The sequence below is a fragment of the uncultured Helicobacter sp. genome (genome assembly GCF_937893305.1).
Lineage (GTDB): Bacteria > Campylobacterota > Campylobacteria > Campylobacterales > Helicobacteraceae > Helicobacter_D.
Genome location: NZ_CALBGN010000012.1, coordinates 115,343 through 173,013 on the forward strand (window position 1 = coordinate 115,343; position 57,671 = coordinate 173,013).

General features: G+C 34.0%; 59 protein-coding genes and 1 tRNA gene (2 of these 60 running past the window's edge). 32 read left to right on the top strand and 28 right to left on the bottom strand.

Annotation, left to right across the window (positions count from 1 at the left end; all coding sequences use genetic code 11):
* Positions 1 to 39 carry the 3' portion of a sodium/proton antiporter NhaA gene (nhaA, locus tag Q0358_RS02590; protein ID WP_299546717.1) on the top strand. 1,287 nt of this gene lie to the left of the window's left edge, so 39 of the gene's 1,326 nt are visible here — the last part of the coding sequence; its start codon lies off the left edge, out of view; the stop codon is at positions 37 to 39.
* 838 nt (positions 40 to 877) lie between these two features.
* Here nhaA and trmA read toward each other — a convergent pair.
* Genes trmA through Q0358_RS02610 form a run of 4 tightly spaced genes read right to left on the bottom strand, consistent with a single transcriptional unit; the run spans position 878 to position 4,344 of the window.
* Complete coding sequence (trmA, locus tag Q0358_RS02595) at positions 878 to 1,990, bottom strand: tRNA (uridine(54)-C5)-methyltransferase TrmA (protein ID WP_299546720.1); 1,113 nt, start codon at positions 1,988 to 1,990, stop codon at positions 878 to 880.
* A 2-nt stretch (positions 1,991 to 1,992) separates the two neighbouring features.
* Positions 1,993 to 2,733, bottom strand: a complete 741-nt coding sequence (gene fliP / locus Q0358_RS02600; protein ID WP_299546722.1) for a flagellar type III secretion system pore protein FliP — start codon at positions 2,731 to 2,733, stop codon at positions 1,993 to 1,995.
* A complete protein-coding gene (locus Q0358_RS02605; RefSeq protein ID WP_299546723.1) occupies positions 2,734 to 3,576 on the bottom strand; it encodes a flagellar motor protein MotB in 843 nt (280 codons plus the stop codon).
* Positions 3,577 to 3,579: 3 nt separating this feature from the next.
* A complete protein-coding gene (locus Q0358_RS02610) occupies positions 3,580 to 4,344 on the bottom strand; it encodes a MotA/TolQ/ExbB proton channel family protein (RefSeq protein WP_299546725.1) in 765 nt (254 codons plus the stop codon).
* Positions 4,345 to 4,484: 140 nt separating this feature from the next.
* On the opposite strand from Q0358_RS02610, the gene glmU reads away from it, so the two are divergent.
* From glmU to Q0358_RS02645, 7 genes are read left to right on the top strand one after another with little or no spacing between them, the layout of a single operon-like run.
* Positions 4,485 to 5,792 (top strand): bifunctional UDP-N-acetylglucosamine diphosphorylase/glucosamine-1-phosphate N-acetyltransferase GlmU, encoded by a 1,308-nt coding sequence (gene glmU / locus Q0358_RS02615; RefSeq protein ID WP_299546727.1) that lies wholly within the window; start codon positions 4,485 to 4,487, stop codon positions 5,790 to 5,792.
* A gap of 27 nt (positions 5,793 to 5,819) precedes the next feature.
* Positions 5,820 to 6,017 (top strand): sulfur carrier protein ThiS, encoded by a 198-nt coding sequence (gene thiS / locus Q0358_RS02620; RefSeq protein ID WP_299546729.1) that lies wholly within the window; start codon positions 5,820 to 5,822, stop codon positions 6,015 to 6,017.
* Between the two features lie 49 nt (positions 6,018 to 6,066).
* Positions 6,067 to 7,077, top strand: coding sequence for an N-acetyl-gamma-glutamyl-phosphate reductase (argC, locus tag Q0358_RS02625; RefSeq protein ID WP_299546732.1), 1,011 nt, complete (start codon positions 6,067 to 6,069; stop codon positions 7,075 to 7,077).
* Positions 7,067 to 7,816, top strand: coding sequence for a metallophosphoesterase (locus Q0358_RS02630; RefSeq protein ID WP_299547040.1), 750 nt, complete (start codon positions 7,067 to 7,069; stop codon positions 7,814 to 7,816). The genes argC and Q0358_RS02630 overlap by 11 nt, the downstream gene beginning before the upstream one ends.
* 49 nt (positions 7,817 to 7,865) lie before the next feature.
* Complete coding sequence (locus Q0358_RS02635) at positions 7,866 to 8,774, top strand: chemotaxis protein (RefSeq protein WP_299547047.1); 909 nt, start codon at positions 7,866 to 7,868, stop codon at positions 8,772 to 8,774.
* 26 nt (positions 8,775 to 8,800) lie between these two features.
* Positions 8,801 to 11,203, top strand: a complete 2,403-nt coding sequence (locus tag Q0358_RS02640; RefSeq protein WP_299546734.1) for a chemotaxis protein CheW — start codon at positions 8,801 to 8,803, stop codon at positions 11,201 to 11,203.
* Complete coding sequence (locus Q0358_RS02645) at positions 11,203 to 11,697, top strand: chemotaxis protein CheW (RefSeq protein WP_299546736.1); 495 nt, start codon at positions 11,203 to 11,205, stop codon at positions 11,695 to 11,697. Before Q0358_RS02640 ends, Q0358_RS02645 begins: the two co-directional genes overlap by 1 nt.
* Before the next feature lie 70 nt (positions 11,698 to 11,767).
* Here the strand turns inward: Q0358_RS02645 and hypA are convergent, their stop codons facing one another.
* Positions 11,768 to 12,112, bottom strand: a complete 345-nt coding sequence (gene hypA, locus Q0358_RS02650; RefSeq protein WP_299546738.1) for a hydrogenase/urease nickel incorporation protein HypA — start codon at positions 12,110 to 12,112, stop codon at positions 11,768 to 11,770.
* 64 nt (positions 12,113 to 12,176) lie between these two features.
* Here hypA and argF point away from each other — a divergent pair, with 64 nt between their 5' ends.
* The 9 genes from argF (at position 12,177) to Q0358_RS02695 (ending at position 21,819) form a co-directional block, all read left to right on the top strand.
* Positions 12,177 to 13,097, top strand: coding sequence for an ornithine carbamoyltransferase (argF, locus tag Q0358_RS02655; RefSeq protein WP_299546740.1), 921 nt, complete (start codon positions 12,177 to 12,179; stop codon positions 13,095 to 13,097).
* Positions 13,076 to 13,459, top strand: a complete 384-nt coding sequence (locus Q0358_RS02660; protein WP_299546742.1) for a DUF2603 domain-containing protein — start codon at positions 13,076 to 13,078, stop codon at positions 13,457 to 13,459. Before argF ends, Q0358_RS02660 begins: the two co-directional genes overlap by 22 nt.
* Positions 13,460 to 13,488: 29 nt before the next feature.
* Positions 13,489 to 14,844 carry an oxygen-independent coproporphyrinogen III oxidase gene (gene hemN, locus Q0358_RS02665; protein WP_299546744.1) on the top strand — a complete coding sequence of 452 codons (1,356 nt, stop codon included), beginning with the start codon at positions 13,489 to 13,491 and terminating at the stop codon, positions 14,842 to 14,844.
* Positions 14,845 to 14,853: 9 nt separating this feature from the next.
* The gene (locus Q0358_RS02670; RefSeq protein WP_299546746.1) at positions 14,854 to 16,158 is read left to right on the top strand and encodes a (Fe-S)-binding protein; all 1,305 of its coding nucleotides are present in this window, start codon (positions 14,854 to 14,856) and stop codon (positions 16,156 to 16,158) included.
* A gap of 90 nt (positions 16,159 to 16,248) precedes the next feature.
* Positions 16,249 to 17,892, top strand: a complete 1,644-nt coding sequence (locus Q0358_RS02675) for a methyl-accepting chemotaxis protein (protein ID WP_299546748.1) — start codon at positions 16,249 to 16,251, stop codon at positions 17,890 to 17,892.
* Between the two features lie 75 nt (positions 17,893 to 17,967).
* Positions 17,968 to 19,182, top strand: coding sequence for a 2-C-methyl-D-erythritol 2,4-cyclodiphosphate synthase (gene ispF, locus Q0358_RS02680; protein ID WP_299546750.1), 1,215 nt, complete (start codon positions 17,968 to 17,970; stop codon positions 19,180 to 19,182).
* A complete protein-coding gene (locus tag Q0358_RS02685; RefSeq protein WP_299546752.1) occupies positions 19,179 to 20,072 on the top strand; it encodes a response regulator in 894 nt (297 codons plus the stop codon). The genes ispF and Q0358_RS02685 overlap by 4 nt, the downstream gene beginning before the upstream one ends.
* On the top strand, positions 20,050 to 21,276 hold the full coding sequence (locus tag Q0358_RS02690) for a sulfate adenylyltransferase (protein WP_299546754.1): 1,227 nt from the start codon (positions 20,050 to 20,052) through the stop codon (positions 21,274 to 21,276). Before Q0358_RS02685 ends, Q0358_RS02690 begins: the two co-directional genes overlap by 23 nt.
* 9 nt (positions 21,277 to 21,285) lie before the next feature.
* Positions 21,286 to 21,819 carry a phosphatidylglycerophosphatase A gene (locus Q0358_RS02695; protein WP_299546757.1) on the top strand — a complete coding sequence of 178 codons (534 nt, stop codon included), beginning with the start codon at positions 21,286 to 21,288 and terminating at the stop codon, positions 21,817 to 21,819.
* A gap of 17 nt (positions 21,820 to 21,836) precedes the next feature.
* Here Q0358_RS02695 and Q0358_RS02700 read toward each other — a convergent pair whose 3' ends face one another.
* The 14 genes from Q0358_RS02700 to Q0358_RS02765 all read right to left on the bottom strand — a co-directional run bounded on the left by Q0358_RS02700 (position 21,837) and on the right by Q0358_RS02765 (position 36,743).
* A complete protein-coding gene (locus Q0358_RS02700; RefSeq protein ID WP_299546759.1) occupies positions 21,837 to 22,796 on the bottom strand; it encodes a chemotaxis protein in 960 nt (319 codons plus the stop codon).
* A gap of 59 nt (positions 22,797 to 22,855) precedes the next feature.
* The gene (locus tag Q0358_RS02705; RefSeq protein ID WP_299546761.1) at positions 22,856 to 24,559 is read right to left on the bottom strand and encodes an ABC transporter ATP-binding protein; all 1,704 of its coding nucleotides are present in this window, start codon (positions 24,557 to 24,559) and stop codon (positions 22,856 to 22,858) included.
* 17 nt (positions 24,560 to 24,576) lie between these two features.
* Positions 24,577 to 26,511, bottom strand: coding sequence for a PBP1A family penicillin-binding protein (locus Q0358_RS02710; RefSeq protein ID WP_299546763.1), 1,935 nt, complete (start codon positions 26,509 to 26,511; stop codon positions 24,577 to 24,579).
* Positions 26,512 to 26,564: 53 nt separating this feature from the next.
* Positions 26,565 to 27,728: an FtsW/RodA/SpoVE family cell cycle protein gene (locus Q0358_RS02715; protein WP_299546765.1), complete on the bottom strand. Its 1,164-nt coding sequence runs from the start codon at positions 27,726 to 27,728 to the stop codon at positions 26,565 to 26,567.
* Positions 27,729 to 27,746: 18 nt separating this feature from the next.
* The gene (locus tag Q0358_RS02720; protein WP_299546768.1) at positions 27,747 to 28,781 is read right to left on the bottom strand and encodes a YeiH family protein; all 1,035 of its coding nucleotides are present in this window, start codon (positions 28,779 to 28,781) and stop codon (positions 27,747 to 27,749) included.
* A gap of 63 nt (positions 28,782 to 28,844) precedes the next feature.
* Positions 28,845 to 29,768 carry a methylenetetrahydrofolate reductase gene (locus tag Q0358_RS02725; RefSeq protein ID WP_299546770.1) on the bottom strand — a complete coding sequence of 308 codons (924 nt, stop codon included), beginning with the start codon at positions 29,766 to 29,768 and terminating at the stop codon, positions 28,845 to 28,847.
* Positions 29,769 to 29,846: 78 nt separating this feature from the next.
* The gene (gene dapE / locus Q0358_RS02730) at positions 29,847 to 31,013 is read right to left on the bottom strand and encodes a succinyl-diaminopimelate desuccinylase (RefSeq protein ID WP_299546772.1); all 1,167 of its coding nucleotides are present in this window, start codon (positions 31,011 to 31,013) and stop codon (positions 29,847 to 29,849) included.
* 20 nt (positions 31,014 to 31,033) lie between these two features.
* Complete coding sequence (locus Q0358_RS02735) at positions 31,034 to 31,609, bottom strand: restriction endonuclease (RefSeq protein ID WP_299546774.1); 576 nt, start codon at positions 31,607 to 31,609, stop codon at positions 31,034 to 31,036.
* On the bottom strand, positions 31,609 to 32,523 hold the full coding sequence (locus Q0358_RS02740; RefSeq protein ID WP_299547050.1) for an SAM-dependent methyltransferase: 915 nt from the start codon (positions 32,521 to 32,523) through the stop codon (positions 31,609 to 31,611). The genes Q0358_RS02735 and Q0358_RS02740 overlap by 1 nt, the downstream gene beginning before the upstream one ends.
* A gap of 70 nt (positions 32,524 to 32,593) precedes the next feature.
* Positions 32,594 to 33,301 (bottom strand): carboxy-S-adenosyl-L-methionine synthase CmoA, encoded by a 708-nt coding sequence (cmoA, locus tag Q0358_RS02745; protein ID WP_299546776.1) that lies wholly within the window; start codon positions 33,299 to 33,301, stop codon positions 32,594 to 32,596.
* 1 nt (position 33,302) lies between these two features.
* Positions 33,303 to 34,169, bottom strand: a complete 867-nt coding sequence (locus Q0358_RS02750) for a bifunctional riboflavin kinase/FAD synthetase (RefSeq protein WP_299546778.1) — start codon at positions 34,167 to 34,169, stop codon at positions 33,303 to 33,305.
* Positions 34,123 to 34,890: a TlyA family RNA methyltransferase gene (locus Q0358_RS02755; protein WP_299546780.1), complete on the bottom strand. Its 768-nt coding sequence runs from the start codon at positions 34,888 to 34,890 to the stop codon at positions 34,123 to 34,125. Before Q0358_RS02755 ends, Q0358_RS02750 begins: the two co-directional genes overlap by 47 nt.
* The gene (locus Q0358_RS02760; protein WP_299546782.1) at positions 34,890 to 35,420 is read right to left on the bottom strand and encodes a hypothetical protein; all 531 of its coding nucleotides are present in this window, start codon (positions 35,418 to 35,420) and stop codon (positions 34,890 to 34,892) included. The genes Q0358_RS02755 and Q0358_RS02760 overlap by 1 nt, the downstream gene beginning before the upstream one ends.
* Positions 35,421 to 36,743, bottom strand: coding sequence for a UDP-glucose/GDP-mannose dehydrogenase family protein (locus tag Q0358_RS02765; protein ID WP_299546784.1), 1,323 nt, complete (start codon positions 36,741 to 36,743; stop codon positions 35,421 to 35,423). It lies immediately after the preceding gene.
* Positions 36,744 to 36,856: 113 nt separating this feature from the next.
* Here Q0358_RS02765 and Q0358_RS02770 point away from each other — a divergent pair, with 113 nt between their 5' ends.
* The 4 genes from Q0358_RS02770 (at position 36,857) to murI (ending at position 40,679) form a co-directional block, all read left to right on the top strand.
* Positions 36,857 to 37,780 (top strand): aspartate carbamoyltransferase catalytic subunit, encoded by a 924-nt coding sequence (locus Q0358_RS02770; RefSeq protein ID WP_299546786.1) that lies wholly within the window; start codon positions 36,857 to 36,859, stop codon positions 37,778 to 37,780.
* Positions 37,781 to 37,789: 9 nt separating this feature from the next.
* Positions 37,790 to 38,416 (top strand): LysE family translocator, encoded by a 627-nt coding sequence (locus Q0358_RS02775; protein ID WP_299546788.1) that lies wholly within the window; start codon positions 37,790 to 37,792, stop codon positions 38,414 to 38,416.
* 186 nt (positions 38,417 to 38,602) lie between these two features.
* Positions 38,603 to 39,928, top strand: a complete 1,326-nt coding sequence (gene rho / locus Q0358_RS02780) for a transcription termination factor Rho (RefSeq protein WP_299546790.1) — start codon at positions 38,603 to 38,605, stop codon at positions 39,926 to 39,928.
* Entirely contained in the window at positions 39,909 to 40,679 is a 771-nt protein-coding gene (murI, locus tag Q0358_RS02785; RefSeq protein WP_299546792.1) for a glutamate racemase, read from the top strand. Before rho ends, murI begins: the two co-directional genes overlap by 20 nt.
* Here the strand turns inward: murI and Q0358_RS02790 are convergent.
* The 9 genes from Q0358_RS02790 to Q0358_RS02830 form a co-directional block, all read right to left on the bottom strand.
* Complete coding sequence (locus Q0358_RS02790; RefSeq protein ID WP_299546794.1) at positions 40,676 to 41,416, bottom strand: hypothetical protein; 741 nt, start codon at positions 41,414 to 41,416, stop codon at positions 40,676 to 40,678. The two genes, murI and Q0358_RS02790, sit on opposite strands and share 4 nt — an antisense overlap.
* A 40-nt stretch (positions 41,417 to 41,456) precedes the next feature.
* A complete protein-coding gene (locus Q0358_RS02795; protein ID WP_299546796.1) occupies positions 41,457 to 42,047 on the bottom strand; it encodes a YigZ family protein in 591 nt (196 codons plus the stop codon).
* Positions 42,047 to 42,706, bottom strand: a complete 660-nt coding sequence (locus Q0358_RS02800; RefSeq protein ID WP_299546798.1) for a CheB methylesterase domain-containing protein — start codon at positions 42,704 to 42,706, stop codon at positions 42,047 to 42,049. Before Q0358_RS02800 ends, Q0358_RS02795 begins: the two co-directional genes overlap by 1 nt.
* Position 42,707: 1 nt before the next feature.
* Positions 42,708 to 43,538: a protein-glutamate O-methyltransferase CheR gene (locus Q0358_RS02805; protein WP_299546800.1), complete on the bottom strand. Its 831-nt coding sequence runs from the start codon at positions 43,536 to 43,538 to the stop codon at positions 42,708 to 42,710.
* On the bottom strand, positions 43,513 to 45,507 hold the full coding sequence (gene ciaB, locus Q0358_RS02810; RefSeq protein ID WP_299546802.1) for an invasion protein CiaB: 1,995 nt from the start codon (positions 45,505 to 45,507) through the stop codon (positions 43,513 to 43,515). The genes Q0358_RS02805 and ciaB overlap by 26 nt, the downstream gene beginning before the upstream one ends.
* A complete protein-coding gene (locus tag Q0358_RS02815) occupies positions 45,494 to 46,327 on the bottom strand; it encodes a TerB family tellurite resistance protein (RefSeq protein WP_299546804.1) in 834 nt (277 codons plus the stop codon). Before Q0358_RS02815 ends, ciaB begins: the two co-directional genes overlap by 14 nt.
* Positions 46,328 to 46,338: 11 nt before the next feature.
* Positions 46,339 to 46,566 (bottom strand): cation transporter, encoded by a 228-nt coding sequence (locus Q0358_RS02820; RefSeq protein WP_299546806.1) that lies wholly within the window; start codon positions 46,564 to 46,566, stop codon positions 46,339 to 46,341.
* Positions 46,567 to 46,606: 40 nt separating this feature from the next.
* A tRNA-Ile gene (locus Q0358_RS02825) sits at positions 46,607 to 46,683 on the bottom strand.
* Positions 46,674 to 47,789 carry an FtsW/RodA/SpoVE family cell cycle protein gene (locus tag Q0358_RS02830; protein WP_299546808.1) on the bottom strand — a complete coding sequence of 372 codons (1,116 nt, stop codon included), beginning with the start codon at positions 47,787 to 47,789 and terminating at the stop codon, positions 46,674 to 46,676. The genes Q0358_RS02825 and Q0358_RS02830 overlap by 10 nt, the downstream gene beginning before the upstream one ends.
* Positions 47,790 to 47,842: 53 nt before the next feature.
* On the opposite strand from Q0358_RS02830, the gene Q0358_RS02835 reads away from it, so the two are divergent.
* From Q0358_RS02835 to Q0358_RS02885, 11 genes are all read left to right on the top strand, one after another.
* Complete coding sequence (locus Q0358_RS02835) at positions 47,843 to 48,907, top strand: RluA family pseudouridine synthase (RefSeq protein WP_299546813.1); 1,065 nt, start codon at positions 47,843 to 47,845, stop codon at positions 48,905 to 48,907.
* A 64-nt stretch (positions 48,908 to 48,971) separates the two neighbouring features.
* Positions 48,972 to 50,213, top strand: coding sequence for a hypothetical protein (locus Q0358_RS02840; protein WP_299546816.1), 1,242 nt, complete (start codon positions 48,972 to 48,974; stop codon positions 50,211 to 50,213).
* Positions 50,155 to 51,450 carry a tRNA (guanosine(46)-N7)-methyltransferase TrmB gene (gene trmB, locus Q0358_RS02845; protein WP_299546819.1) on the top strand — a complete coding sequence of 432 codons (1,296 nt, stop codon included), beginning with the start codon at positions 50,155 to 50,157 and terminating at the stop codon, positions 51,448 to 51,450. The genes Q0358_RS02840 and trmB overlap by 59 nt, the downstream gene beginning before the upstream one ends.
* Complete coding sequence (locus Q0358_RS02850; RefSeq protein ID WP_299546822.1) at positions 51,447 to 52,115, top strand: ABC transporter ATP-binding protein; 669 nt, start codon at positions 51,447 to 51,449, stop codon at positions 52,113 to 52,115. The genes trmB and Q0358_RS02850 overlap by 4 nt, the downstream gene beginning before the upstream one ends.
* On the top strand, positions 52,102 to 52,908 hold the full coding sequence (locus Q0358_RS02855; protein ID WP_299546825.1) for an FtsX-like permease family protein: 807 nt from the start codon (positions 52,102 to 52,104) through the stop codon (positions 52,906 to 52,908). Before Q0358_RS02850 ends, Q0358_RS02855 begins: the two co-directional genes overlap by 14 nt.
* An 8-nt stretch (positions 52,909 to 52,916) precedes the next feature.
* Positions 52,917 to 54,251 (top strand): peptidoglycan DD-metalloendopeptidase family protein, encoded by a 1,335-nt coding sequence (locus Q0358_RS02860; RefSeq protein WP_299546828.1) that lies wholly within the window; start codon positions 52,917 to 52,919, stop codon positions 54,249 to 54,251.
* Positions 54,252 to 54,330: 79 nt separating this feature from the next.
* Positions 54,331 to 54,708 carry a FlaG family protein gene (locus Q0358_RS02865; RefSeq protein WP_299546831.1) on the top strand — a complete coding sequence of 126 codons (378 nt, stop codon included), beginning with the start codon at positions 54,331 to 54,333 and terminating at the stop codon, positions 54,706 to 54,708.
* 18 nt (positions 54,709 to 54,726) lie between these two features.
* The gene (fliD, locus tag Q0358_RS02870) at positions 54,727 to 56,796 is read left to right on the top strand and encodes a flagellar filament capping protein FliD (RefSeq protein WP_299546834.1); all 2,070 of its coding nucleotides are present in this window, start codon (positions 54,727 to 54,729) and stop codon (positions 56,794 to 56,796) included.
* 11 nt (positions 56,797 to 56,807) lie between these two features.
* Entirely contained in the window at positions 56,808 to 57,185 is a 378-nt protein-coding gene (gene fliS, locus Q0358_RS02875) for a flagellar export chaperone FliS (protein ID WP_006802450.1), read from the top strand.
* On the top strand, positions 57,172 to 57,423 hold the full coding sequence (locus Q0358_RS02880; protein WP_299546849.1) for a hypothetical protein: 252 nt from the start codon (positions 57,172 to 57,174) through the stop codon (positions 57,421 to 57,423). Before fliS ends, Q0358_RS02880 begins: the two co-directional genes overlap by 14 nt.
* A 40-nt stretch (positions 57,424 to 57,463) precedes the next feature.
* A protein-coding gene (locus tag Q0358_RS02885) for a phosphatidylglycerol lysyltransferase domain-containing protein (RefSeq protein WP_299546852.1) crosses the window boundary here: on the top strand, positions 57,464 to 57,671 show its beginning. 698 nt of this gene lie beyond the right edge of the window; only the first 208 of its 906 coding nucleotides appear in the window; it begins with the start codon at positions 57,464 to 57,466; the stop codon falls past the right edge of the window.

Sequence of the window (57,671 nt, forward strand, 5' to 3'; positions counted from 1 at the left end):
ATATTTTTTCTTGTGCGCGATAAGATTACACACCATTAAAGAGCTTTTGCTCTTAATGGGAAATTCTCCAAAAGCTGTTTTTGTTTTTCTTTAAGTATTCAACACTCAATAGAATAGTTCTTCTTAATCTCCTTTTGAAGAGATATGCTATCTAGGATTTATCCTTTGTAAATCAAGCTGTAAATGCTGATCTAAATGATAAAGCTGAATAATATAATCTATGAATTTGTAATTTTGCTCTATTCTCATTGTATTTATAGCCAAAATTCTTGTATTTATAATCCCAAAACTATTTGCATTGCACAATTATTTGCAGTGTCTCTAAAACATCTCCACGCACATCTATAAATATCGCATTATTTAACACTTATGTTAAATACTTAAAGATTGACAAATGCACTTCACTATGATGTGAAATAATTCCAAAGCAATATTTTTTCTCTTGTTTTTAAATGAGTTTAGCAGCAAGGATTCTTGGATATTCTAGCGAAACATTTTTAAAACTAACCCTTGTGATATTTTCTAAATATTTTTTATTTTTTATTCTTTTAATACATAAACTTCAATCTTGCACGAAAGCTTATTCTTTCAAAATAAAAGATTCATTAAAATCCCGATCCCCAAACTTTAATAGGTTCTGCAGAATTAACTCTATCTTACCATTGCATATTGTATTTTAAAATTTTAGGCGTGATTAACCATCCTAGCGCGCTTCCAATAAATGTTGCTTCAAATTTTAATAAAGTTTCATAGTTAAGTTCGAAAGGGGGGCAATTTTAATAAAAAAAGACTCTCACAAACATTTTCATTTAATGAATCTCCAAGATTTCTTTCTCCATAATTCTAATACAACGATGAAAGCATTAAAAACTCCTTTTTAAACTTTAATTTTTTTCAGAATCACTCCACATTCTAAATGTTTTGTGTGTGGAAATTGGTCAAAAAATGCAGTATGTTGTATCTGATGTGTTTGCTTTAAAATCTCTAAATCTTGTGCTAGAGTGATTGGATTACAAGAGATATAAATAATCTGCTCAAAACGCTTTAAAAACTCACAGACTTCTTTTCCAATCCCACAACGAGTGGGATCTACAAAAACGCTTTTAAAATTAAATGTGTTTAAGTCAATGTTTTTTAAACGATTAAACTTTCTTGCACCATTTAAAGCTTCTATGCACTCTGCTCCACTAAGTCGCACGCAAGAAATGTTTGAAATTTGATTGGTTTGACAAGCGACCTTTAAGGCATTAAGAGATGTCTTAGAAATTTCGGTAGCTAAAACTCTATTAAAGCTAAAAGACAATGGGATTGTAAAGTTTCCACAACCACAATACATCTCAAGCAAATCTCCACCTGATTTTAAATGCTCTAACACCCAAGTAATCATCTGTTGATTAATCGCAGTATTTGGCTGTGTAAAAACCCCTTCATCATAGCGATAATAAAAGTGCTTGCCTAAAATCTCTAAAGATTGCATTAAATAATCTTTTTCTAAAACTAGCTTCACTCCACGAGAACGCCCAATAATCTCAAAATGGAATCCTAAATGCTCTTTTAGTTTTACCGTTAAAGTCTTTGCGCCTAAAAGCCAAGATTCTTCTAGTTTTCTATGATAAATTAGTGTTAAAAGCAAAGCGTTATTGTTGTTTGCAAGAATTTCTATACTAAATAAACGCTCCTTAAATGCGCTAAACTCTTCTGTATTTAAAATCCCCAAAAGAACAGGCAGTGTTTTTTGGAGATTTGGTAGAAGATTTTGACAATTTGCAATCTTCACAAAGCGTTCTTTTTCTCCGCGCATTGTGTAAAAAATCTCATTATAATCGTGATAGATTCCAAGCTCCACACGCGCTCTAAAATTAGATTCCACACTTTTAAAAACCAAAAAGTTCTGAACCCCCAAAAGAGTAGAAGAAAAATGGATTTTGGATTCTAATGTAAGATTAGAGCAACCACCGCATTTACCTAAATATTCACAAACTAACGCCATTGCTACCGAAAACTCTGCACTAAATTCATTGTTAAGAGATTAAACCCATCTACTAAGATAAAAATCAAAATCTTAAAAGGCAAAGAAATCATTGTCGGCGGCAACATCATCATACCCATTGCCATAAGAATTGAGCTAATAACCATATCAATAACCAAAAAAGGCAAATACAATAAAAATCCAATTTGAAAGGCTGTTTTCATCTCACTAATAATAAAAGCTGGTAAAGCAATACTCAATGGCACATCTTGCGCAGTTTGCGGATTTTCAAGATTACGGATTCTATAAAAAAGAGCCAAATCCTTAGGGCGCGTGTTTCTAATCATAAAATCCTTAAAGGGTTGAGATGTGCGCAAAAAAGCCTCATCATAAGGAATCTCTTTTGCAATATAAGGCTTTATACCCTTTTCATAACCCTCTTTTGCTACAGGCTCCATTATAAACATTGTTAAAATTAGTGCAAAAGATACCAAAAGTTGTGTAGGAGGAGATTGCTGCGTTCCCATTGCAGTGCGCAAAAAAGAAAAAACAATCAAAATCCTAGCAAAACTTGTTGCCATTAAAATTAGTGATGGTGCTAAAACAAGCAGTGTTAAAATAACAACAATGTTTAGCGTTGTAACCAAATCTCCCGGCTCTGTTGGCGCGCGAAGCGTTAAATCCACAGTTGGAATCGTAGGGGCTTCAGGAGCTCCAAAAAGAGCAAGAAAGCTAACACAAAGAATAAAAACTAAGCGTAACACTTAAGGTATCCTTGTTTCTTCTATTTTGGATTCCATATTTTCTTCCTTGCTTACATTATTCTCAAATTGCTTTTTTTCAATAATTTGTTCTAAAATGCTTTGTGTTTTTTGCAGATGTCTATCATTAGGATAGATTCTAAACTCCACGCGACGATTTTTTTGTCGATTTTCTTCTGTGGTATTTGGTAGGACAAAATTTGTAGCACCATTACCCAATGCCGTCATTTTCTTTGGATCTACACCATTTTCTAATAACACGCGCTGCACCCCTAAAGCCCTAAGTGCGCTTAAACCTATATCATCTTTGTATTTTGGCGTAGGAGTAATTACACGATTATCTGTATAGCCTATCACATCTAAATGAAGTGTGGATGACATTTTTTGTAAAATTAAAGCAAGGCGTTTAAGAAATAGCACTTCATCAGCATCATTTAAGGTAATCTCTCCCTCATCAAACAAAAGCTTACCATTAAAGCGCAAGATAAATCCTTCACTTCCTTCATCTATAATATTTGAAGGACCAAAAGAGGTTTTGATATTTTCTTTAAAATCTAAAATTGCACTTTCAATTAAACGCACTTCCTCAGCACTTTCTGGTTCAACGGTTATATCTGCTTGTTGCTGGATTCTTGTATTATCTGGCTCAATCTTAATTCCACCACTAAGAAGAGACAATGAACCCTTTAAGCTAGATTCTGCTTCTGTGAGCTTTTTTGCATCAAAGGTTACCATTGACAAAAGCAGAATAAAAAAGGTAAGAATCAGCGTAACCATATCACCATAAGTTCCTAGCCAAAGCGGCAGAACATTAGGACAATCACAGGGAGGACAGCGCTTTGCCATTTCTTACTCAAATTGACTAACGCGTTGATTTGGTGGTAAAAATGTTAGCAACTTTGCCTCTAATGCACGCGGATTATCTCCTGCTTGAATAGACATAATCCCCTCAATAATTAAAAGCTTTACAAGAGCTTCATCATTTGCGCGAATAGTTAAAATATTTGCAATAGGTGATCCTACGATATTTCCGATAAAAGAACCATAAAAAGTTGTTAAAAGCGCAACCGCCATCGCAGGACCAATAGAAGCAGGATCAGACATATTTAAAAGCATCGCAACTAGACCAATTAATGTTCCTAACATTCCATAAGCTCCAGCATACGCCGCCCAAGTATCAAAGATACCGGCATTTGCTTTATGTCTATCAAGCGTCCTATCCATATCAGTTTCTAGCAAATCGCGAATACTATCAGGTTCAGCACCATCAATTGCCATATTTAATCCGCGCTTTAAAAACTCATTATCCTCTTGATTGGATTGTTGCTCCAACGATAAGATTCCATCGCGTCTTGCTTGCGTAGAATAATCTACAAGCTTTTTAATAAGACCCGGAACATCAAAGGTTTGCGGTTTAAATGCAATCATAAAAAAAGTAAAAGCTTTTTTCATGCTTTCCATTTTATAACCAATTAGCAAACTTGTGATAGAACCACCCACTGTAATCAAAATGGAAGGAATATCCAAATAAGGACCGATTCCTACTCCCAACATCATCGCTGTTCCTAGCAAAATAAAAGATAGCGACATTCCTACAACTGTGCCTAAATCCATGTCTTCTCTCCAAATGATGTATTCTACCAAAAATATGTTTTGTCAAATTTACTTCAAAAAACTTATAAAAAATGTCCTAATTCTAAACTTTATTGTGTTAAAATCAGATTAAATTAACTTTAAATCATAATGGGATCGTAATGAAAAATCATACTTTATCAATCGTAATTCTAGCTGCAGGCAAGGGGACAAGAATGAAATCTAACACCCCAAAAGTGCTTCATAAAATCTGTGGCAAAGAAATGTTATATTACAGCATTAAAGAATCCTTGCGCTTAAGTGATGATGTGTGCGTGGTTTTGGGTTTTGAAAATGAAAGAATCCAAGAAAAAATGCAAGAATATTTTGGCGATAAAGTCCACTTTTTACTTCAAGATTTGCAAAACTTTCCTGGCACTGGTGGTGCGTTAAAAACTTATCGTCCAAAATATAAAAAAGTTCTTGTTTTAAATGGGGATATGCCTTTAATCCAAGCAGATGAACTTAAGCAGTTCTTGTACAATGATGCAGAAATTGTAATGAGTGTATTAGATTTACCAAATGTTAATGGATACGGGCGTGTTGTTGTTAATAATGGCGAAGTTAAAGAAATTATTGAAGAAAAAGACGCGGATTCTAAAACACTTGCTCTTAGCACTTTAAACGCGGGGATTTATTGCTTTAAAACGCATATTTTGGATTCCTATATCCCTAAACTTCACAACAACAATGCACAAAAAGAATATTATTTGACTGACGTTATTGCACTTGCGCGCAAGGATAATGTAAAAATTGCTCCTTTATTTGTAGAACTTAAAAACTTCAAAGGCGTTAATGATAAGCTAGATTTGGCAAATGCTGAAGAGATTTTAAGTCAGCGCATTAAAGAGTTTTGGCTAAAACAAGGTGTGATTATGCACTTGCCAAACACAATTTATATAGAAGAAGGTGTAGAATTTAGCGGTGAGTGTATTGTAGAAAATGGCGTAAGCATTTATGGAAACTCTAAAATCATAGAATCACACATTAAAGCGCATAGTGTGATAGAATCTAGCTTTATTAAAAAGAGTGATGTTGGACCTTTAGCGCATTTACGCCCACAAAGCGTGCTAGAAAATACGCATATTGGAAATTTTGTAGAAGTCAAAAAATCCACTTTAAATGGTGTAAAAGCTGGACATTTAAGCTATATTGGCGATAGTGAAATTCAAAGTGGCACAAATATTGGGGCTGGCTTTATCACTTGCAATTATGATGGAAAGGGTAAGCATCAAACCAAAATTGGCAAAAATGTGTTTATTGGTAGCGATTCACAGGCAGTTGCGCCTTTAACAATAGAAGATGATTGTATTATAGGGGCTGGAAGCACAATAAGACGGAATCTAAAAAGGGGAGAATTATTTATAACTTGCGGCAAAGAAATTATTAAAGAAGGATTTTTTTATAAATTTTTCAACAAAAAAGCATAAAATAACGGCTTTTTAAAGAGAGAAACAATGCAAATTAAACTTAATGGAAATCCTATAAATACAGAATCCAAAACTATTTTAGATCTTTTATTAGAGTATGCAATAGATCGCAAAAGCATAGCAGTTGCCATTAATATGGAAATTATCAAACAAGAAAAATGGGAATCTTATTTCCTTAAAGAAAACGATGTAATTGAGTGTCTAACCTTTATGGGTGGCGGTTAAAAAATGGAATCCATTTCAATATATAAAGTTATTATTTTTAAGGAATATTATGAGCATAAAAACTTCCATTATTGGAGTTAGTGGCTACACAGGCTTGGAGCTAGTCAAACTCCTACTAATGCACGAACAATTTACACTCTCTAGCATTTATGCAAGTGAGGATTATCAAGATATTGCAAATTTACATCCTAGCTTAAAAGATGTTCTTAAGCTCCCTGTTAAAGAAGTAAATATAGAAAAAATTGCGCAAGAATGTGAGCTAGTATTTCTTGCCTTACCACACCAAAAAGCAATGGAATATGCAAAGACTTTACTAGAAAGAAACCTTAAAGTTGTAGATCTATCTGCTGATTATCGTTTAAGTTTAGAAAAATACGAACAATATTATTGCACACATAATGATAAAGAAAATCTGAAAAATGCAGTTTATGGGCTTATAGAATACAATCGCACAGAGATTTCTCAAGCGAATCTTGTAGCAAATCCAGGTTGCTATCCTACTGCAACTTTACTAGCACTTTTACCCTTTGTTGAATATCTTGATATTTCACAAAGTGTGTATATTGACGCAAAAAGTGGTGTAAGTGGCGCAGGTAAAAAGCTTGCACAAACTTCACATTTTGTAACAATCAATGAAAATCTTTTTGCCTATTCACCCATTAGCCATCGTCATTCTCCAGAGATTAATGAACAACTAAAAAAAATCGGAAAAGTGCAACTTAAAACACTTTTTGTCCCACATTTAATTCCTCTAACGCGAGGTATGTTGATTTCTATTTATGCGCGCTTGAAAGAAGATATTGATCCTCTTGAAATCTTACATGCGCGCTATAAAGATGAACCTTTCATTAGAGTGCGTGAGAATTGTGTTCAGATTAAAAATGTCTCTGGGACGCATTTTTGTGATATTTATGCCAAAAAAGATGGTAAAGATTTATTTATCACTTCTAGTATTGATAATCTCTTGCGAGGTGCAAGCTCACAAGCTCTCGCAAATGCAAATTTAATGTTTGGGTTTGATGAAAATTTAGGACTACCACAAATTGCATATGTGCCATAAACCTATTATCATAGAAGAGGATGCGATTTTTATCGCAGACTCTCATCATAACAGCCTCTATCAAAACACTTTAGATTCCATTTTTACCGAACTTTTGGAATCTAAAAAACGACAGATTTTCTTAATGGGAGACATTTTTGATTTTCTTGTAGGTTTAGTTCCGCAAAGTTTAAAAGACAATCAACACACACTAGAACTTTTAAAACAACTCTCACTAAAACATCAAGTATATTATCTAGAAGGTAATCACGACTTTTTATTAAAGGAGATTCCAACTTTTGAAAACATCTCTTATTTTCCATTAAATGCACAGCCAATTTTATGTCAATTTAACAACAAAAACGCCTACCTTGCACACGGGGACATCCTTTTAAGTTGGCATTATAAAATCTTTTCAAAAATTATTCGCAATAAATTTTTCATTATTTTTTTAAATTTTTTTTCAAACTTTTTATATCCTAAAATCATATATTTTTTACAAAATAAAAATATCAAAAAGAAAAAACAAGAATCATATTTTTATCAAAATTTCATAAATTTTGCACAAATGCGCGTTGAAAAATACCAAAAAAGAATATCCATTCCCAATGACTCTTATGTTATTGAAGGGCATTTTCATCGAGGTAATTGCATTAAATATCAAAACATTAATTACATTTGCTTGCCTTTTTTTGCTTGTAAAAAAAAATATTTTATTGTAAAATGCGACGATAATTGTTTAACCCTAAAGGAGTCTTAAAGTGTCAAGCTTTGAAAAAGATGATGCCCTAAAAGTGGGAACCAATGAAATGGAGTTAGTGGATTTTAGAATTCATAAACTCGAAAAAGGCAAACAATATGAAGGCATTTATGGCATTAATGTTGCCAAAGTTAATGAAATTATACGACTTCCAGAACTCACAGAACTACCTGGTGTTCCAGATTATATAGAAGGAATCTTTGATTTACGTGGAGTTGTTATTCCGGTGATCAACCTTGCAAAATGGATGCATGTAGAAATTCCGAAGAACAAAAAAATAAAACCACGCGTAATCATTGCAGAATTTAATAATATTATGATAGGTTTTATTGTCCATGAAGCGAAGCGTATTCGTCGCATTAATTGGAAAGACATTGAACCAGCACATTTTAGTTCTTCTGCTGATGCAACAATGGATAAAAACAAAATTACCGGTGTAACCAGGATTGAAGGGGATCAAGTTTTGTTAATTTTGGATTTAGAAAGCATTGTTCAAGAATTAGGATTCTATCAACCAGAAATTAGTTCAGAAAGGGCTTATAATAAGTTCAGTGGACTTGTTCTCGTATTAGATGATAGTTCTATTGCTAGAAAAATTATTAAAGAGTTTTTAGAAAAAATGGGCTTTGATGTCGTAGAGGCAAATGACGGGGAATCTGGGCTACAAAAACTTGAAAAGCTTTATGAAACTTATGGAGATAATTTAACAAAAACTTTAAAAATTATCATTTCAGATATTGAAATGCCACAAATGGATGGGTTCCACTTTGCTGCAAAAGCAAAAGAAGATTCAAGATTTTCTAAGATTCCTATAATTTTTAGCTCTTCAATTAGCGATAAATTCAGTGAAGATCGCGGAAAAGAGGCAGGAGCTGAGTCTTATCTTGTTAAATTTGATGGTAATAAGTTTCACGATGAAGTTTCACGAATTATCAACAAATACTATAATGAAAATTAATTAAACTTTTAAAGAAAGGGTATATTATGGACGAAATGCAAGAAATACTAGAGGATTTTCTCATTGAGGCGTTTGAAATGATTGAACAACTCGATCAAGATTTAGTTGAATTAGAAAATAATCCAGATGACCTAGATTTGTTAAATAGAATTTTTAGAGTTGCGCATACAATCAAAGGTTCAGGATCATTTTTAAACTTCTCTGTGCTAACACGCTTAACACACCATATGGAAGATGTTTTAAATAAGGCAAGACACGGTGAATTGACAATCACTCCTGATATTATGGATGTTGTTTTAGAATCCATTGATTATATGAAGAAGCTTCTCAATGCAATCAGGGATACAGGCACAGATGGTAATACAGGACTAGAAGGAGATATCGACAATACAATACAACGCTTAGACTCTATTTCAAAAGGAGAAACTCCAGGCACTACGACTTCAGTAGAAAACACTCCAGAAATAAGTGAATCTGCACGAGAGTCCACAGAAGAAGAACCAGAATTAGATTATGCAAGTATGTCACCAGAAGAAGTTGAAAAAGAAATTGAACGCCTACTTAATAAGCGCCAAGAAGAAGACAAACAAAAGCGCGAGGCAAAACGCGCCAAAGGCGAGCTTAATGACATTCAAGCACCTAGTGAAATTTCTGCTGAAGCTACTCCAAATGTCCCCAAGGCAGCTCCTGTTACATCTGTAACGCCAAAATCTATCTCAAAAGCAGAAAATACAACTCCAAAAACAACCACAAAATCTGGAGGAGATGATAATAAGGCTCCTGCAACAGCGGTTGAACAAACGATTCGTGTAGATGTAAAAAGACTTGATAGCTTAATGAATCTTATTGGTGAATTAGTTTTAGGTAAGAACCGCTTAATTAAAATTTACAATGATGTAGAAGAACGCTATGAAGGTGAAAAATTCTTAGAAGAATTAAACCAAGTTGTTGCTTCTGTATCAATGGTAACCACAGATATTCAACTTGCAGTTATGAAAACAAGAATGTTACCTATTGGAAGAGTATTTAACAAGTTCCCACGAATGGTGCGTGATCTCTCAAGGGAGCTTGGCAAAAACATTGATCTAATTATCACTGGTGAAGAAACAGAACTTGATAAATCTATTGTTGAAGAAATTGGAGATCCACTTGTGCATTTAATTAGAAATGCTTGTGACCACGGAGTTGAACCCAAAGAAGATAGAATTGCAGCAGGGAAAAGCGAACAAGGAACTGTTAATCTTAAAGCTTATAACGAGGGAAATCATATCGTTGTAGAAATTAAAGATGACGGTCACGGTATGGATCCTGAAATTCTTAAGGCAAAAGCTGTAGAAAAGGGAATTATCAGCGAAAGAGAAGCAGATACAATGACAGATAAGGAAGCATATTCTTTGGTTTTTAGAGCAGGATTTTCAACAGCAAAAGTTGTTACAAATGTTAGTGGTCGTGGCGTTGGAATGGATGTTGTTAAAACAAATATTGAAAAACTCAATGGAATCATTGATGTTGATAGCGAGTTAGGAGAAGGCACAACTTTTAAATTAAAAATTCCTTTAACCCTTGCAATTATTCAATCTCTTCTTGTTGGAGTTCAAGAAGAATTTTATGCAATTCCTCTTGCTTCAGTCATTGAAACGGTTAGAATTTCCCAAGATGAAATTTATACTGTAGAAAACAAAAGTGTTCTACGCTTAAGAAATGAAGTCTTGCCGCTTGTGCGTTTGGCAGATATTTTTGGTGTGGATTCCGTCTTTGATAATTCCGAACAAGCCTATGTTGTTGTAATTGGACTTGCAGAAAATAAAATTGGTGTAATTGTAGATTTCTTAATTGGACAAGAAGAGGTTGTTATTAAATCGCTTGGCTCTTATTTGAAAGGAACAGAAGGAATTGCTGGGGCAACAATCCGTGGAGATGGTAGAGTAACTTTAATTGTAGATATTGCAGCAATGATGCAAATGGCAAAAAATGTAAAAGTTAGCATTAACAAGCTAAAACAAGAAAGTGAGGCTAGAAAAGAGAAAAGCTCTCCTAGCGATTATAGAGTCTTAATTGTTGATGATTCTATGACAGATCGTAGTATTATGAAAAAATCATTAAAACCTCTTGGTATCTCAATTACTGAAGCAACAAATGGTGTAGAAGCTCTAGATATTGTTAAAGATGGTGATGGAAATTTTGATGCAATTTTGATTGATATTGAAATGCCAAAAATGGATGGTTATACACTTGCAGGAGAAATTAGAAAATACGCGAAATTCAAAAATTTACCACTTATTGCCGTAACAAGCAGAACAAGTAAAACAGATAGAATGCGCGGTGTAGAATCTGGAATGACAGAATATATCACAAAACCTTATTCACCAGAATATTTAATGAATGTCGTTAAACGCAATATTAATTTAACCGTGGAGGTAACAGAATAATGAGTAATCAACTAAAAGATGTTTTACAAAAACAACAAGAGCAAAAAAAACCTATTGCAGAAACTGAAAATGTTATTCAACTTGTTGCCTTTGTGGTAGGGACTGAAGAATTTGCTGTGCCAATTCTTAGCATTCAAGAGATTATCAAACCTTTAGAATACACAAGAGTTCCGGGGGTTCCTAATTATGTTTTAGGAGTATTTAATATGAGAGGTTGGGTTGTGCCATTAATTAATTTGCGTTTGAAATTTGGACTCCCTTATGAGAAACCAACAGAAGATACACGCTATATTGTTATTAGAAATCAAGAAGAGCGCGCAGGATTTATTATTGACCGTTTAACAGAAGCAGTTAGAATTAAAGAGTCTGATATTGACCCAACACCAGAAACAATTACGCAGCAAGATGAAAACCTCATTTATGGAGTTGGAAAGAGAGATGATAGGCTCATCACAATCTTGCGTCCAGAAGAATTATTAAAACGCACTTTTTAATTTTAATTAATTAAGAGAGCTTTCTTAATCTATAAAAGTTGGAATCCAAAATCAAATGCGATTCCAGCTTTCACTCCATCTCTAAGCGCAGTAGCAACATTTCATTTCCTGCAGAAATCAACACTTCTTCACTTGAACATTTTGGACATTTTGTATAGTTTATCTCGACAGCTTCACTAATCTCTCCACAACTCTTGCAAGTGAGTTTTACTTTTTTAAAGGTAAGATTAAGCTCTGCATTTTCACATTTGCTACCTATCTTAAATTCACTAAAAGCACTTTGCAATAAAGTTGGATTTACACCACTTCTCTCTCCTATTTCTACATATATGGCAATAATTTTATCTGCTTGATTCTCCTTAGCGATTTCTTCACAAGATTCCAAAAGTGAAGAAACAATAGAAAATTCGTGCATTTTAACCCTTTTTTAAAAAATTATTGTATTATACACACTTTGAAATTTTACACAAGGTCTATTAATGCGACATTTTTTAACTTTAGCCGATTTTAGCAAAGATGAAATTTTAGAAATTCTAAAGATTGCTAAAACTTTAAAAGGTGAAGTAAAATCCAAAAAATACAGCACTGCGCTTGCCAACCAAACTCTTGGTATGATTTTTGAAAAAAATTCTACAAGAACACGCGTAAGCTTTGAAACTGGAATCTATCAGTTGGGCGGTCAAGGTATCTTTCTCTCTAGCAACGACACACAGCTTGGGCGTGGTGAGCCTATTAAAGACACCGCTAGAGTGCTTTCATCAATGGTAGATTTAATTATGATGCGGACGCACGAACATAGTCGCCTAGAAGAATTTGCACACTACTCTAGCGTCCCTGTTATCAATGGTTTAAGTGATGATTTTCACCCAATGCAGTTGCTTGCAGATTATCTCACAATGCAAGAGCATAACAAAGATCAAAATCCCATTGTTGCTTATATTGGAGATGGCAATAATATGGCGCACTCTTGGTTAATGCTTGCTGCAAAATTAGGTTTTGAACTACGCATTGCTTCTCCAAAAGAGTATGCGCCCTCCCCTACTATTCTAAAAAGAGCACAAGAGTTTGCAAGGCTTTCTGGTGCTAAAATTGTCGTTAATGAAGACCCAAAAGCAGCAGTAAAAGATGCCGATGTCGTTACGACAGATACGTGGGCTTCTATGGGGCAAGAAAGCGAAAAAGAAGCAAGAAAAAAAGCATTTCAAGGTTATTGCGTGGATCATACTTTAATGCAATTTGCAAAAAATGATGCGATTTTTTTGCACTGCTTACCAGCATATCGAGAACAAGAAGTTAGTGAAGAAGTGCTAGAATCTAAGCAAAGTAAAATTTTCCAAGAAGCAGAAAATCGCCTACACGCACAAAAAGGAGTAATGGTTTGGCTACACCAAAACCGATAGAAGCACAAGAGTGCCACAAGACCATCAAAGAAGTATTAAAACATAAAAATATGGAATCCTTAACTTATGATGCTGCGCTTAAAGATAACGCTATTTATACATTACTAGATAGTAATAAAACAGAATTTTATCTAGTTTCAAAAACAACAATGCAAGCTCTTATGGGCGAGATTAAAAACCTTGAGAATGATAAATATCTCTTTAGACTTGAAAAAGAAATTTATAAAAATATGCCAATTGATTTTGATGATGTTTGGTGCATTGCTCTAAAAGAGATTCAAAATCACAAAAAAGATCCAAAGACTATTGTGAAGTATTTAAAGAAACATTATCCTTATTTATTTCTTAGTTTTTCAGATTAATTTGATGTCAAATAAATTTTAGGATTCCTATGATTGATTTTAAAAAATTTGCTACCTATTCAAAGTCCGGACCGCGCTATACAAGCTATCCTACCGCAATAGAATTTAGCGAAAATTACACTTTGGATTCTTATTTGCAAGATTTAAAATCCGATACAAATCCATTTTCTCTTTATGTGCATTTACCATTTTGTCGCAGTGCTTGCTATTTTTGTGGTTGCAATGTTATTTACACAAGTAAAGAAGAAAATAAGACCCTTTATTTAGAATATTTAACAAAAGAACTTGCTTTACTTAAACAAACAATCGACACCAGCAAACCTGTTTATCAACTTCATTTTGGTGGAGGGACTCCAACTTTTTTTAATGCAAATGAACTTGAAAAACTAATTTCTCTCTTAAAAAATACTTTTCCAAATTTTGCAAAAGATGCAGAAATTGCCTGTGAGATTGATCCACGCTTTTTTACTAATGAACAAATGCAAGCTTTAAAAAATGGTGGTTTTAACCGCTTAAGCTTCGGAATCCAAGATTTTGATGAGAGTGTGCAAAAAGCAATTCATAGGATTCAACCCTTTTCTTTAGTGCAAGATTCCATTAATATCGCACGAAATTTTGAAATTTCTTCTATTAATTTTGATTTAATCTATGGTCTTCCTTTTCAATCCCTAGAAACCTTCAAAAAAACTTTAGAATTAGCCATCAAGCTTAATCCGGATCGCTTTGCTATTTTTAATTATGCACATGTTCCTTGGCTTAAAAAAACAATGCGCAAAATTGATGAAACCACACTTCCGCTCCCTGAAGAGAAATTAAAGATTTTAGAATTTAGCATTCAATTCTTGCAAGATCAAGGCTACAAAATGATCGGGATGGATCATTTTGCAAAGCCAGATGATGAGCTTTTTAAATCTATAAGCAAAGGCCAACTGCGTCGTAATTTTCAAGGCTATAGCACAAAAGGTGGCACACAAACTATTGGTATTGGGCTTACTTCTATTGGAGAAGGGATGGATTATTATGCACAAAACTTTAAGACACTTCCAGAATATCAAAATGCCCTTGATAATGGAATTCTACCTTTTCAAAAAGGAATTAAACTTAGTGCTGATGATCGGTTAAGAAAGGCTGTTATAATGCAATTAATGAGTAATTTTAAACTTGATTTTCACGCCATACAGTCACAATTTAATATTAACTTTGCAGACTATTTTGCAGACGCCCTTAACGCATTAAAACCACTAGAAAATGCGGGATTAATCACTCTTAGCAAAGATGGAATCCAAGTCAGTCAAACAGGTGCTTTGCTAATTCGCAACATTGCAATGCCCTTTGATGCGTATTTAAAGCACACAAACCAAAAAGTTTTTAGCAAAACCATTTAAAGGATACAAATGGCGCATTTTGAAAATTACAACTACTTAAAAACAAGTGATGCTTGCGTAAAATGTGGCAAGTGTCTTCCAGATTGCACGATTTTTAGCATTAATGGAGACGAAGCAACTTCACCTAGAGGCTTTATTGATTTACTTGGAGCTTATCAACGCAAAGAGATTCCATTAGATAAGACTGCGAAAAATATCTTTGAAACTTGCTTTTTATGCACCACTTGCGTAAGTGTTTGTCCAAATTCACTTCCCACAGATACACTCATTGAAAATATCCGCTATGAAATTGCTCAAAAATTTGGAATTGCTTGGTTTAAACGCGTTTTTTTCTATCTTTTAAAACATCGTAAAATTATGGATTTAGGCTTTAAAATCGGAGCATTTTTTGCTCCATTGCTCTTTAAAAAAACGACCGATGGCAATTCTATTGCTCCACGCTTTAAATTGCCTTTTGTGGGCAATAGAGTTTTTGGAGCAATGGCGGATACAAGTTTTTTAAATTCTCATACAGAAGAATTAAATTTCAATAAAGATTCTAAAAATCCTAAAAAAGTTGCGATTTTTATCGGCTGCCTTGGAAATTATAATTACAAAAATATCGGTGAGTCCTTATTATTAATCCTAGAAAAACTTGGAATTAGCGCAAAACTTGCTAAAGGTCAAAAATGCTGTGCTGCTCCTGCGTATTTTACAGGAGATTTTCATAGTGTAGATACATTAATTCGCCACAATGTAGAATACTTTGAAAGCTTTATTGATGAAGTTGATGCAATTTTAATCCCAGAAGCAACTTGTGCAGCAATGGTTTTAGAGGATTGGGAACGCTTTATGCAAAAAGATTCCACAATGCAAGAAAGAATCAAAAAACTGCTCCCAAAAATCTATATGGCAACACAATATTTGGAATCCAAAACAAATCTTACCGAGCTTTTAGCGAACTTGCAAGGAGAAAAGCCTAAGAAAACAAGTATAACCTACCACGATCCATGCCACGCTAGAAAAGTCTTAGGTGTTTATAAAGAACCACGCAAACTCCTAGAGCAAAACTACACACTCATTGAAATGGAAAATTCTAATGCTTGCTGTGGATTTGGTGGTGTAACAATGCAAACAGAACGCTTTGAACTCGCGCAAAAAGCAGGAAGCAAAAAGGCGCGAATGATTGCAGATACTCACGCAAACTTTGTAGCTGCTGAATGCAGTGCCTGCCGTATGCAATTAAGTAATGCACTCTATCAAGAAGAAATAAAGATTCCGTTCTCACACCCTTTAGAACTGATTGCAAAAGCAATACGCGCACAACAAGATTAAGGGATTTTTCAAGTGATGTGTTTTATTATTGTAAATAATAATTTTTATCCTTTTTAATCAAATATTGCTTAAATGCTTTAAGGAGAATCTATGTTAGGTAGAAACTTATCACTAAAATCCCAGCTGTTTTTAGGCTTTGGATTTGTCTTGGCTTTTATCGTTATTATTGCCGTTGTTGGGTACAATAAAATTAATTTTGTTGAGCAAACTGTCTCTGTTATTAGTGATGTTAATGCAGTAAAGCAACGCTATGCGATTAACTTTAGAGGGAGCGTTCATGATCGAGCTATTGCAGTACGTGATGTTGTGATTTTAGAAGATATTCAAGAAATTGAAAAAACCTTAAAACTCATTCAAAACTTAGAAAATTTTTACAAAGATTCCGCTGTTAAAATGGATGAAATTTTTAAAAACCCAGCGATGGTTGATGCAAAAGATAGGGAAATTTTAGCGCGCATTAAAGAAGTAGAATCTAAAACAATGCCCCTAATTATTGCAATTTTAAACAAAAAAGCTCAAGGTAATTTAGCAGAAGCGAACGCATTATTAGTTAATCAAGCACGTGATGCTTTTGTAGAATGGCTGGATATTATTAATGTTTTTATTGACTACCAAGAAGCAAAAAATCAAGCCTTAACAAACGCTGCAAGAAGCGAGATTAAAGCATATTTAGATATAACACTTTGGTTATCTATGATTGCTGTTTTGGCTGCTATTATTGTTGCTTTATACATTACGCGCCTTATTATCTCTTCACTTGGGGGAGAACCAAAAGAAGCTGTTAAAGCAGTCTTAAGTATTGCTAATGGAAATTTAAATACGCCTATTCAAACAAGCTTTAAGGAAAGTATGTTAGCTTCTGTTGCACAAATGCAAGAAAAATTACGCGCCATTGTTCTTGAGGTAATGAAGTCTTCAGAAGAACTTAATACCCGCGCAAATGAAGTTGCTAAAATCTCTGAAGAATCCAAACTTTCTTCTTATCATCAAGCGCAAAGCGCAGAAGAATCTGTAACACATATTCAAGAAATTGTTGAAGCCGTTAATGGTGTTTCTAATATCGCTAAACAAACAGAAGAAAATTCTGGATATACGACAGAACTCTCCACAAAGGGTAGAGAAGCTATGCAAATTACCATTGAAGAGATTGAAAAAATCACACAAACAGTTACTCTATCTTCAGAGCATATTCGTATGCTAGAAAAACACTCACAAGATATTAGTGGTAGTGCTGAACTTATTAAAGAAATCACAGACCAAACAAATCTTCTAGCACTAAATGCTGCTATTGAAGCAGCAAGAGCGGGAGAAGCTGGACGCGGATTTGCTGTTGTTTCTGATGAAATTAGAAAGCTTGCAGAACGCACAGGTGTTGCCACTTCTGAAATCTCAAGAATGATTGAAGTGATTCAAAATGAAACTCAAACTGCCGTTGAAGCGATACAAAATGCTGTTCCACAGGTAGAAAAAGGTATGGAATTAGCAAATGAAGCAAGCAATATTTTAGAACAAATTAACACACAGGCAAAAGATTCCCTTAATAAAGCTAAGGAAGTTACACAGGCTGCCGATAATCAGGTAAAAAGTATGGAAATTCTAGTTGCAGAATTCGACACAATCACAAAAGACTCCAAAACAACAGCAGAGTCAATGACAAATAACACAATAGCCGCACAGTCTCTAAAAGATCTTGCCGATGTTCTAAAGCATCACATTAACTTCTTTAAAATCTAAAATTTTTAGAATCTCTAAAAGGGATTCTAAACTTTAAAAATGTATAATTTCGCAATTTTTTCTTAAGGATAATTTTTGCCCAAAATCGCTCTAATTTTATTAGGTGCTGGGGAAAGCACTCGTTTTAGGGACTTAACACAAGTTCCAACAAAAACTAATGAACAAAAAAATGCTGTTACAAAATTGCCCAAAAAGCAGTGGATTAGGTTAAATGAAATTCCCGTTTGGCTAAAAGTAGCAAAGGAATTGCATTCTATCTATCCTTTCTGTGATTTTGTTTTAAGCGCAATGGAATCTGAAATTTTTTATATGAGAAAGTATTTAGATTTTTATCATTTAAACTTTAAACTAGCTTGCGGTGGAGTAACAAGACAGGATTCCTTAAAAAATGCTATTGCGCTTTTAGATTCCAATGTAGAATTTGTTTTCGTTAGCGATATTGCACGCTGTAATATCTCACAAACACTTTGCCAAAGAATCCTAAAAGAAGTTGGCAAATATGATTGCGTTGTGCCTTTTTTAAAAATTCAAGACACAATTGCCTATGAAGATTTAACCTTGCAATATCTAAAAAGAGAATGTTTAAAAATTATTCAAACACCACAACTTAGCCGACTCTCCAAGCTTAAAGTTGCCTTTAAGAAAGGAAATTTTACCGATGAAAGTAGCGGGATTTGTGCAATTGGTGGAAGTGTTGGTTTTGTAGAAGGAGAACAAACTGCTAGAAAACTAACTTTCTTACAAGATTTAAAATCTCTAAATCTCCCACCTCCTAGCAATCAGACATTAATAGGGATAGGCGGTGATATTCACGCATTAACAAGTGGGGATGGCATAATCTTAGGTGGAATCCCTATTTCTTGTCCTTACCGACTTATCGCACATAGCGATGGTGATGTATGCCTACACGCACTTTGCGATGCAATTTTAGGAGCAATTGGTGCTGGCGATATTGGTGAATGGTTCCCGGATAATAGCTTAACTTACAAAGGAGCAGATTCCAAACAACTTTTAGCTAAGGTTGTAAATTTTGCTTATAGTGTAGGCTATTCTTTTAAACAAGCCGATCTTACAATATTTGCCCAAAAACCAAAAATCTCTCCTTTCAAAAGCGCAATGGAATCACAAATTGCTACATTGCTTGGAATCCCAAATTTCAAGGTTAATGTTAAAGCCACTACAACAGAAAAGCTAGGATTTATAGGTAGAGAAGAAGGAATTTTTGTGCAAGCAAGTGTTGTGCTTGGATATTTTAATTGGAAAAATTTATTTGAAAAAGAGGATTTATGAAAATTTTAATCATTGAAAACGAAATTTATTTAGCACAGAGCATCACAGCAAAACTTAGTCAATTTGGTTTTACTTGTGAAATTATTTCAAGCATAGATGATGCGCTAAAATTTGAAAGTGCCGATATTATTTTGTTATCTACTAATATTCCCGGACAAGATTTTTATCCTGTTATTGAAAAGTTTAAATCTTCTATTATTGTGATGATGATTCCTTATGTTAATGATGATACTGTTACAAATCCTTTAAAAGCAGGTGCTAGTGATTATATTGTAAAACCTTTTATGATCGATGAACTCATTAGAAAAATTGACCATTATATTGAGTTTTATCAACTCCAAAAAGAAATTATTTTTTATCGTGATTATTTTTGCAACTCCCTTTTAGTTCCAGCATACACAATCAATACAAAAGTTTCTTTTCCGCTTATTGTTAAAAGCATTTCACAAAAAGCTATTGATATGTGTGTTGTTAATTATGCTATACAAAAGAAATTTGCAATTCATTTTATTTCTCTTTATAAAAACACTACAAATCATAAAGAAACTTTAAAGAATATTCCAAAAACTCAACTTACTTATGTGATAGGATTTGAAACACTTAACAAAGAAGAGAAAGAAGAATATATGAAAGATTTAAAAAACATTCCTGTGATTTTTTCTTGCTTAAGTGGCGATGTAAGTGATTTTAAAAATGTTTTTGAAATTAATATTAAAGAAGTTACTCACGGATTTCAAGATGATATATTAAGTGTTGATGAATACATTAAGACAATGATTTTAAAATTTGAAGATCGCTATCCAGATACTGAACTTAGCAAACGCTTGGGAATGTCTCGTAAAAGTTTATGGGAAAAGAGAAAAAAATATGGAATCACAAAAAAGAAATAATTCAAAAGAAATCTTTGAGAATGCCTTATTTGTAGATAAGGAAGCCATTTTCGCCCTACTCTTATGTCAAGAAGGACTACTAGCACCTGTTTTTCATCTAATGAACAAAGAAGAAATGCAAGAAGTGGATAATACTGGACTTTATAAAGGACAGAGCTTTCCATTTTCTTTTATCTTAGCACCTTCTGGCAAACGCAATTCCATTGTGCTAAAAAATGCCAAAAAAGGAAGTATAGTTTCTCTAGTTTGTGAAGGAAGCGTATGTGGGGAGCTTATCGTGGATTCCACTTTTAAAATTGATAAACAACAGCGACTTTTTAAAATAATGAGTGGTAATATTTATTCACAAAAAGCTAAAGATATTTATCATCGCTTAGGAGATTATGCGATTTGCGGTCAATACAAATTATTTCTAGAAAGTATTCAATTTGATTTTATACGTCATATTGGCAAACAAACAATTCTTGAGGCAAAAAAGAATATTCAAGCTAAGAACACTACTGCAATGGTTCTTGATGCTTCTCCTGTAACACGCATTCACGAGCGTATTTTTCGCTTTGTTTTAGATGAGAGTGATTTGCTTGTGCTTATGCTTTTGCGCCACCAAGATGAAGGTTTATTGGACTTTCATATTCGTAAATCCTGCCTACAAAAAATCATTGAAAATTATCTACCAACACATCGCATCTTAATTTTTCCTTTAGATGATATTTATCTTTTTGCCGGAGCACACGGCATTATCCTTGATGCAATTTTGGCACAAAATTTAGGTTGTGATCAAATTGTTATTGGTGAAAATTATCCAAATCTAACTCTCTATTATGACAATCAAAAAATCTATTCTATTTTCGATACCATAAAAGATATTAAGATTAACGTTAAACTTTTACATGAGTTTGTATATTGCAGTCAATGCAATACTATTGTAAGTCTAAAAACCTGCCCACACGGCAATCATCATCATATTCACTATCATTCTGGTTTCCTACAAGAAATCTTGCAAGCTGGGCTCATTCCACCGACAATTCTTATGCGTAAAGAAGTTTCAGCTAAAATTCTAAGTTATCTCTACCCTAAACGTTTTAGCCCTCTTTTAAAACAATTTGGAGCAATGTTTGCAAACAATGGAATGATAGAAAAACAAGATGATGAAGATTTTTATTTAAAACTTATTGATCTTTACCAAACTCACTCTCTAAAGTAGGAATCCAAAATGCAATCTCTTCAATTTTTTAAAACTTTCTATGGCACTAAAGATTTTTTGCAAAAAATGTTTTTAACGGTATTTTTTAGCGGATTATGCCCTATAGCACCTGGAAGCATTGGAACTCTTGTTGCGTTACCTTTAGGCTTTTTAATTAGCTACTATATTGCCTCTAGCACACTATTGCTTAGTGCGCTTTTGATAGCTGCTATTGCAACAAAAATTATCAACTCTTATGAAAAGCAAGGATTATATCACGATTGCAAACATATTGTCATTGATGAGCTAGCAGGAGTTTGGATTAGTATTTCAATGATAGGACACAGTATTTTTGGACTCTTTTTATCTTATATTTTATTTAGAATCTTTGATATTTGGAAGCCTTCTGTTATCGGTAGAATAGATAAAGAAGTTAAAGGAGGCTTAGGAGTAATGGGAGATGACCTACTTGCTGGATTTTTTGCAGGACTCTTAGGTCTTATAATCATTGGAGCAATGCAAAAGATAGAATCCTTAACTCCAATTTTGGAGTTTAGTTTCTAGCTTTCATTCATACAAAACTACTTAATCATAAACTTACGCAATGCTTCTTCTACTTCCACAGGATTAGATTTAGAGATAAATTCATCTGCATTTAATGAACGCGCCATATCTTCATTGCTACTTCCACTCATAGAAGAATTTACAACTACTGGGATCTTAGCTGTTGATGGAGCAGCCTTGATTTGCTTAATCACTTCAAAACCGCTAGCTTCTGGCATTTCTAAATCCGTAATAATAATCCCAATCTTAGAAACATCTGTTTCATCTGAAAAAACATAATCTAGCAATTTTTGTCCATTAACAAAAGTTTTATAATTCACTCCAAGTTTATTCAAAATATTTTGCATGGTCTTAATAACACTTGGAGAATCATCTGCTAAAAGCACTTCATTGTCTGTTACAATTTGTCTAATCTTATTCATCTCCGCATTTTTTTCATCTTCAATCCAAGGGAACACATCAACAAGCATTTTTTCAATATCCACAACTTGCACTAAACGCCCGTCAAAATAACGCGTTCTACTAACAAGCTTGCTATTTGGTCCAGAATTTCCAATCCCTGCACTTTGTTCAATTTCTGTCCATTTTTTATTTAAGATTCTATCAGCTTCATAAATTCTAACCCCGACCGTCCATTTTGAAAATTCGCAAATCATAATCACTTCATCTTCGCCAGGTTCTCTTTTGACTCCATAGCCCTCCAAATCTCTACCTCTATCTTTTGCATCATAGTAAAACCATTTGCGTAAATCAATTAGCGGAATTGTAAGCTCACGGATTGTAATAAGCCCTTCAATCAAAGAGCTGCTTTCGTGAGAGACAACGGTAATTTCCCCTCTATATTTCACAACTTCACGAATTTTAAAAACATTAACAGCGTATAAATCCTTATCTTTTTCAAGCCTAAAGCACAAAAGTTGTAATTCATTATTTCTGTGGAGATTGGTTATTTGATCAACATTAGATAAATTAGACATTTTAAAACCTCAAATCTTAAAAATTTCAGCTGATTATAACATAAAAATTACACAACTTTTTAAATACTTTTATAATATTCCCTAAATGGCGCACATTTCTCAAATAACTCCGCTTGTGTTCCACTTGCTAAAATTTTGCCTTGCGAGAAAAAATAAATCTTATTCGCTAAAGAAACAGTAGAAAACCTATGCGCAATAATAATTACAATCCTATCTTCAAGCAATGCGCTTAAAGCCTCTCTAAATTCTTCTTCTGTTTTGTTATCTAATGCACTTGTTGCTTCATCTAAAATTAAAATTTCAGGGTTCTTGTAAAGTGCGCGAGCAATAGCAATTCTTTGTCTTTGTCCGCCACTTAAATTTGCTCCAAATTCATCAAGAACCGTATGGATTCCATTAGGAAGAGTTTGGATATAATCAAAAATTCTAGCTTGCTTTAATGCAAGCTTCACACGCACTTCATCAATCTCACTACCATAAGCAATATTACGAGCAATAGAATCATTAAAAATAAAAATTCTTTGTGTAACAATTGCTACTTTAGAACGCAAGCTTTTTTGCGTAAAATGCTTAATATTCTTTCCATTTATTAAAATTTCACCATTATTTGCATCATAAAGACGCAAAAGCAAATTTACAAGCGAGCTTTTTCCACCTCCACTACTCCCAACAAGAGCTATGCTCTCTCCTAATTTTATTTCTAAGCTAATCCCACTTAATGCCTGTTTTTGCCCATAATACAAATCCACATTTTTAAAACTTATTGCTCTGATGGGTTCTTTTAGCTCCTTTTCTCCATCTTGAATTTTTGGATTCCTATCTAGCATTTCAAAAATTCTATCCCCTGCTGCAAAAGCAATTTGGATTTTACTATACAAATTGCTTATACGCTTAAAAGGAGTATAAAGCAAAAAAAGTGCTGCGGTAAAAGAAAAAAACTCCCCTGTGGTTAGCTCTGCATTAATCACCTTATATCCACCTACGAAAATCACCACAGCAATAGCGATTGCCCCAAGCGTTTCCATTAAAGGAGAGGTAAGCTCTGAAACTCTAACAGATTTCATTGATAGCTTAAAAAGTTTCTGGTTATGGTTTGCAAACTGTTCGTGCTCCATCTTTTCTCCGGAGCTTGCCTTAATTAACTCCATATTATTAAAAATTTCAATGAGTTTAGAAGATAAATCTGCATTTTTTTCTTGCATCTTTTTAGAAGTTTTACGCATTTTTCTAGCAATCAAAGCAATAGGATAAAGTGCAAGCGGCATCACAACAAGCCCATAAAATGCAAGCTCTGGACTTTGATAAATCACAACAAACACAAGACCAAAAATCGTCAAACTCTCCCTAATGCCCTCTATAAAATAATTTGAAACAGCCCCCTGCACTGCTGCAATATCATTTATCATGCGTGAGATTAATTCACCATTGCGATAGCGATTAAAAAATCCCATTTCAAAAGTTAGCATTTTATCTAACAGAATATTTTTTAAACGCCTAACAATATCTTGCCCTATATAATTCATATAATATGATTGAATATAAACTCCAAGCCCTTTAGAAAAATATGCAAGAACAACCAAAAAAGGCAAAATTTGAAGCATTTTGACATCTTTCGCCAAAAAAATATCATCTAAAACCGGCTTTACAAGATATGCACTTGCTGAAGTTGCAGATGAAACTAAAATCGTCCCTATCACAGCATAAAAAAAATACAACTTATATTCTTTAATGTAAGGAAACAAACGCTTAAAAAACTGCTTCAATTTTACTCCTTATGAAACTAAAAAATAATGGTATCGTGATTAACCTTTGGCACACTTCTAATAGGTGATTCATCTGTATAATAAAATCTCTCTCCATCTACACTTTGAGAATATACGCCTTGTGGAATCCTAAACTTACGCTCTAACCCCGGATCAATTTCTAAAATCTTATTAAAAAAATAAGAAAAAGCAGGTGCTGGAGCAACGCCACCTGTTTCACTATATCCCATTGGTGTATTATCATCTTTTCCATACCAAATAATCGCTTCTATATTTGGAGAAAACCCACAAAACCACGCATCAACATTGTCATTAGTAGTGCCTGTCTTTCCTGCAAGCTCGATTCCATCTACCTTAGCACGCCTTCCTGTTCCAGTATTTACAGCATTGCGCAAAATATCAACAATTAAAAAACTCTGCATTTCCTTAGAAAGCTCATATTCATTTGGGGTAAAATGCGCTACATCTCCCTTAACATCTATAATATGACTAATTAGCATAGGATCAATGACTTTTCCATAATTAGAAAACACCATAAAATTTCTAGCCATCTCAAGTGGAGATGCACCAAAACTTCCTAGAGAAATTGATAAATCCTTAGGCACATTACTAAAACCATATTTTAAAACATCTGCATAAATCCTATCAAATCCTACTTCTTCTACTAGATTAATTGTTGCAAGATTTAGAGATTTTGTTAATGCTGTTTTTAAAGATACAAATCCACTAAGGGAGCTTCCATAATTTTTTGGTTGCCATCTTTTTCTCTCTCCACCAACTCTGTATTCATAAGTTCTAGCAATATCTGGGATTTGATAGTTTTGCGCAATTCCAGAATTTATTGCACTAAGATATAAAAAAGGCTTTACACTGCTCCCTACTTGTCGCTTACTTTGTGTAGCGCGTGAAAAATTACTTTTCCCATAATCCACACCCCCAACAAGTGCTAAAATCTTCCCTGTTTTATTCTCCAAAACAACAAATGCTCCATTTAATTTTTCTTTTAAATCTTCATCATTTTTATGTCTTGATAAAATCTGTTCATAGCCAAAATACAATGCTTCTTGTGCAAGTTCTTGATAATCCAAGTCAAGATTTAAATAAATTTTATATCCAGCAGTTTTTAAATCTTTTAATCCTACAAGCTGTCTTTGCACTTCATCAACAACATAAGGAGCTACATTTTGAGTAAGCGTATCATCATACACCTTTGGTCGCTCATTACTCTGTGTGGTAAATTCTTCTTCTGAAATCCAACCAAGCTCATACATCCTTTGCAAAACATTATTTGCTCTACCTAATGCAAATTCATAATTTTTAGTAGGGTCATAAAAGCTAGGAGCGCGTGGCAAGGACACAAGCATCGCCATTTCTTTTAAAGAGAGTGCTTGCATCTCTTTTTTAAAATACCCAAGAGAAGCTGTTTTTACCCCATAAAATCCGTGTCCAAAATAAGTATGATTTAAATAACGCTCTAAAATCTCTTCTTTGCTAAGAATTGTTTCAAGACGCATTGCAAGTAAGACTTCTTTAATTTTTCTTTCAAGCGTTTTATCGCGTGTTAGGGCGACATTTTTAATGAGTTGTTGCGTAATTGTACTTCCACCTTCTGCATAGCGTGCGTTTTTAATGTTTTTAAGCATTGCACGCATAATTGCATCTACATTAATCCCGGGATGCTCAAAAAATAATGTGTCTTCAATTGCCAATAATGCTTCAATAAGGCGCGGTGGAATCTCTTCAAAAGTTGTATAAAAACGAAATTCCTTATCAAACAAATTTGCCACTAAGCGATTTTGACGATCAAAAATCTGCGTCGCTACTGGTGGTTTATAATGCACAATTTTATCCGTATCATTACGAATCTCCACATACACCTGCACCACAAAGATAACAATCCCTATTATAGCAATTATTCCAATACCGCCAAGTATTCTTAAAAAAGTCTTCAAACATTCCCTTTTATCAATAAAATTTTACGATTCTAACACAGAATCCCTAAATATTATGTCATTTTAGCCTTTTTACTAATAGACAACACAATGCCCACCATAATACTTGTTGCCAAAATTGAACTCCCACCATAACTTAAAAATGGCACAGCAATTCCTTTAATAGGAATTAATCCAGAGATTCCAAACGCATTAATCAAAAATGAAAATCCTAAAATCACCGCAACACCAGAGCAAAAAAGATAATACATATTATTTTTGCAACGATTAGCAATTTTTAAAATCCTAAAAATTAGCGCAACAAAAAGCACGCTTATGCAAAATAATCCCAAAAATCCAATTTCTTCTGTAATGCCGGCTAAAATCACATCTGTATGCACTTCGCTTAAAAATCCAAGTTTAATTAGCCCATTGCCTAAACCCTCTCCTAAGATTCCACCATTAACAATAGCATTTAAAGAATGCTGAATTTGATAAGGTTCAGGGAGATTTTCTACGCGCAAAGAATTTGCAATAGATTGCGGGAAAAAGGATAAAATTAAATCTTGCGCTCCCGCCCACCAAGTTTTAATCCTTGCAATTCTATGTGTGCTTGTAATAATCACAGCAATAAACAAAACAAAAGCCCCACTTAAAAGATATAAAAAAAGCTTAAAAGAAGAACCTGCAAAAATCATCATAATCGCCAAAGTCGTCCCTAAAAGAACGATTTGCCCTAAGTCATTTTGCAAAATAGCAATCAAATACACTGCAATCAAAAACACTGCCACATAGGGCAAAAATGTAATAAACTCTTCTTTTAAGCTTTTTTGCTCTAAAAGTGAAAATTTACGCGAAAAACTCCACGCAAGAAAAGTTACAAATCCAATCTTAAAAAACTCCACAGGCGCAAGAGAAAAAAATGGCAATCTTATCCATCGTTTTGCACCACCTGCACTTGTTGCCAAAGATTCTGGCAAAAAGTGCATAATGAACATAATAAAGATTCCACCAAAAAATAGAATAAACCCAAAGCGTAGCACAAAACGATCTGGGTTACAGCGCGAAATCCCCCACATCAAAAACACGCCCAAAACCCCAGCAGTTATTTGACGCAACGCAAAATGAAATTCCCCATAATCATAATATAAAATCGCAAATGATGAGAGCGAATAAGAAAATAAAATGCTAATTGTAATCAAACTTACGCTAATGAAAAATAAGGGACGATCAACCATAGCTGCTTCTAAAATCCTTTATACAAAGTAATACACAAGCAAGAATCCACCAAAAGTTAGAATCCCAAACAAAATAAACGCCAATACAAACGCTTTTCCACCGCACTCTAAGAATTTTTTAAGATCCACTTGAAGCCCCAAAGCACTCATTGCCATCACCAAAAAAAAGCCGGATAAAAACCTTAGAATATCTACAATCTCGTTTGGTAAATGCACATAAGAATGCAACAATACAACTCCCAAAAACCAAAATGCAAACCAAGGGATATGAAGCTTTCTCTTCTCGCCCTCCTTACTTTGCGTAAAAAGATATGGCACAATCAGTAAAACTGCAACAAGCAAAATTACGCGAATCATTTTAACAATCAATGCAACTTCTTGCGTTTGAGAAGAAATTGCTCCACCTGCGCCCACAACATTTGCAAGCTCGTGAAGAGTTAATCCAATAAAATAACCTTCTTCAATTTCAGAAAAAGGTGGAATCTCTACTGCATAAGCCAAAGGATACAAAAACATTCCCAAAAGCCCAAAAAGCACAACAGTTCCCACAGCAATAACACCTTTATAAGGCTTAGATTTTATAGAAGATTCTAACGCCAAAACCGCTGCTGCTCCACAAATTGCACTCCCACCACTTACTAAAATTGCAATCTCTCTATCAAGCTTTAAAAACTTTACACCGATAAAATATCCAAGCAATAAAATTGCCGCGACAACAACAATGCTTAAAAGGATTCCATTTAAGCCCACAGATGCAATACTGTCAAGCGTAACATTAAAACCAAAAAGAATAATCCCTAGACGCAAAAGCTTCTTAGCACTAAAAATAACAGCCTTTTCACAACTGCTTTGCGCAACTCTAAACAAAGGTGCTGCCAATATCCCAAGAAGCACGCTTAAAATTAAAGGCGATAAATGCAAACTTTTCACCCAAGGCAACGCACTAACGTAATAACTTGCAAGGCTAACTAAAAGCACAAGCACAAAACCATTTATATAATCTTTATAATTTTGTTTTTTTAAAACTTCACTGCCTATTTTTGCTTCTTGCATTATATACTCCACTATTTTGGATTTTAAAGATACAAAGTGTAACAAAGTTTTTATAAATTTTTTCTAGGATTTTAAAATCTGTGTAATAATTTCAGGTTTGTTTGCACTCATTAAATGTAACTTCTGTTGCAAAGCATTTAAACTTTTAAATAACTCTTTGCTTTTTTGCAATCCCACTTGCTTTTCTCTGTCTTGTTTTTCAGCGGTCTCTAATGCATTTAACCATTCTTGCGGCACAAACACGCCCGGAAGTTTATAATGCAAAAATAATGCAGTTTTATAAGAACTTATAGGAAAAAATCCAAATACAACAGCACAATGCGTTCCAAGTTCAAGATTAATCTTATCTCTCCACCTTAAAAGCTCTTCTGCAATACTAACCTCATAAATAGGCTGTGTAAAAATAGCTAAGGCTCCATTGCGGATTTTTTCATACATTTTTTTATATAAACTCTCTTTATTTCTAGCATAAGAATTTAACACACAAAAGGGATAAATCATCTTAGAATCCCCTTGTAAATTTTCTCCATTAATATCTTTGCGACAATTTAATGCCGCAATAATTTGCAACAAAAGCATACTATTCCCTTCAAAAACCCCTTTTGCTTGCGGTTGATTACCAAGTCTCAAGGGATCCCCTGTTAAGGCTAACACAAGACGTAAATCAAGACTATTCATGCCTATTAGCTCACTTTGAAGTGCAAGTGTATTTTTATCGCGCATAGAAATTGTAGCAATACTTGGAATCTGAAATGTATTTTGCAACTTTAAACTTGCTAAAATCGGACTATGTTTTAGTTTGCCTAGTGGAGAATCTGTGCAGATAAAAGCATCTATTTTTTCTAAAAAAGGTTGAGTTTGAAGCGTGTTAAATAAATGCTCCAAGCAAAAACTAGCTGGGGCTGAAAACTCATAAGTATAGCACTTCTTATTCTTTTGAAGTTTATCAATAAAAGATTCTATCTTATTACTCTCAAAACCTTGCATAAAATGAACTCTCTAAAATAATGGACTAAAAGCAAGGATTTTAACAAAAAATTCTAAATACAAGTTGAATTTTAACTTTTAAAATCTTCGTAACAATTCCAAAAAACACTTTTGTAAAGCTTCAACTTCGCTAATCTTCACTCTTTCATTAAGCGAATGGATTCTATCATTACACACACCGCATTCTACGACACCTACTCCAAATTCTGCAAAATAGCGCGCATCACTTGTGCCACCACTTGTGCTTAAAAGTGGCGCAAAACCATTTTTGGACTCCAACACTTCTACCATTGTTTGCACAATTTTATTCTTTGAATCTGTCAAAAAAGGCTTAGAACTCTGTTTTAACTCTAAAAAATGTGGAATCTCTTTTAATGTATTCTTTAAATACTCTTGTAAATCTTGCAAATTTGTAGCCGTAGAATTACGCACATTAAACATTATCTTTAAATCATTTGGTGTTACATTAACAACTTCCATCCCCCCGCGAATATCAGTAATCACTATCTTACTAGGCTCAAACTCTACACTCCCTTCATCTAAATTAAATCCTGCAATCTTGCTTAAAACAGGAGCGATTAACTCCACAGGATTAACGCATTTGCTAGGATATGCCACGTGTCCTTGCTTGCCTTGAATGATTAACTTGCCATTGATAGAACCGCGCCTACCAACTTTTATCATATCGCCAAATTTTTCCACACAAGTAGGCTCTGCAACAACTGCAAAATCAGGCAATAACTTAAGTTTTTGAAGCTCGCTTAATGCGTGCTTTGTGCCAAAAATCGCATCGCCTTCTTCATCACTTGTTAAAAGCACAGATAAAATCCCATTAAAGATATTGTTAGCGTCCAAAAATTCTCTTAGCGCGCACACAAATGCTGCCACCCCACTCTTCATATCCTGTGTCCCACGCCCATAAAGAAATCCATCTTTTTCTAAAGGCACAAAAGGATCGCTCTCCCACCCATCTCCTGGCGGCACAACATCAATATGCCCCGCAAAACACAAGTGTGAAGGTTTTGTGTTTTTGGATTCCAACTTTTTAAACTCTAATTTATCATTTTCTCTAAAATCCTTATACAAAAACATATTTTTTACACCATTTTTGTGAAACTCTAAAACCTTAAATTCTGGCAAAATTTGACAAATCAACTCATAGATTCCACATTCTTGCGGCGTGATACTAGGATATGCAATAAGTTTCTTTAAAATTTCTATTGTTTTTAATTGTGTTTTTTGCATTTTATTCCTCAAAATCTCAATCAAGCATTTGTGCTCTTTTGTGTAACTAACTGAAAAATATTCATCAATTCATTAGCAAAACTAGCAATATGCTTTAACTCTTTTAGATTTAATGTAAGCTTGAGATTGACCTGATTACCCGGATTCATCATCACAAGCTGTTTATCTTTGCCATTGACTTTAATATATTCTTTTCTTAAAGTATGATTGTAATAATAATCTTGCCTTCTATCCACGATGTAATAATGCACACTTTGCGTTGTAATACCCAGCAAAATAATATAATCATAATTGTATTTTGGATTGATTCCATTAAACTGAAAAGTATTGTTGTTTAAACCTTTTCTTGCGGTTTTAATCTCTACCTTTTTACCATTTGATAATAGGTCAAATTCATCGTGGATTGTTTCTTGCGATAATTCATCAAGCGGTAGATTTAAAGCCTTAAACACCTCTTTAACAAATTTTTCACCAATCTGTCCTATGGCATTACCCTCAAAATGCAAAATTTTTTCAAAAATTCCGCTTTTTTGCTTCTTTTGCACTTCCTTATATTTTTGCTCTATAAGCTTTAATAAAAGTTTTTCTAAGTCCATTAAAACCCCGCTTCTTGCAAAAGCTTAAAAATATGTGATTTGCCAATATGCCTACAACCATTTGTAGCAAGTGAGCTATACTTAATCCAATCTGCATTCAAAAACAACTCATTAAGCTTTTCTTTTGGTGCATTGTCGTTATAAATAATCGCCACTCCGCTTTTATATTTGACTTGTGAAAAATCTTTTACCACCGCATTTTCCTTAAAAAATGTGCTTGAGAGATAAAAATCTGCCTTTTTATTAAAAATCCACTCCTTGCCACATTCTCTATTTTTCGCCAAAGATACGGTTACCACTTTTAGAATCTCATTAAAAGGCTCTTGTTTTTCTTTTTGTTTATACCAGCTAAATTCCTGCATTTGACTTTTATAATTTTTACTCCAAATTTGAAAGCAACACTTCACATCTTTTTCCTTACCATTTTCAAGATAAAAAGAATTATGCGGTAGAGCTTCTTCGTGCAGCAAATGAAAATCTTTTACGCGGTAACGCACTGAGCCTTTACCTAAACTTTGAAAAAACATCGGCAATATAAAACACACAAAATCCGCATTTTTAGAATGCTTAATAAATTCTAACGCCAACACCCCACGATGTCCAAAAGGAGGATTTCCTATCACAATAAGGGGTTTTTTAGGCAATTCAAATTGTAAATAATCACCTTGCAAAACATTAAATTTACTTGCATTGATGTCAATACCAATTTTATTTTCAGGCAAAAGAGTATAAAAACACCCATCACCAACACTTGGTTCAAGCCAAGTATATTTGTCTAAGTTTTCATACTTTGCTATAATTTTTTTCGTTGTCTCAAAAAGCATTTTAGCCACTTCTGGTTTTGTGAAATACGCGTCAAAATGATTATTGAAATTCTTTCTCATCACTCCACCATTGACATAGTGCAAGGTCATCATTATTCCTAATTATTAAAATTTTAAGCATAATTCTACCACAAAATATGCCCTTAATCTCTCTTGCATTTTACTCCTTTGTCGCAATCAAAGTTGTAAAATTTACCCAACAAAAAAGCGTTTGAATATGACTAAATCCTGCATTTTTAAGCATTGTTTTATTTTCATTTTCACTATAAGGGATTAGCACATTTTCTAAAGCTTCTCTCTTTTTGCTAATCTCAAACTCACTATAACCACGTTTTTTTTTACTCTCCAAATAATATTGAATCATCTTAAAGTCTAGTGTTTTGTTCTCACAAATCACTTTTTCAGAGCAAATAAACACCCCACCTGCATTTAGGGCATTAAAAATCTTTTGCACAAGCCTTTCACGCTCTAAAGGGCGAATAAATTGCAAGGTGTAATTTGCAATAATCACATCACTTTTAGGAAAATCTTCTTGTAAAATATCTCCACAAATTAACTGCGCTTTTAAGCCATAAGCATCTAATTTCTTTTTTGCATACTCTAGCATACTTGCTGAATTATCTATCCCATAGAGTTGCAATGAGAACCTAGCCCTAGAAGCAATTTCTAAAAGCATAGCTCCAGTAGAAGTCCCAAGATCTAAAATTATGGAATCCTTTTTTGCATATTCTAGGGCAAAATCCGCACTTAAACTCAAAACCTCCTTATAATAAGGGATTGAACGGCATAACATATCATCAAAAACACCTGCCACATTTGCATCAAACTCAAATTGTTTTTGCGGGGCTTGCGTGAAGACTTTATCCATTTTACTCTACCTTTAAGATTTTATATGCTTCTTCAATATCTTTAGAAATTTGTTCTTTTAAAGCATCTAAGTGATCAAATTTATGATTATTTCTAATTTTTTTAGCAAAATAAAATCCCGCTTCACTCTCTTTAACCTCCACACTAACACCTAACAAATGCCCCTCAATAGAAAAAGACTTATCTGTGCTTAAGCGATTTCCTATAAAAATCACGGCTGGATATTTTTTGGATTCCATACTTTGCCCGCCTAACTGAATAAACCCAGCATACACGCCTTCTTGTGGCAACAAGAATCCGTCATTTTTAAGATTAATTGTAGCGTATAACTTTTTTTTACCAAGCCCTTGCCCTTGAATAATATCCCCTCTAATGCCATACAATCGCCCTAAAAGCTTATTTGCTTGCTTCACATTACCATTTAACAAAAGTTCTTTAATCAATCCACTATGCACAGAGAGTTTTTTATACTTCACTTCATTAACTACCACAACTTCACCTTTAAAACTTTTTGACAAATCAAAAGGATAATAGAATCTATCCTTTCCAAACCTAAAATCATACCCCACAACAATGCGCTTTAAATTAGGCAACACGCTTTGTAAAAACTCCACAAACTCCTTATCGTTTTTATCGCGAATAATATCTAATGCAATATGAAACATCGGATACTGCGTATAAAATGCGCGGTATTTTTTAGGCAAAAGCTCTCCATAGTCTTGCTCAATACATAAAATCGCACCCTTTTCATCAAGCTCTTTAAACAACGCCTGATGCCCTAAATGCAAGCCATCAAACTTACCCAAAGCAAGACTTGTAATGCTATTTGCAAGCTTGGAGTTTTTGGCAAGCGATAAAAAACTCAACATTTCCTTCCTTTCCTGCAATTTGTGATTCTGTGCATTTTAAAAGAGTAAATCCACTTTTCTCTAACAATTCTAACGCTCCATCTAATGCTTTTTGCACAGCAATTTTATCTTGCACTACTCCCTTTTTATTGCGTTTAACTTCTCTTCCTACTTCAAATTGCGGCTTAAAAAGTAAAATTAACTGATTGCTTGCTAGCGCGATTATAGAATCTAAAATATCTTTTATCCCTATGAAAGACACATCACATACCACAATTTCAAATTGCTCTTTATTTCTTTTTGCAAACTCCCTAATATCTGTCTTTTCATAGCTTCTAACACGCGGATTTTCTTTTAATGAGCCATGGAGTTGATTCTCTCCTACATCTACACACACCACAGATTCCACACCATTTTCTAATAGCACTTCACAAAACCCTCCCGTGCTTGCTCCTATATCCAATGCGTTTTTGCCTTGAAAATCAAAAATAGGATTTGCCCTTAAAAAGCAGTCTAACTTCTCTCCAGCACGACTCACAAAAATTTTGGATTCCAACTTTGTAATCTCATCTTGCACGCCTAGCATATAAGCACTTTTAATACAAGGGATTTTATTGACAAGAATTACACCTTTTTCTATTAAAGATTGAGCCTTATTGCGCGAAGCTGCAATCCCAAGTTTCACGCAAGCAATATCTAAGCGCAAATTTGCAATCTCTATTTTCTCGCTTTGTGATATCATTAACGCTTATCCTTTAAAGCGTCCTTATTTAAAGGTTTAAAGCCAAAATTTAGACGATTCTCCCCAAAATCTTTATGACGCAAAAGCAACTGCAAAGAGTTTTGAGTGCGTTTATCTTGAGGCAAAAACTCCACAAAATAATATTCTCCCCATGGGGTAGCATTTTTTTGCATCAATCCTTGTAATTGCTCTTTTTTAATAGGTGTAATTTTCACTGGAGTTTCACCATTACCAAGTATTAGGTGGAATCCATTTTCAAAAAACCCTTTAGGATTCTCAACTCCGTGTTGAAAACTCTGATAAACATCTATAAAAAACACTTCACCCTGTTCTTTTGAATATTCTTCTGCTCTAAAAGCATTTAAATGTGTAGCAATTAGCACAACTTGCACTCGCTCTTCTGTGATTAGCTCTGCTTTTCTTGTTGCTTGAATATAAGCTTCTTCTAACTTTTGTGGAACAACCACAGATTTCACACCCTCACAACCTAAAAAAAGCAACAAAATCCCACTAAATATGATTTTTTTCATCTAAACTCCAATTTGATAATAAGTAAAGCCAAGTTCTTTTAAGCGTTTTGCATTGTATTGATTGCGCCCATCAAAAATAATTGCCTCTTTTAATCGCTCCTTAATTTCTAAGAAATCCGGGCTTCTAAACTCTTTCCATTCTGTTACTAAAACCATTGCATCACAAGCATTTAAAGCGTCATATTTGTTTGTTGCATACGCAAGATTTACAAGATCTTTAAGATAATATTTCTTTGCTTCCTCTATAGCTTTTGGATCATACACGCACACTTCTGCTCCGTGTTTTATAAGCTCTTTAATTAACACAATAGAAGTTGCTTCACGCATATCATCAGTTCCGGGCTTAAAACTAAGTCCCCAAACCCCAATGCGCTTTTCTTTTAAATCCCCTTTAAAATGCTTTAAAATCTTTTCTCCTAAGATTTTTTTTTGTATAGTATTGACTTGTTGTGTAGCTTGTAGCATTTTAGCTTCCACTCCATTCTCTTTTGCGAGTTTTTCTAATGCCCTAACATCTTTTGGAAAACAGCTCCCCCCATATCCGCATCCCGGATAAATAAAGCTATATCCAATACGCTTATCACTCCCAATACCAATTCTTACTTGATTAACATCAGCTCCTACAACTTCACAAATCCTTGCAATCTCATTAATAAAACTAATCTTTGTAGCAAGCATTGCATTTGCAGCATATTTTGTCATTTCAGCACTTTTAATATCCATTACAATAAGTCTATCATAACTCCTTAAAAACGGCGCATACACTTCTTTTAAAATCTCTTTTGCCCACTCCTCTTCTATCCCAATTACCACTCTATCAGGTCTTAAAAAATCATTAATTGCATCGCCTTCTTTTAAAAACTCCGGATTACTAGCCACACTAAAGGGGATTTCAACATTGCGCTTTTGTAGCTCTTCTTTAATAGCTTCTTTAACGCGTTGTGCAGTGCCAACTGGGACTGTGGATTTATCCACAATTAGCATTTTAGATTCCATTGTTCTACCAATTTCCCTTGCAGCTTCTAGCACATATTGCAAATCCGCGCTTCCATCTTCCCCCATAGGCGTTCCAACAGCAATAAACACGACTTCTGCTTTTTTTAAAGATTCCTTTAAAGAAGTGGTAAAACATAAATTTCCCTGCTCTTTGTTTCTTACCACTAACTCTTCTAATCCGGGTTCAAAAATAGGAATCTCTCCTGCATTTAAAAGTGTGATTTTAGATTCTACAATATCCACACAAGTTACACAATTTCCCATATCCGCAAAACACGCACCACTAACTAACCCAACATAACCTGTGCCAACAATCACTATATTCATCAAGCAGCCCTAATTTTTTTCGCAATTCTAGCATATTCTTTAGAGAGAAAAAACAAAGCAAACTTAAAGCAAAATAAAAATATAATGTTACTATTTTGTAATTAAGGCTTAAAATGGCGCGCCACTTACTAGAAACTAAGGATTTCAACAAAGAAGAAGTTGAAGGGATTTTAAATTTAGCTCAAAGCTATTTGGATTCCAAAAATGTATTAAACAGCAAAAACACACTTTTAGGGCATATTGTCATCACAATCTTTTTTGAAAACTCCACACGCACACTTTCAAGTTTTGAAGTCGCAACTAAACGCTTAGGGGGAAATGTTGTGCGTTTAGATGTTTCAAGGAGTTCTACAACTAAAGGCGAAACGCTTTTTGATACTGCTGCCAACTTAAATGCAATGCAACCAAGTGCGATTATTGTGCGCCATAAAAACTCTGGCGTGCCTAATATTCTCTCAAAGTATGTAACTTGCTCTATTGTAAATGGGGGAGATGGAGCGCACGCTCATCCAACGCAAGCACTTTTAGATCTACTGACTTTACGCAAACATTTGGGAAATTTAGAAGGCAAGAAAATAGCAATTGTTGGTGATATCCGTAATTCTCGTGTGGCAAATAGCAATATTGAACTTTTGGGGCGTTTTGGAATGGAAGTCATCTTAGTTGGTCCTCCGCATTTTATTCCAAAAACCAAGCTCCGCCATTGCCTATCCTTAAAGGAAGTGATTGATTCTGTAGATGCTGTAATGAGTTTGCGCACACAAACAGAACGCCACGATTATCCCATTTATTCAAGCTTAAAGGATTATGCAAGCGATTATTGCATTACAAAAGAACTCTTTGGCAATCGCAATATTATCTTATTGCACCCAGGACCCGTGCATCGCAATATTGATATTAGTGATTCTATGTTAAAAGATCCGCGTTGCAAGGTTTTAGAGCAAGTTACACACGGAGTTGCCATTAGAATGGCAGTGCTAGAAACACTCATTGCGCATCATCACACAAAGATTCCACAAAACTTCCCTTACTTCTAAGATTTTATTATGGAATCCAAAATTGCATTAGAACTCTTTGCACTCTTTTGTATCGGCTTTCTTGGTGCTTTAACGCCCGGACCTGATGTTTTATTTACACTTAGAAACACACTGAGCTATGGAGCAAAAGCGGGATTTTTAAGCGTATTTGGGATTTTTTTGGGCTGGCTTGTCTTTTTAAGTCTTATATATTTTGGACTCACACATTTTCTTAGCAGTGCTTTTATGCAAGGAGTTTTAAGTGCAATAGGCGGAATCTATTTATGTTATATTGCCTTTTTGCTACTTAGAACAAAGCCTAAACTTCAATTTCAAAACACGCAATTTGCCTCAACAAATCCATCACTTGTTTTACTGATCCCTAAAGGACTTTTTGTAAATCTCTCAAATCCTAAAGCTATTTTGTTTTTTGGAGTTATTATCACACCCTTTATGCAACAGCATCTTCTTTTAAGTTTATCTGTTTTGCTTTCTAGCTTAATAAGTGCTTTTATTCTGATAATTTTACTTGCAGTGTTTTTTAAAAAATTCATCAATGATTCTTTATTTAACAAAATTGATAAAATTTGTGGAATCTTATTTTTATTCTTCGCATTTTTCTTACTTACAGAAAGCTATAATCAACTCATAAATTAATAAGATTTGTAAGAAAATCACATAAAATCTTGACAAGCAAGGGCTTTTAGACTAAAATTTCGCATCTTCATTAAAGATTGACTTGCTAAATCACACAAGGACTCAACTGCATACAACAAACCTCCAATTTTTGTAGTTTCTATCTTGTTTTTGCAAGACATCTCTAAATTTCTCTTAAGGTAAAAAATGAGCGAACAAAACGCAAACAAAAAAGAATACAAAGTGCGCACACACACGCCTGTTGAAGGGCACACTATTGAGGAGTTACGCGCAAAACCTATCAATAAACTTGCAGAAATTGCTATTTCTCTTGGTATTGAAAACCCTCAAGAATTTTTACGCCAAGATTTGATTTTTGAAATCTTAAAAACACAGGTAAGCAAAGGCGGATTTATTCTATTTACAGGGATCTTAGAAATCACAAGTGAGGGATATGGATTTTTAAGAGCTATTGATGAAAACTTTTCTGGCTCACAAAATGATGCTTATGTTAGCAGCACGCAAATCCGCCGTTTTGCACTAAGAAATGGGGATATTGTAACAGGGCAAGTAAGAAGCCCTAAAGATCAAGAGAGATATTATGCGCTTTTGAAAGTTGAAGCAATCAACTATCAATCCCCAGATGAAATGAAAAGTCGTCCTCTTTTTGACAATCTAACTCCACTTTTCCCAACAGAACAAATCAAACTAGAATACAATAGCTTTAAAATCACAGGTAGAATGCTAGATTTATTTGCTCCTATTGGAAAAGGACAGCGCGCACTTATTGTTGCACCACCACGAACCGGTAAAACAGAACTGATGAAAGAGTTAGCTTATGGAATCACTAAAAATCACCCTGAAGTTGAGCTTATTGTTTTACTTGTTGATGAACGCCCAGAAGAAGTTACAGATATGGAGCGCAGCGTTAAAGGTGAAGTGTATAGCTCTACTTTTGATATGCCAGCAAGCAATCACACACGCGTAGCTGAACTTGTTGTTGAAAAAGCAAAAAGAATGGTGGAAATGGGCAAAGATGTTGTAATTTTACTAGATTCCATTACGCGTCTTGCAAGAGCTTATAATACTGCTACTCCAAGTAGTGGTAAGGTCCTAAGTGGTGGGGTTGATGCAAATGCCTTACATAAACCAAAACGCTTTTTTGGAGCAGCAAGAAACATTGAACAGGGGGGCAGTTTAACAATTATCGCAACTGCCCTTATTGAAACAGGCTCAAGAATGGATGAAGTGATTTTTGAAGAATTTAAAGGCACAGGCAATAGTGAAATTGTGCTTGCTAGAAATATTGCAGAGCGTAGAATCTACCCTGCAATGGATATTTTAAAAAGTGGCACACGCAAAGAAGAATTACTTCTAGGACAAGATAAACTTCAAAAAGTTTGGGTATTGCGCAATGCAATCCATCAAATGAACAATGAAATTGACGCCCTTACATTTCTTTACTCACAAATGCAAAAGAGCAAGGATAATGAAGAGTTTTTAAATATGATGAATGATGGCGCAAAAGACTAGAATAATCCCGCAAAAAATCGGTGTTTTTGATAGTGGAGCGGGCGGGATTAGCGTTTTAAAAAATCTAATCTCATCTAAAAATTTTAAAGAAATTATTTATTATGGGGATACGGCGCGTGTGCCTTATGGGGTTAAAAGCAAAGAAACCATCAAACAATATTCCCTAGAAGCCCTTGAATTTTTCGCTCCTTTTCATCTTGATTTGCTCATTGTTGCTTGTAATACTGCTAGTGCTTATGGTTTAAATGCAATGCAAAAAGTTGCCCCTTATCCTGTTGTTGGCGTGATTGAACCCGGAATCCTAGCCTTAGAAAATGCACTTCAAGATAAAAATGCAAAGATTCTAATCCTAGGCACAAAAGCCACAATTTGTAGCAATCTTTATAGTAAGCTCCTTAAAGAAAAGGGATATTTAAACACCTTTGGGCTTGCTACAAGCCTTTTTGTTCCACTTGTTGAAGAGGGGATCTTTAAAGGAGAAATTTTAGATTCCACCATTGCGCATTATTTTAAACAATATCCAAGTATTCCTGATGCAATTATTTTAGGCTGCACACATTTTCCACTTCTTGCAAACTCTATTGCAAACTTCTACCCCAACAAGCCTTTATTGATTCACTCAGGTGAAGCAATTATGCAATATTTACACAATTTCTACACGCTACAAACCTTTAAAGAGATACCAAAAGTCAAATTTTATGCAAGTGATGCAGTAGAAGACTTGGAAAGAATCGCTAACCTTTGGCTTTAAAAAGTAATTTTATATTTAATTCCAGCATTTGTGCTATCATCACCTTCCTTATGATTTTCACGCTCAACATAAGTTGTAAAATTATTAAAAGGAGAATATCCCACGCCATATTTCCAAGTGCGGTCATCAATTAAATCATCATTTTGGACTAAACTCTGCTCAAAATAGAGTTTTTTTAGTGATTCATGTTGAATTTTATGTTTTGCCCCATAGCTTCCACTCCACATTTGTGTTGCTGGATCACGATTGATTCCACCTAACAATTCTAAGGTATTGATTTTATCTTTATGCACACGGTATGCAAGATTTACATCACCCCCTATCTCACTTTTATTTTGAGTTGCCACACCATCAAGATGAATTTCAAGATTGATAATATCACCTTTATCGCTTTTTTTTAGCGTTTCTTTAATATAATCATCAAGCAGTGTTGAAACCTTATTAAATCCAGCACTCACAATATATTCATTAAAAAGATGTTCCGTTTCAAAATCAAAATCTCCACTAGAAGCAGATTGTTTTTTAACTTTAAAATCATTAACAACAACTTCATCGCTACTCAAAGAAGGCAAAGGAACACCAAAACGATCTCCTAATGGCTGAAACTTTTCAAAAGGATTCTTTCTTTTAATATCTAGCTTTAAATATTGTGCAATATCACTTTTAAGCTTTATAGGCGAGGAATCTTTTGCTAAACACAAAGAAAAAGATAAAACAAAAATCCAAAACACTTTCATTTTTTTAGTTTATCAAAAATTTATAAATCATTAGAAAATATCAATATTGCAACTCTTTAATTTGTTGCAAAAATCTTTCCAAATCTTCCGTTTTTGCTTCCACTTCTAAACGCACTCCATCACTTAAAAACTCTTTTTTAACAATTTGGATTCCAATTTTTTTTGCTAAATATTTCACCTGCGTAAAAAGAGTGAAATTTATTAAAATTTCTGCGCTTTTTTTAGGGATATACAATGCAAGCTTCTTTAAATCTCTTGCTGCTAATACAGCATCTTTTGCGCCTTGCGTATAAGCACGCACAAGTCCTCCTGTGCCAAGAAGTGTGCCTCCAAAATAGCGGATTGTCAGCAAGCCACATTCAATTAATCCATACCCTCTTAAAACCTTAAGTGTAGGCATTCCAGAAGTTCCCTTTGGCTCTCCATCATCGCTAAAACTCTCTTCAATTTGCCCTTCACTATTAAAACAGCGCGAAGCTGTTACAAAATGCACTGCCTTTGGATGTTTTTGGCGCATTTTTAGATTCCAATTTTCTCTTTGCATTTTTGGAATCACATAAGAAATAAAGGTTGAGCCTTTTATCTCAAAGATAGATTCTACAATTTCTAAAGGACAATATAAATCTTCCATCAACTCTTACGCTTAAGCTCTCCATTTGCATAAGCAATAATTTTTTTATAAATAAAATCCAACCCCACAATCTCACAAATTGCGCCCTTTGCAATTGCTTGTTTTGGCATACCAAAAACAACACAACTCTCTTCATCTTGTGCGATTGTATAAGCCCCATTATCATAAAGCTCCTTAATACCTATACTTCCATCATCACCCATTCCTGTTAGAATAATTGCTAATGCTGATCTTCCAGCAACATTATTTAAACTTCTAAACATCACATCAACACTTGGGCAATGGCGTGAAATTCGGATTCCATCTTGCGCTCTTGCATAATAATCATTTCCTTGCTTATCTAGTATTAAATGCAAACCACCCGGTGCTAAATACGCACAAGAATTTTGTAAAAGAATTCTATCTTTAACCTCAAAAACATCTATTTCAGAATTTGCATTTAAACGCTTTGCAAAAGAAGTAGAAAAACCGCTAGGAATATGCTGTGTAATAATAATAGGTGGTAAATCGCGCGGAAGTTGCTTTAAAATCTTTGCAATCGCATCTACACCGCCGGTGCTTGCTCCAATTGCGATAATACGCTTGGATTCTCCTTTAAAAGGAGTAGATTTTAGAAGCTTATCTGGATGGTATTTTTCACTTAAATTTACTTTCAACACCCTATTCAGCCACCTTCACAAAGATATTCTGTCCAAGTCTATCTACTTTTGGAGCAAGCCCTAATATGCTTTCACTATGCCCTAAATACAGCGTTCCACCAAGCTTTAAATGCGAAAATAACTTGTGCAAAATTTGCTCTTGATCTTCTACTTTAAAATAAATCAACACATTCCGACAAAAAATCACATCAAATTCTCTAGCTCCAAAGGGATAACTTGGCGCATAAAGATTGTGTTGCTTAAAAGTTAGAATTCTTTTTAAATTCTCTTTTGCTTGCATACTAACTTCACGCTCATTAAGTCTATCAATCTCAAAATACTCTTTTAATTCCAACCAAGTTGGCAAAGGATTTAAACGCGTATCTACAATATATTTCCCATTTCTTGCCACTTCAAGCACGGAAGTATCAATATCTATAGCTTGCACACTAACTTGCGTATGAGATTTATAAATTTCTTTTGCAAATAGCAAAGTTGCGGCAATAGAATAAGGCTCTTCACCCGTTGAACTTGCCGAACAAAATACCTTAAAGGGTTCGTTATCTTGCAAACGTTGGGGCAAAATTCTATCTATCATATCTTTAAAATGAAATCCTTCTCTAAAAAAATCCGTTTTATTTGTCGTAAAAGCATTAATAAAATCTTGTTTGAATTGCCCACGCTTAAGTGCTAAAAAAAATGTTGGATAATCTTCAATATTAAGATCACGTGAAAGTTTATCAAGGCGATTTTTTATTGTAGAATCTTTATTTGCTGGCATATAGATTCCAGCAATTTTATAAATAAGATCTCGCGCTTGATTAATATCATCTTGCTGGATTAGCGGTGGCATATTCCCCCTTTGTTTGTTTATATGTTTCTTGCCAAGATTGTGGCGTTAAACAATCTTGCACTTGTCCAATTTCTTTATATTTTGCGTAATAATCTTCAACGAATGCTAGAATTTTAGAATCCTTTGGCTTGTAATTTCCTTTAGAATCTTTTTGTGCATAATGCCTTAAAAACAAGTCTGCATCTTGCTTGTTTAGATAAATCTCAATCAACTGATTATAGGCTTCTAAATATCTTTTCTCCAAAGCTTTTAGAGTTGTATCATTAAAAGCAACTTCTAAAGCAACACTCTCAAAGTCTCCTTTATAGCGCAAAACTTCAGCGTCAAAAAGTACTTGCAAGTGAATAAGCCCTTCACAATAATATGGCAACACTTCATCTTCTTCCATCCACGCAATCAAGCCCACTGCACGCGCAATTGTATTAAAAATCAATTCCTTTAAAAGTGGCTTATTTTCTCTTGTAAAATAATACGCCAATCCACCCATTGTTGCTTTAAATTCTTCTATATTTTTGAACTGCCCACTAATATTCATCTGCAATTCACTATCTAAATCCACCCACAAAATATGCCCAAACTCGTGTCCTATAGTAGAAATTTCATAGACTTTATACCAATCTTGCTTTCTAAAAAATAGCAATTCTCTATTAAAATCCAAAAAATCCTTTGAAAAAGTCTTACTAGAAAGCAACATAAAAGGCTTTGACAAAGAAATCTCACGCACTCTATCTGGAAAATAAAAAATCTTTTTGCCGTATTTTGCACTTACTTTTTCATCATTTGGCACAACTTGCGCACTAAAAAGTCCATTTAACTCTGCCCCATAAAACATTAGTGGCATTCCACCATAACTTTGAGTTTTTCTAAGAGCTTCTTGCACGCAACTATCAATAGAATCTTTATAAGAAGTCTTTTTAAATTTTTTGCCATATTGTGCATAAAATTCAAACATTGATTCTTTAGAAATTTTAAAATCCATATTCGCACTAGGCTCTAACAAATCTACTCCATTATAAATTCTAGCTATCCTTAAATCCCACTCTGGTGCAACTGCCTTTCTGAAATGATCTTCATAATATTCTAAAGGATGTCCAATTTGTAAAGGAGTAGAAATTTGCATCCACGCTTTATCTACAAGTCTCCAAGATTCCAATAAAAGTGTAGAATCCTTTTGCATTAGTGCATTTTGCAATGTTTTCAAATACGTAATATGCGCATCTTTTTGCTCTAAAGGCGGATAAATTTCTTCTAGTTTCTCTAAGGATTCCAAACTCTCATTAAATGCTTGATTTAAACCCTTAAATTCTTTTTCAAAAAACTCCGCATACGCCACTGCTTGATAAATAGAATCCTTAAATACAGGCACAGAATAACTCCGATCACTCATCTCGCCTTCTGTGCTAAAACCGCCCTTGCTAGCAAAATCTTTCTTACAACACTCAATGCTAGGCTCTATTGCTTGTAAAATTGCATTATAATCACCTTTAAAACGCGTATTTAATTCCTTATTAATTCCTAAAATCAATTCTTTTTGCCACGCAAAGAAAAAAGCATTAAATGCGATTCCAATTTTATGGATAGATTCTAAAAGCGCACGCCAAAAGGGAGTTAAAAGACTTTTTTCCTTCAAAAACTCTAAAAGATTTTCGTGTTTTTGCATATAAAAATCACGTGTAATCTCTAAAAGTATCGCACGAATTTCTAAAATTTCTTCATCATCTATATTTAATTTTTGCAAAATATTTAACAATGCACCTTCTTTTAATCCAACAATACGCTCTATACAAGCAAAACGCGTTTCTGTATCATCAGAAATCCTTTTAAAAATAGGTTCTAAAAGCCTATTGGCTGCTTTAGATTCCATATTTTCATAAAGCGCATTTATGCTTTTATTTTGAGATTCCAAATAGCAATATAGCACAACAATATCGCTTAAGATTCTCTTTTGCATTGTATTATTTTTCTGCATTTTTATCTGCTTTTATAGCTTCATAAGCGGCATTAATTTCTTGTAATTTCTCTGTATATTTTTCAATAATAGACTCATCCAAGCCTTTATGGTGCAAAATATCTGGATGATATTCTCTAACTAGTTTTTTATAAGCACTTTTAATTTGCTCCATAGAATCTTCCTTGCTAACACCTAAGATCGCATAAGATTCTTGCAGACTTTTTGTCTGTGCGTTGCTTGTATAAAATTTTTCATAAGCATCATAAAGCGCGTTAAAATCGTCATTTTCAATCTCTAAATATGCCGCCACATCTAAAATAATCTCACGCTCATTCTCTCCTAATTCTCCATCAGCATACGCAAGAGATAGCAAATAATCCACAAGTTTTAAACGGCTTTTATACTGCCCTTTTGTGCGTTCAGCGTAACGCATCGTTAATTCTTCTACACTCTGTGTTGTATCCTTAAAAATCTTATGTAAAATCTCTAAAATCTCTTCTTTTTGATACATTGCACTTTGTAACAACAATGCATTGCTAATATCAATGATGGTATTTTCCATAAGTTCAGATTCTAGCTCACACACTTTTCCATCACTTTGTGCAAGCTTTGCAAGCAATCCTACAATAAGTCCATATTCACTATTGCGGATCTTTTCTTCACGACTTAATTCTTCTGGTTGTTGTTGATCTTTGTAAGGGTTTTTGTATTGATCAAACTCTTCAAAGTCGCCTTGAGAATCAATCCGAGGTCGTTTATGCGGGTGATTTAAATAATCTTTAAAATTAATAAATGCAATCGCTATAATAACAATTGTAACAAGCAGTAAAATCTCCATCTATTGCCACCTTATTTGCTAAAAAAGCCCTTGAATTTATTAAAAATCCCACCAGTCGCTAAAAACCCTAGCTCTTGTAGTTTCATCTTAATTGCATTTAACTCATTCTCATTTGCTTTAACTTCTACACTTTGTGTTGCAATATCCACGCGCAAACTTGGATACTTTTCCAAAAGCGCATCATTGATTTTTTTAACACAGCCTTCGCATTTGATATTTTGACATTGAATTCTTTGCATTTTTGGATTCCCATAATTTATCATTAATTAAAGTTGTAAGTGGTGGGCCCTATAGGACTTGAACCTATGACCAATCGGTTATGAGCCGAGTGCTCTAACCAGCTGAGCTAAGGGCCCCTTTTTAAAAAAGAACTGTGATTATACACAAATTTATATCTAAAGGCAAGCAGGTTTTCAAGGATAGCAAATAAAATCACAAAAGTAATAAAACTGCTCCCACCATAACTAAATAAAGGCAATGGAATCCCAACTACAGGAGCTAAACCAATCGTCATTGCAATATTTACACCTGAATAAATAAACACAAGCAATCCAACACAATAAGATACAACCTTCAAAAAATAATCTTTTTCATCTGTTTTACTCATTGAAAAAATATGAAAAATCAATGCACCATAAAGAATAAAAAGTCCAACAACTCCCATAAAACCAAATCTCTCCACAAAATAAGGAAAAATAAAATCACTTGTTGCAATAGGCAAAAACTTATACGCTGCTTGTGTTGCTTCTTCTTTCTCTTTACCATATAGCCCACCAGAGCCAATGGCGATAATAGATTGTTTGACTTGATAATCTGGATCTTTTAACACAAAATCCATAATCCGCTTTTTTTGATAATCATGTAAATTTGCATATAAAATAGGAGATAAAAACATCATTCCCACAAGCAAGGTGAGCCAAATTTTATAATTCACACCAATTAAAAACAGCATCCCAAAACTCATTAACAATAACACTAAAGCTGTCCCTAAATCTGGTTGCTTTAGCACAAGCACAAAGGGCAACAACACAAAAAAAGAAAGCTTTAAAAAATCTAGCAATTTATAACCATTTTTTTTAGGTGGGTTTTTGTTTATTAAATATGCCATCATTAAAATGAGTGCAGGCTTCATCGTCTCTGAAGGCTGAAAAGTAAAATGCACAAAAGGAATTTCAAGCCATCTTTGTGCTCCCAAACGCGTATCCCCAAAGAGCTCTACTGCCACAAGCAACAAAATGTTTATCCAGTAAAACCCGATAATCAACACCGACATTTTACGCACAGGTATTAAAAACACGGTAACAAAAACTAATAATCCCACAAAAACATAAATCAATACTTTATTGCCCAAAAATACATTATTTTCATTGATTAGATACCAAGAAAGCAAAATAATAGGAGCAACTAATAAAGGGAGTGTAAAATCAAAATATGCTAGAATCTTGCGGTTAAAGCCAAACAAAAATAAACCTTAATTTTGAAAATATTTTAGAATTTTAACACAAAGAAACACCTATGCAACAAGATTTTAGTCAAAATCCACAAAATTTAAAAACTTTTACAATCTCAAACAAAGGGGTCCGTGCTGATATTTTTCTCTCTCAAACCTTAAATATCTCACGCTCCAAAGCTCAAAATCTCATAGAAACTCAAAGAATTCTTTTAAACTCCAAGCCTATTAAAAAATACGGAATCCTATTAGACACCAACGACACTCTTACGCTAATTTCTAAATTAGAATCCAAAAAGGATTCCAACTTAGAACATTTTAAAAACCTAAATATCCCTATTTTATACGAAGATTCTGACCTTTTAATCCTAAACAAACCTGCAAATTTAATTGTGCATAGAACCGATGAAAAGGACACACAATTTACTCTTGTAGATTATTTAAAACATAAAGGATTTGCACTCTCAAATCTTGGCGATTCTTATCGTTTAGGTATCGTGCATAGACTTGATAAAAATACAAGTGGCGCAATTGTCATTGCCAAAAACAACGCCACACACGAACACTTAAGCGCGCAAATTAAAACTAGAGAAATGGGGCGCTACTATCTTTGTGTGATAAATCAACCTTTAAAGGAATCTCAAATCACACAAACCCCTATAATGCGACACCCAAAACATCGCTTAAAATATATTACCACATCTGCAAATCACCCCAATGCAAAAACCGCCAAAACAGCCTTTTTTGCTATCCCAACTTTTTTAGATTCCAACTTTTCTAGCAAGAACCCACCAAAAGAGATTCCAACTTTAATAGGAGCGAAGCTTTTTACAGGCAGAACCCACCAAATCCGCGTGCATTTAAACGCAATGAATCGCCAAATTTTAGGTGATGGATTTTATGGTTACAAGGGAAATTACACAGGCAGAATCCTGCTTCACGCACATTTTTTACATCTTTTACATCCAAAAACACAAAAACCTTTGGAGTTTTATGCACCTATCCCACAAGATATGCAAGAATTTCTCCATACACATTTTAATTTATCAATCTATCAAAATCCAAAAAATCCAAACCTTTTTGAAATCCCACTCTCACAAATTTACAAACAAGAATTTCACGCAATTTAATGCAATTTTTTTATATTTTATGCTAAAATTGACACCTTTAAACCCAAAACTCACAGGATTTATGATGCACAAAAGATCTTTTTTAAATGTTTTAAGCGGAATCTTGGGCTTATTGTTTTTGTTTTTTAGCGGTTGTAGTAGCGCGGTTTTTAACACAAACTCAACAATTAATAACAACATTAACCCGCCAAGTGATATTAGAGCTTTAAGTGATGTTAATACTATTGCTTTTGAATGGAAACTCGTGCAAGATCCAAGCGTAATGGGATATTATATTTATCGCAAAGAAGCCAACCAAACAGATTTTAAAAAGATTGCAACACTAGAATCACGCTTTAACACACATTATGCAGATAATGATCTAAAAGCAGGCACAACATACATTTATCACTTTACAACATTTGATAAAGACCACAATGTTTCTTCTTATTCTCCAGCAGTAAGTGCAACAACACTTTCTATTGCAGCAGTAACCTATGCAGAAGCGATTAGCAACTATCCACGCAAAGTAAAAATTATTTGGAGTCCGCACCAAGATCCACGCGTTGTAGGCTATATTGTGCAGCGCAAAGATAAAAATGGAGAATGGAAAGAAGTTGGCAATATAAAAAGTCGCTTACTTGTAGAATTTTTAGACACAAAGCTAGAAGATGAAACAACTTATACTTATCAAGTTTTAGCTTATAATGCAAAAAATTCTTTGTCTATCCCATCTTCTCCTGTTAGTGCCACAACTAAGCCAAAGCCTGTGCCTATCACTGGTTTTCAAGCCACACTTGACAAGCCAAAACAAATCACTCTAAGCTGGGATTTACACCCAAATCAAGAAGTTGTTTCTTATAAGATTTTGCGCTCTTCTTTTATTTCTAGCTTATTTAGCACTATTGCTACAATCCCTAGCAATACAAACATTTACCAAGATGTCATCAATAAAGATGGGGAGCGTTATCAATACAAAATCATCGCTACAGATAAAGATGGGATTGATAGTCTTGAAAGCAGTCCCATTACTGGTGCAACACTTGCAATTCCAAGCGCACCAAGCATTACTTATGCGCGCATTGAAAATGGATCTGTTGTGCTTAGATGGACTCCAACTGATGATCGCGCAAAAGAATACATTGTATATAAAAAGGATTCCTTATTTTTTGGAGAAACCTTGCGCTATAATAAAGTCTTAACTGCAGAATTTATAGATAGAGAAATAAAAGCAGGAGAAAAATATTATTATCGCGTAAGTGCTATTGATGAAAATGGGTTGGAATCCAAACCTTCTGAAGAAGTTACCTTATCCTTACCAAAATAATATGCCACATTTCAAAACGCCAAATTTAACACTTCCAAATCTCCCATGTAAAGTCATACATAACGCTGGGGAGTTTGAGTTTTTAGAATTTTTTACTTCTAAAAATCACCCAAGTTTCTCTCTATTGCAAGTGCGTTTTACACCTAAAAACAACTCCCAAACAAAAGATTTTTTTTTAGAAATCAAAAAAAATAAGCAAGAAACTCTTGTGCGATTTGATAAATACTCACGCATAGCCCCTATTGAGATTATCAAAAACGCACTTGAAATTCTTATGCAAATGCAAGATTCTATTTTAACGCATAATTTAAACCGCCGCACAATCACCCCAGAACACAAACTCCCTTTTATCAAAGAAATCAATGATTTTTTAGACTTTCAAGCACTCTTTGCTAAAACTTGCGAAAAATCCAAACAAAACTTTAAAGAGGTTTGGCTAGAAATAGGTTTTGGAAGTGGGAGACATTTACTTTATAATGCAAAGAAATATCCTAACATCCTGCATATCGGACTTGAAATCCACTACCCGTCATTAGAACAAGTTGCACGCCAAGTTGGAATCCAAAATTTGGATAATCTCCTAATTCTCGCATTTGATGCGCGCATTTTTTTAGAACTGCTCCCCTCAAATACACTTCATAAAATCTTTGTGCATTTCCCAGTCCCTTGGGATAAAAAGCCACATCGTAGAATCTTTAGCCAATCCTTTGTTGCGCAATGCGCTAGAGTCTTAAAGCAAAATGGGCATTTACAATTACGCACCGATAGCTTAGAATACTTCACTTTTGCAGAAGATTTAATGCAAAAATTTAAAGATTCTTTTCAAACAGAATCATTTATCAATACACAAGAAGCTATTGTAAGCAAATATGAAGCAAGATGGCTAAGAGAAGAAAAAGACATTTACAATCTTGAATGTTTTGCGCTTCAGACCTCTAAAGATCAAATGCTAGATTTTAATTTTTCGTTTGATTCTACGCTTTTACCAAGGCATTTTAATGCTAAAAAAATAATCCAAAACAATTACTTTTTACATCTTGAAGACTTATTTTTTGGTAGAAAGAACAGCCTATTGCGCGTTGCTTTTGGAGATTTTAACTACCCAGAAACACGCTATGTTTTACAAGATTCTAATTTATATTATTTTAAAAACAATCCTTTACCAACAACAATCAATCACAAAGCGCACAATCTTTTAAATGCGTGCATTACTGAAAGTTTTAAGGAATCCTTATGAATCCTATTATTCAAGCAAGTAATATCAACCTAGGCTATAAAAATGAAATCATTATCAAAAATGCAAACTTTAGCATTTATCCTAAAGAATTTGTTTTTGTAAGCGGACCTAGCGGAAGTGGCAAAAGCACACTTTTACGCTCAATGTATGGAGATTTATCTTTAAAAAGTGGTTCGCTTGAAGTATGTGGCGTAGAAATGTTTAAGGCAAGCAAAAAAAATATAGAAATCTTGCGCCGTCATTTAGGGATTATCTTTCAAGACTATAAGCTAATTAAAGATTTTAATGTAGAAAAAAATGTAATGCTACCTATGGTTATAGGAGGCTTTACTAAAGAATCCTGCCAAGCTCAAACTGATAGGCTTTTAGCACATATTAAACTCTCTCACAAAGGAAATAAATATCCAATGGAATTAAGCGGTGGAGAGCAACAGCGTGTGGCAATGGCGCGCGCTTTAGCACATAATCCTCTTTTAATTCTAGCAGATGAACCCACAGGGAACTTAGATGATTATTCTTCTGAGGTGATATGGAATCTCTTAAGGGGAGTTAATTTACAATTAGGAATCACCGTAGTTGTTGTAACACACAGAATCCCAGAAACATTAGGGATTAATTATAGACATTTTCATATTGAAGAGGGGATAATTTATGAACTCTCTTAAAAATCACTTAAGTTTAATTATTCCACTTGTTGCTTTACTCTTTGCATTAGAGAGTATTTTATTGGTAAATCGCACATTAAACGACTATGAAAGCAAACTTGGGAAAAATTATGCAATCATTTTAGCCAGCAAAAAAGAATTATCCCTACAAACCTTACGCGACAAAATCACAGAAGCGCAATCCCTAAATCAAATTGACGCACAAATTGTCTTGGAACGCCTAAAAAACAACATCAGTCAAGCAAATCTTATCTTGCTTAAAAAATCCTTACCATATTTTTATTCTTTAACACTAAACACCTATCCTAGCAATTCACGCTTAATTGCTATCCAAAAAACACTAGAAAACTTTGATGAAATCGTGCGAATTGAAACTTTCACTAAAAGCCATAATCAAATCTATCAACTTCTATTAATCATTAATGGTAGCATTATGATTTTCTCAAGCCTAATTGCGTTAATTAGCCTACTTTTAATGTTCAAACAAATTGAAATTTGGAAATTTCAACACCTAGAGCGTATGGAGATTATGACACTCTTTGGCGCGCCTTTATGGATGCGTTCTCAAGTGTTATTTCGCCTAGCCTGCATAGATGCAATCCTAGCAACTCTCATTGTTGCGGGGGGCTTATTTTATATTTCTCAAAATCCCTCTTTGTTAATCTTCTTTCAAGAATTAGGGTTAAATCCAGAGATTTTCTCTCCCATTTTAGATTCTATTGTTTTGCTACTCACCGGACTTACACTCTCTTTAATCTCCGTATGGATTGTAAGCTTACAACAAAAAGACTAGGATATTAAATGCGTGCTTTTGTGTTTTTGTGCTTTTGTTTTTTACTTCTAAACGCTCAAACAGATCTTCGCAAAAAAATCTCACAAAACCAAACCACATTAGAAAACAAAAAGAAAAAAGAAGCGCAAATTAACGCCAAACTCCAAGAACTAGGCGACGCAATCAACAAACAAGAAAAAGAAAGCAAAGATTTAGAACAAATTATTCTCTTAAGTGAAGAAAACATTGCCAAAAATCAAAAAGAGTATGAAAACAAACAAGCACTCATTAAAAGTCTATCAAGCAACCAAGACTCTCTGTTTCAAACACGCAAAAAAATTGAAGCAGAAATTACAAATTTAATCTTAAAAGACATCTCTTTTGTGATTTTGCTAAACGATTTTCAGCCAGAATCTATCCAAGATTTAATTACAGAAGAAAGCTTTAGAACCCTAAGTGATGCTACAAAATCTCATTTAAAAGAACTAAGTATTAAACAAAGCCAAACAATTGCTACACTTCAAAACCTCCAAAATGAAATCACTATACTAAAAAAATTTATTGACACAGAAAACAAAAAGCGCAAAAATTTAAAAGAGCTTCAAAACAAGCAAACAACACTAATTGCAAACTATCAAAAAGAAATTACAAAATACAACAACGAGCTTCAAAAAATTGTCAAAGAGCGTGATGCAGTGCAAGATATTCTAGTCAATCTTAACATCTTAAAAAACCAAGAAGAAGCGAAGCGCAAAAAAGCCCTAGAAGAAGAAAAACGCCTAGCACAAGAACAATCCAAGCAAAAGTTGGAATCCAAAACCGCTCACACAAATGATAAAACCAAAGGCACAATGCCAGCCTCACAACCAAAATCAGCCACCAAGCCATCCACAAAAGAACCCATTAAATCTTCTGATGGCTTTGATGTGCGGCAAGTGGCAAACTCTTATCACGATATTAGCACCACAAAATATAAAGGCACAAAAACTATTGCTCCACTAGATAATTTTGCCATTGAAAAACGCTTTGGACCTTATTTTGATCCTGTCTATAAAATGAAAGTTTTCAATGAGTCTGTAACACTTACTCCAAAAGGTGATGACAAAGTCAAAAGCGTGCTTGATGGCAAAGTTGTGTTTGCTAAAGATACGCCAATTTTAAAGCGCGTTGTCATCATTGAACACAAAAATAATATGCACACCATTTACGCTCAACTTGACAAGATTGCCCCCACAATCAAGCCCGGACGCTCTGTAAAAAAGGGCTACACCATAGGACGCGTAGAAAACGCACTAAAGTTTGAAGTAACTCTTAAAGACAAGCATATTGATCCACTTGAACTTATTAGCACAAAAAATATCTAAAATTTTACAAAAACTCTTATCTTTTAAATAAAATATCCGATATACTACACAGATTAATAATTCTTTGCAAGGAGGCAATATGAATGTAAATGAACTTGGAACGAATATTGCTAGCACTAAGAGCAGTGCTATGTATTCTCAACAGCATAAAAATGAAATGCAAGCTCCTACAAAAACACAGGCAATCCAAAAAGAAATGGAAAGCATAAATGAAGAGCAGAAAATACAAGAGCAAAAAGAAAAGCTAAATGAGCTTGCGCAACAGCTAAATAAAGAATTAAATCCGCTAAATACAAATGTTACATTTGGTTTTAGTGAAGATATTGAAGGACTTTATGTAACTGTAAGTGAGCGTGATACCAATCGCGTCATTAGAAAGATTCCAAGCGATGAAGCAATGGAGTTAATGGCAAAAATGAAAGAAGTTGTTGGGATTATCTTTAACAAACAAGCATAATTTTATAAGGAGATTGTTATGGCTTTAGGTTCTATGGCTGTTTTAGGAATTGGAAGTAACTTAAGCTGGGATGTTATTAACCAAATGAAAGACCAAGAAGTGAAATGGAGAATTGATCCAATCGCTAAAAAAATAGAAGCAAATATGAAGCAACAAACAGAGCTTACTTCGCTTATGACAATGATGACTTCATTAAATTCTAGTTTTAAAAAACTTTCTGATTATAGCACTTATCAGCAACGCAATACTTCTGTGGAAGGAAATGGTGTTAAAGCAACTGCTGGAGAAGGTTTAGCAATCCAAGATATTAAAATTAATGTTAATCAACTTGCCCAAAATGATGTCAATCAACTAGGAATGCAGTTTGCATCAAGAGATGCTGTATTTAGCAACAAAAATACAACAATTGACTTTTATCACGATGGCACAAATTACAGCATTGATGTAAAAGCAGGCGCAACACTTTCTGAAGTTTCTCAAAGTATCACCGACGCAACAGGCGGTAAAGTTTCTGGAATTATTATGAAAACAGGCGGAGATAATCCTTACCGTCTTATGATCCAAAGTAAAGACTCTGGAAAAAACAATAAAATCTACTTTGGAAGCACATTAGAGAGTGCTGCAGCTCCGGGCGGCAAAATCACACAAGGAACACTTGAAGTTGAAATTGGCGGTAAAAAACTTTCTGTAGATTTAAGTCAAATTGGCAGTAAGTTTGGCAATGAGGCAAAAGACAATGCAAAACTAATGTTAGATGCAATCAATAAAGAGTTGGAAAAGCCACAAAATAAAGACTTAAAAGATAAGGTTGATAAAGGTGAAATCACAATTGACTTAAACAATAGCGGAAAAGGCTTGTTATTTAATGACTCAACCGGAAATCCTATCAAAGTGAACGTAGTCAATGCTAAAGTGCAAGCAACAGATGGTGTAAGCGAAACAGACACAGACTTAGGATTTACTAAAAAAGAAACTGGGACAAAAGATTTAATCACCGGAAGTAAAAGTGTAGCGGGCGGTGAGTTAAAAGGAACAATTACTATTAATGGTGAAAAGATTGATTTAAGCACCATTGGTAAAGTAGGCGCAACAAGCGAAGAAAATGCTAAGGCAATAGCAGATGCAATCAATAAAAATTCAAAACTTCAAAACCAAGTTGAAGCTAAAGTAGAAAATGGCAAACTTATCTTAAATAGCAAAGGTGGCAAAGAAGTTAAAATCGGAGCAGAAGGCAAAGACGATAAAGAAAAAGCAGAAATTTTAGATGCTATTGGTCTAAAATCTGGGACATTTACTTCTTCTCAAAGTTTCTTAAGCGAAATGAAAATCACAAATATTCAAAAAGGACAAAATGCTGAATTTACTTACAATGGAATCAAAATTGAACGCGATAAAAACAATATTGATGATGTCGTTTCTGGATTATCCTTAGAGCTTACAGCAGTTACAGAAAAGGATAAAGAAGTTACCGTGCGCGTTTCAAGGAACGATGAAGGAATTTCAGAAGCAATGGAAGCACTTGTAGAAAGTTACAACGAAATGTATAACAAAATCCAAGAGCTTGTTAAATATGATGAAGAAACAGAAATTGCTGGTGTATTTAATGGAAATAGCGAGATTAGAAGCATTGTGCGTCAAATCAATACTCTAATTACTTCTAATGACGCTAATGGGAAAAACCTTGTAGGTTATGGGCTTTATATGAACGAAGATGGCACATTGAAATTTGACAAAAGCAAGTTTGAAACCGCCTATAAGGAAGATCCAGATACAGCAATCTCTTTCTTTAGAAGTTCTACAAGCACTATCAAAGGGGAAAGTGTAGAAATAGATGGAGTCTTTACAAAATTACGCAACACAATGGATGGATTAATCACAGGAGATAAATCCACACTTAAAATTTTAGAATCCAAGCTTATTGATGAACAAAAGACTTTAGATAAGGACAAAACTTCTACTCAAGAAAGCATTGATTTGCGCTATGAAACTATGGCTTCTAAGTGGTCTGCATATGATCAGTTAATCGCAAAAACACAGCAACAATCACAAGTTGTTACACAAATGATTCAACAATCTATGAATTCATAAAGGCTTAAATAATGAAGGGGAATTTAGCTTATAACTCATATCAACAAAACTCTGTTGCAGTGGAATCTCCTGCAAGACTTGTAGAAATGCTGTATGAAGGAATTTTGCGCTTTGCTTCGATGGCGAAGCGTTGCATTGACTCACAAGATATTGAAAAAAAGATTTATTATATTAATCGCACCACAGATATTTTTGTAGAGTTATTAAACTCACTAGATTATGAGAAAGGCGGACAGGTTGCGCATTATTTGACGGGACTTTACACGCACCAAATCAAGCTTTTAACACAAGCAAATATGGAAAATAGTAAAGAAAAAATTGATATTGTAATCAAAGTAACAAAAGGCTTGCTAGAAGCTTGGAAAGAGGTAAATCATGAATTGGCTTAACGAACTAAAAGTAGCGTATCTAAACAAAAACGACAACAAAATGAGTGAATTATTAGATAATCTACCAATCCTAAAAACACGCGATGAAATGTTTGAAGCTCTAGCAATTATGGAGCAAATCACAGAATACGCAAAAGCTCAAAAAGATAGGCTAGGCGTTGAAATGAAAAAACTCAAACAAACCAAAAATTTTCTCCCCAAAGAAGAAAAAGTATCCAAACTTAATTTATCTTTTTAAAGTTTTGAGTTAAAATTTCTCTTTTTTTGGAGGAGTTTTTATGCAATGGAAACCGATTGATATTGAAGATAAGAAATTATTGACAAGTTTTTTTACTTCACATCAAATTTTAGTTTCAGATCTTACTTTCACTAATCTTTACCTTTGGCACTATGCAAGACATATTAGTTATATGATTTTAAACGATTGTCTTGTAATTAAAACACAATATCCAGATCAAAATCCCTTCATCTTCTATCCTATTCATA

Excerpts from the sequence above, each read along its gene's own strand:
- hypA (WP_299546738.1), bottom strand. The coding sequence starts at position 12,112 with ATGCACGAATTTTCTATTGTTTCTTCACTTTTGGAATCTTGTGAAGAA.
- Q0358_RS02670 (WP_299546746.1), top strand. The coding sequence starts at position 14,854 with ATGGCGCATTTTGAAAATTACAACTACTTAAAAACAAGTGATGCTTGC.
- hemN (WP_299546744.1), top strand. The coding sequence starts at position 13,489 with ATGATTGATTTTAAAAAATTTGCTACCTATTCAAAGTCCGGACCGCGC.
- Q0358_RS02790 (WP_299546794.1), bottom strand. The coding sequence starts at position 41,416 with ATGAAAGTGTTTTGGATTTTTGTTTTATCTTTTTCTTTGTGTTTAGCA.
- ciaB (WP_299546802.1), bottom strand. The coding sequence starts at position 45,507 with ATGCAGAAAAATAATACAATGCAAAAGAGAATCTTAAGCGATATTGTT.
- Q0358_RS02610 (WP_299546725.1), bottom strand. The coding sequence starts at position 4,344 with ATGGATTTAGGCACAGTTGTAGGAATGTCGCTATCTTTTATTTTGCTA.
- Q0358_RS02725 (WP_299546770.1), bottom strand. The coding sequence starts at position 29,768 with ATGCAAGGTTTTGAGAGTAATAAGATAGAATCTTTTATTGATAAACTT.
- Q0358_RS02770 (WP_299546786.1), top strand. The coding sequence starts at position 36,857 with ATGGCGCGCCACTTACTAGAAACTAAGGATTTCAACAAAGAAGAAGTT.
- Q0358_RS02760 (WP_299546782.1), bottom strand. The coding sequence starts at position 35,420 with ATGAAAAAAATCATATTTAGTGGGATTTTGTTGCTTTTTTTAGGTTGT.
- Q0358_RS02795 (WP_299546796.1), bottom strand. The coding sequence starts at position 42,047 with ATGGAAGATTTATATTGTCCTTTAGAAATTGTAGAATCTATCTTTGAG.
- rho (WP_299546790.1), top strand. The coding sequence starts at position 38,603 with ATGAGCGAACAAAACGCAAACAAAAAAGAATACAAAGTGCGCACACAC.
- Q0358_RS02645 (WP_299546736.1), top strand. The coding sequence starts at position 11,203 with ATGAGTAATCAACTAAAAGATGTTTTACAAAAACAACAAGAGCAAAAA.
- Q0358_RS02765 (WP_299546784.1), bottom strand. The coding sequence starts at position 36,743 with ATGAATATAGTGATTGTTGGCACAGGTTATGTTGGGTTAGTTAGTGGT.
- trmB (WP_299546819.1), top strand. The coding sequence starts at position 50,155 with ATGAAAATGGGTTGGAATCCAAACCTTCTGAAGAAGTTACCTTATCCT.
- Q0358_RS02605 (WP_299546723.1), bottom strand. The coding sequence starts at position 3,576 with ATGGCAAAGCGCTGTCCTCCCTGTGATTGTCCTAATGTTCTGCCGCTT.
- argF (WP_299546740.1), top strand. The coding sequence starts at position 12,177 with ATGCGACATTTTTTAACTTTAGCCGATTTTAGCAAAGATGAAATTTTA.
- Q0358_RS02675 (WP_299546748.1), top strand. The coding sequence starts at position 16,249 with ATGTTAGGTAGAAACTTATCACTAAAATCCCAGCTGTTTTTAGGCTTT.
- Q0358_RS02735 (WP_299546774.1), bottom strand. The coding sequence starts at position 31,609 with ATGGACTTAGAAAAACTTTTATTAAAGCTTATAGAGCAAAAATATAAG.
- argC (WP_299546732.1), top strand. The coding sequence starts at position 6,067 with ATGAGCATAAAAACTTCCATTATTGGAGTTAGTGGCTACACAGGCTTG.
- Q0358_RS02855 (WP_299546825.1), top strand. The coding sequence starts at position 52,102 with ATGAACTCTCTTAAAAATCACTTAAGTTTAATTATTCCACTTGTTGCT.
- Q0358_RS02715 (WP_299546765.1), bottom strand. The coding sequence starts at position 27,728 with ATGGTTGATCGTCCCTTATTTTTCATTAGCGTAAGTTTGATTACAATT.
- Q0358_RS02840 (WP_299546816.1), top strand. The coding sequence starts at position 48,972 with ATGCACAAAAGATCTTTTTTAAATGTTTTAAGCGGAATCTTGGGCTTA.
- Q0358_RS02835 (WP_299546813.1), top strand. The coding sequence starts at position 47,843 with ATGCAACAAGATTTTAGTCAAAATCCACAAAATTTAAAAACTTTTACA.
- cmoA (WP_299546776.1), bottom strand. The coding sequence starts at position 33,301 with ATGGATAAAGTCTTCACGCAAGCCCCGCAAAAACAATTTGAGTTTGAT.
- Q0358_RS02820 (WP_299546806.1), bottom strand. The coding sequence starts at position 46,566 with ATGCAAAGAATTCAATGTCAAAATATCAAATGCGAAGGCTGTGTTAAA.
- Q0358_RS02740 (WP_299547050.1), bottom strand. The coding sequence starts at position 32,523 with ATGACCTTGCACTATGTCAATGGTGGAGTGATGAGAAAGAATTTCAAT.
- glmU (WP_299546727.1), top strand. The coding sequence starts at position 4,485 with ATGAAAAATCATACTTTATCAATCGTAATTCTAGCTGCAGGCAAGGGG.
- Q0358_RS02755 (WP_299546780.1), bottom strand. The coding sequence starts at position 34,890 with ATGATATCACAAAGCGAGAAAATAGAGATTGCAAATTTGCGCTTAGAT.
- Q0358_RS02720 (WP_299546768.1), bottom strand. The coding sequence starts at position 28,781 with ATGCAAGAAGCAAAAATAGGCAGTGAAGTTTTAAAAAAACAAAATTAT.
- thiS (WP_299546729.1), top strand. The coding sequence starts at position 5,820 with ATGCAAATTAAACTTAATGGAAATCCTATAAATACAGAATCCAAAACT.
- Q0358_RS02635 (WP_299547047.1), top strand. The coding sequence starts at position 7,866 with ATGGAGTTAGTGGATTTTAGAATTCATAAACTCGAAAAAGGCAAACAA.
- Q0358_RS02690 (WP_299546754.1), top strand. The coding sequence starts at position 20,050 with ATGGAATCACAAAAAAGAAATAATTCAAAAGAAATCTTTGAGAATGCC.
- dapE (WP_299546772.1), bottom strand. The coding sequence starts at position 31,013 with ATGCAAAAAACACAATTAAAAACAATAGAAATTTTAAAGAAACTTATT.
- Q0358_RS02685 (WP_299546752.1), top strand. The coding sequence starts at position 19,179 with ATGAAAATTTTAATCATTGAAAACGAAATTTATTTAGCACAGAGCATC.
- Q0358_RS02805 (WP_299546800.1), bottom strand. The coding sequence starts at position 43,538 with ATGCCACCGCTAATCCAGCAAGATGATATTAATCAAGCGCGAGATCTT.
- Q0358_RS02880 (WP_299546849.1), top strand. The coding sequence starts at position 57,172 with ATGAATTGGCTTAACGAACTAAAAGTAGCGTATCTAAACAAAAACGAC.
- Q0358_RS02695 (WP_299546757.1), top strand. The coding sequence starts at position 21,286 with ATGCAATCTCTTCAATTTTTTAAAACTTTCTATGGCACTAAAGATTTT.
- Q0358_RS02630 (WP_299547040.1), top strand. The coding sequence starts at position 7,067 with ATGTGCCATAAACCTATTATCATAGAAGAGGATGCGATTTTTATCGCA.
- Q0358_RS02865 (WP_299546831.1), top strand. The coding sequence starts at position 54,331 with ATGAATGTAAATGAACTTGGAACGAATATTGCTAGCACTAAGAGCAGT.
- Q0358_RS02700 (WP_299546759.1), bottom strand. The coding sequence starts at position 22,796 with ATGTCTAATTTATCTAATGTTGATCAAATAACCAATCTCCACAGAAAT.
- Q0358_RS02860 (WP_299546828.1), top strand. The coding sequence starts at position 52,917 with ATGCGTGCTTTTGTGTTTTTGTGCTTTTGTTTTTTACTTCTAAACGCT.
- trmA (WP_299546720.1), bottom strand. The coding sequence starts at position 1,990 with ATGGCGTTAGTTTGTGAATATTTAGGTAAATGCGGTGGTTGCTCTAAT.
- murI (WP_299546792.1), top strand. The coding sequence starts at position 39,909 with ATGATGGCGCAAAAGACTAGAATAATCCCGCAAAAAATCGGTGTTTTT.
- Q0358_RS02640 (WP_299546734.1), top strand. The coding sequence starts at position 8,801 with ATGGACGAAATGCAAGAAATACTAGAGGATTTTCTCATTGAGGCGTTT.
- Q0358_RS02815 (WP_299546804.1), bottom strand. The coding sequence starts at position 46,327 with ATGGAGATTTTACTGCTTGTTACAATTGTTATTATAGCGATTGCATTT.
- Q0358_RS02850 (WP_299546822.1), top strand. The coding sequence starts at position 51,447 with ATGAATCCTATTATTCAAGCAAGTAATATCAACCTAGGCTATAAAAAT.
- fliS (WP_006802450.1), top strand. The coding sequence starts at position 56,808 with ATGAAGGGGAATTTAGCTTATAACTCATATCAACAAAACTCTGTTGCA.
- Q0358_RS02775 (WP_299546788.1), top strand. The coding sequence starts at position 37,790 with ATGGAATCCAAAATTGCATTAGAACTCTTTGCACTCTTTTGTATCGGC.
- fliD (WP_299546834.1), top strand. The coding sequence starts at position 54,727 with ATGGCTTTAGGTTCTATGGCTGTTTTAGGAATTGGAAGTAACTTAAGC.
- Q0358_RS02750 (WP_299546778.1), bottom strand. The coding sequence starts at position 34,169 with ATGTTGAGTTTTTTATCGCTTGCCAAAAACTCCAAGCTTGCAAATAGC.